Origin of the sequence: Pedobacter sp. (genome assembly GCF_965279535.1) — a bacterium.
GTDB lineage: Bacteria > Bacteroidota > Bacteroidia > Sphingobacteriales > Sphingobacteriaceae > Pedobacter.
Window position 1 is genome coordinate 4,036,068 of sequence record NZ_OZ257244.1, and the last position, 57,671, is coordinate 4,093,738.

A 57,671-nucleotide genomic window follows, 5' to 3' on the forward strand; every position below is an offset into this window, starting at 1 on the left:
TACTACAAATAGATATGTCGATGAAAATCTGCAAAGCGCCGCAAATTATCAATATGTAATTGAGGTAGAGAATAAAGGAGGACTTAAGGTAAAAACGGAAATTTTGGAAATTCAAACTGCCTCACTTTCATCCAATCAATTGAAGTTGAAGAGATTGTATGCTTACCCTCATCTGGATGAACATCGGATTGAAATTGTATGGGATGATAATCTAATGAATGTAAAGAACTATCAGGTGTATAAAGCCCAAGGAGCAGAGAAGCTAAGTCTTTGGAAAGTACTTGTCGGTAAAGAAAAAGGATTATTTGATTCGAATCTGAAGATTAACACCAGTTATAAATATGGAGTTATAGCAGTATTGGAGAATGGTTCTTATAGTGAAATGAAATTGGTTACAGTTAAATACTAATAATGATGAAACAACTACTGCTTTGTTTACTTCTTGCAATGATTGCACTGAATAGCGTAGCTCAGAATTATATCTTCGAATATGACGTGGATTTTAAATTTACAGATGAAGGAGATAGACGATACATGCTTCATATGCTTTATAATACCCAAAATAACCCAACAACTATGGAAGTGAACGACTTTGCCATGGATAGGGAAAAATTTGGAAAAAGAGCGAATGGTAAAATATTGATTCCAGCAACTGAGGGACCAATAAATAATATTTTTATCAACACTGATCGAGAGGTTAGTTTTGTAGGCTGGCACAATGACTGTGGTAATACAAGCTCTCTCTTTTTGCTATCAGGAAATGATAACCACTGTTTTGATTTAAGCAATCGAAACAACGACTGGAACTGCTTAAATTACCATAGCATTATTACACAAAAAAAGCTAATTATGTATCCTGACGCAAAAGTTTCAAGTTCAGGAAATCAAGATAATCTCCTACCTTCTGAAGATAAAATCATTTTGCAAGGTACAGCTGGATTTCCAAACAATGTTTACAAATGGCAATTTAGGGTAGATAATGAAAATGTTTGGAATGATTTACCCCTACAATTTCAAAATCAACAATCCATTGAGGTAAGTGCATCCGATTTATTTGGAACAAGGTTAGAGAATTTGCTGGGACATAATGTATTTTTTAGGCTTAATCTAGGTTGTAACCAAGCTTCAAACATAATTGTTCTAAATGTTAGAAAATCGTCGCCACATATTGCATCAATAATCAACAATCCAAACACTTGTTTCAGTGAAGAAAATGGAAGTTTAACAATTTTCTTAGACAGATCTCTTAATCAGAATGAATCATTAAACTTCATTATAACTGAAGTAATCTCAGGAGAGGTACAAAATATTTCAAATGTAACAAGCTTAAAGGATAATAATTCAATATCTACTCCTTCAAATTTACCCCCTGGACAATATAAAGTTGAAATAATTAGTCTGTATAAAGGTTCTCCAGGCTATTCTGAATCTAAGAATCACTATGCCACTTCTAGCTTTACAGGTCCAACAACTTTAGATTTTAATCATGTCAAACGTGATATCTATTGTTTCAACGGAAAAGATGGAACTATCAAAATCAATGCGAATGGAGGAAATGGCGGATACAGGATATTATTCAAAAAAAGGCAAGATTTTGAATATACACTGACCAGTTTTGCTTCCACTAATGAACATATAATTTCTAACCTGGATACTGGTACTTATCAAATCAGGGTAATGGACAAAAATGGATGTTACAAAAAAGATGATTTGGGTAATGAGGTTATTCATGAGGTAACTATTTCCCAACCGCTGGAAAGATTAAAAGTTGATCATAAGTTAATAACAGAACCAACAGCTTTTGGAGCTTCTGATGGACGAGCTGAGATTGTAATCGTTGGTGGAACCACTATTGACGGCAATTACAAAGTGGAGTGGTCAGATATTAATGGAAACCTGTTAACTAATTTCAAAAATACAAGCAATCCATTTAAAACTACATTGTACAACGCAAGCGATGGCAAATACATTGTGAAAGTAACTGATGATAATCAGCTGTTAGCTAACGCCGAAAATATATCAGGTTGCATGGTTATGGATACAATCACGATAACACAGCCGGAGCCATTAAGTGTGCTAGTTGAGGAGTTGAACTATATTTCCTGTAAAGGTGATTCAGATGGGAGGCTCTGCGCGAAAGCCTCTGGCGGTGTAGTTATTCCTGGTAAGCAATATCGTTATGAATGGTTTAAGGAGATTAATGGAACGTTCAGAACTTTGAATCAATTCGATAGCATTTTAGTTGATGTTGGTATTGGAATTTATAAGGTGAAGATTACAGATCAAAATAATATTAGTAAAGAATCGGATAAATATATGTTTGCTGAACCCGAAGCACTATCTCTTGCGCTTGCGGGTACCGAAATAAATTGTAGTCAGGGTAATAATGGAACGGCTTCTGTGAAGGTAACTGGTGGTACGCCGCCGTATAGTATTGAATGGAGTAATGGTGGTACAGGATTAAATATCAGAGATTTAAGAGAAGGAAGTTATTTCGTATATGTTACTGATGCACATGGCTGTTATTCTCAGGCAAAAGTTGATGTATTTGGGCCAAATCCGATAATTATTACAAATGATAAAGTCCGAAATCCAACGTGTTTTGGTGGTAATGATGGAACTATAATAAATACAGTTAGCGGTGGTGTTCCACCTTATAACTTTAGTTGGAGTAATGGATATAGCAGCCAAAATTTATTCAATCTTTCAGCGGGTAATTATGTTTTAGTGATTACAGATGCCAGAGGTTGTACTAAAACTGTTGCATATAATTTGACAGATCCGGAAAAGATAAAAGTCAATCTTGGCCCAGATATTACTTTATGTGTAGATCAAAATCACAAAGCAGACGCTACAATAGCCAATGGTTCAATTTACAGTTGGACATCGGATAATGGTTTTAAAGCAAACACTGCAAATGTGCTGTTAAGTGCTGCTGGAAGCTATTATATTGAGGTTTTAACAGATAATGGTTGTTCTGCCAGAGATACTATCAAAGTTCGTAAGAGTTTAGCAGTTATTCAAGCTGAATTTGTAGTAACTACCCAAGCGTTTAAAAATGAGATTATCAATCTTGTCAATATAAGCAGTCCTCAACCTGAGTCTATTGAATGGCTTGTTCCTAAAAGTCCTGATATAAAAATAATTTCCAGGACAGATGAGAATCTACAATTGCTTTTTTCGATGCCTGGCCTATATAATATTGGTATAAAAACCAAACAAGGTGATTGTTTCAAGGTCTTTAATAAGCAAATAACTGTAATGGAAGGTACTCCTTTTATAGATATAGGGGAGGTTAAGGAGCCTTTCATCAAATCAATAAAAATTGCTCCTAACCCGAGTAATGGAAATTTTAATGTAAAAATTGAATTGGAAGAGGCTTCAAAAGTAAAGCTGCGGCTACTCAATACCATTACGGGGCAGATAATTGAAAGCAGAGAAGAGAGGGGTAGCAGTACTTATAATTTACCTTACAATTTAATGCTTTCAACCGGAATTTATGTCTTGATTTTAGAAACACCAAAAGGAAACTTGGTGCACAAGGTTTTGATCAATTGATAATGAAATAGGCAATTCCTCTTATCCAAATTGAAACATTATATGATTAGGTACATAAATTCATAGATATTCAGCATCAAACATACAATCATCCCCGATTGGTAAATCGATAAGTAAAGTCCTAAATACTTATCGCCATAGACATCCCTTACTGTATTAAAAAGAAAGTTGCCTACGCGTGATCGTTATGGTATGGGCTTGTTATGGCTGAAATTTAAATCAATTAATAATAAATAATAAAAACAAAAAAATGAAAGCAATTAAAATGACTATTGTCGCCCTGGTTACAGTTTTAAGTTTGGCTGGCTGTAAAAAAGATGTTGAAAAAACAACTTTAGAAAAAATTCAAGGGAGATGGAATTATGGATCTTCTAACCATAAGGAAGTTTATCCTCCAAGTACAAACAATACATATGCATTTACAGGAAAAGCTGGTGAATATTTTGACTTCAGGACGGACGGAAAACTGTATGTAAAGATGGAGGGTGATCCTGAGGAATCAGAAACTTATACTGTAGATAATGATAATCAAATTAGCATATCCGGAGAGCCGTTTGTTATTCAGCAACTTACCGATAATAGACTTGTAATTTATTCTAAACAAGTAGATCCAACCTCGAGTGATGCTTATACAGAACATACCTACACGTTGACCAGATAAACAATTAAATGGGGCATTCCAGCTGAAATACCTGGTTTGCCCTTTTAACAGTCCAACAACATTGGTAGTATAGATCAATGTAATAAAGTCTCACAATATCACATGATGAAGCAATTTGAACAACTAAAATTGGTGTGGTTTGCACTTTCATTCTTTTTCATCCTATTAGGTTTTGCGTGTAAAAAGGAAAAGATAATTGAATCCCAGGCAGACTTCAATTACGAAATAAGTAATCAGAACCTCATGGTGCCAGTTCTGGTAAGGTTCACAAATACCTCTATTGGTGCGCAACATTACGAATGGACATTTGAAAACGGACATCCCAATGTTTCTAATAAGAAAAATCCTGGGGTAGTTCAATTTGACCTTGCGGGTACTCATAAGATAAAATTAAGAGCTTGGAATGATGATAACGAAAGTATTAGAGAGATTGAGCTGAAGGTGGATAGCTCAGTTCAGGTTGATTTTGAACCTATAATACAAACTAATGAATTTTCTCCTGTGGAAGTATATATTACAAATAAAACAATTGGTGCCAGCAATTTTAGTTGGGTGTTTGAAGATGGTATTCCCCGGCATGTTGCTGCAAAGTACCCACCACCAATTAAATTCCTTAACCCGGGAGATCACAATATCACACTTACGGTTAGTAATGGAAACGATACTTTTTCCAAAACGAAAAAGATATACGTTGGCCCTGCTTTACAAACATCATTTAAAATTATCCCATCATTCGAAGATGAAGACTTTGAGGCCCCTTTTCGGGCTACGGTAAGAAATACAACAGTAAGTGGTTTAAATTATAACTGGAGCATATCCGGGGGTAGCTTAAGTGATGTCAAAGCCAAGGAACCCGATATTTATTTTGAAAATGCAGGAACGTATACATTAACATTGGTGGCAGCTAATGGAAAGAACACCCAGCCATATACGCAAACCATAACTGTTTTACCCAATCAAAACCTACAAACATTCAAAGATATCAGATTAGGCATCAATACCGCACACAACACTATTGGAAGTTTCTTTTCCTCAAGCTTAAAGAGGGTTTTTAAGAAAGATGATAACCTGACCATTAATGGGAAGGATATTGATTTTGTTTATTTCGGATTAAACCAAAACTTCAGCTATAATAAAATCCTTTCTCCAGATGCTGCAGCAGATTATAGCTTTAATGCTATTTCTGGTGCTTTAAAAACCGAAGTTATCAATCTACAGGAAAACTGTGATTGTGGTGGCGTCATAATGAACAGCTCAGATTTCGATAACCTAACCAATGGCGCTTCATTTCAAAAATATTCCAATCATACAGTCGGGGCTGCTCAGAAACATTTTACAAACGGTCTTATTCCAAGGATTGTGCGCTATCAAACTGCCGATGGGAGAATGGGCGCCATTAAGATTAAACAATTCGTAGTTAACGGAACCCAATCATACATAGTGGTAGATATCAAAGTCCAGAAAACGAAGTAATCCAAACTGAAAATAACGCTCCATGAAAAGATCGCTCTTTATGCTGATAGGCACGATTATAATTTATCATACCGTAAACGCACAAAACATTAATCTGGAAAATATAAAAGGCCTTGGTAAAGCTACTCCTGTACGATTAAGCGGAGGAATAAATGCTAATGCTATTATCTCAGCCGGCAACGGGCCTGCTGTTCGAGCTCCATTTACCTATTTTTTTCAAGGAAATGTTAATGTTAATCTCTTTGGGCAAATCAATCTGCCGTTTGGATTTAATCTCACTAATAATGGTAGAGGTTTCAGCTATCATACTATGCCAAATCGACTAAGCTTACATCCCACATACAAATGGATTTCTGCTCATTTGGGAGACGTATCAATGACGTTTTCACCTTATAGCCTTAATGGCCATCAATTTAGAGGAGTTGGAGTTGATTTAAAACCAAACGGTTCATGGAAATTGAGTGCAATGTACGGCCGACTGAATAAAGCAGTAGAAGAAAATTACAAACTTAATGAGGGTTCCCCAGGATATAAGCGGATGGGACTGGGGCTTAAGCTCGGGTTTGAAAGATCCAGGTATACTGTTGGTTTGAATATATTTCATGCAAAGGATTTAATAAACTCCATTAGTAAGGATCTTGATAGCCTGATGATTTACCCACAAGAAAATTTGGTTCTGGGAACTGAAGCCAAATTTTGTGTAATGAAAGGTTTGGAGCTTTCCACAGAACTGGCAACAACAGCTGTAACACGCGATTTAAGAGATTCAATACAAAAGATTAAAAACGGCAACATGCTGCATTGGTTATCTAAGGCCAGAAGTTCAACATCTTATTATACCGCATTTAATATGCAAATGAAATACACTTATAAAAAAAGTGCGCTCGGGTTGGGGTATGAGAGGGTAGCTCCTGGCTATCAAACGCTGGGAACTTACTATATGAATAGCGATATCGAGAATTTTACGGTAAATGCATCTCAAATGATTTTGAAGGATCGAGCAAACATCTCCATGAATTTTGGAGTTCAAAAAGACAATCTGGATCATGCAAAAGCCTCATCAACCAAAAGATTGGTAACAGCAGTTAACCTCAATTATAATCCTAACGATAAGCTTCAAACAACGTTAAATTATTCTAATTTTCAAACTTATATGAAAATGAAGCCTCAGTTTGATTACTATAATCAAAGTTTACCATTTCAAGATATTGATACCCTCAATTATACCCAACTTGCCCAAAATGCCAATGTAAACGTAAACTGGTTAACCTTGAAAAATGAAAAGCAATCGCAAATATTAAATCTAAATTTAAGTTTTCAAGATGCATCCGATCAACAGGGTGGTTTAGTAACTAATGGAAATGGTTCTCAATTTTATAATGCTGTTGCAGCCTATAACCTGATCTTTATTAAGCAAGGGACTGGTGTTAGTCTTGCTTATAATATGAGTTATAATACCATAGGGAGAAACAATTTTTTTACCATGGGGCCAGTGGTTTCCATGAATGCTAAGTTTTTTAATAAGATGCTGGCTACTGGTATTTCTACATCTCTTAGTTTCAGTAATTCAGCTGGAACTAGGCAAAGCAGGGTATTAAATACCCGGTTAAATGCTTCTTATGTAGTGATGAAAAAACATAATCTCGCTTTTGCTTTAATGAATCAAAATAGAAATTTAGTATCAAGTGGTAATACCCATGATATGACCGCTACTTTGGGCTATGGATATAATTTTAAGTAACAACAATATTTAAGGCTGCAAAAGAAGTTGTCTTAGCCTGTACAATCAAGGCCTCGTAAGCGTTTTGTGTTATTATCTAATATAGTTTTCAGTAGATTTGGCTGCGAATAGATTTGTATCAACAGCCAAAAGTAGTAAAAAATAGATAGATTTGGCTTCGGATAGACTTTTATTTTCAGCCAAAAGTGATTAAAAAAGAGTAGATTTGGCTGTTGATAACTTGGTATCGGCAGCCAAAACTGTTATATTTGTAATGAGTAATCATTATACCTATGGAGAAATTAATAGGAAGAGAAAGCGAAAAAAGAATACTACAACAGGCACTTGTATCAAAGGAAGCCGAACTTGTTGCAGTATATGGAAGGCGAAGAGTAGGGAAAACCTTTCTTATCAGACAGGTTTATAAACAGCATATTATTTGTGAGTTTTCAGGGGTGCATCGTGCCGCAACAGCTGAACAGCTTGAAAATTTTAGAAATGTAATTGCTTTGGCATTGAATTCTCCAATAGCTCCTGCTATACCCAAGAGTTGGACAGAGGCATTCATGCTTTTAATTCAATATACTACACCTTTACTAGGTAAAAAGGTAGTGGTTTTCTTTGATGAGTTTCCATGGTTAAGTTCACATAAGTCAGGCTTTTTGTCGGCCTTTGAATATTTTTGGAATTCTTGGGGATCTAAACAGGCTAATTTAGTAGTGGCAATATGCGGATCTGCGGCTTCCTGGATGATTCAAAAAATAGTTAATAGCAAAGGAGGGCTGCATAACAGAATTACAAAAAAAATACGTCTGTTGCCATTTACGTTAAATGAAACATCGAAATATTTAAAAAGCAAAGATGTAAACTTAGATCAATATCAAATTTTACAGATTTATATGGCTCTAGGTGGTATACCCCATTATTTAAAAGAAATAAAAAGAGGAGAAAGTGCTACCCAGATAATTGACAGGCTATGCTTTACAAAAGATGGCTTATTGATAAATGAGTTTAAAAATTTATATGAATCTCTTTTTGAAATGGCAGATAGGCACGTTAATGTAGTAAAAGCTCTGGCTGCTAAACCCTCGGGATTGACCAGAAAAGAGATTATAGCAGAGTGTAATTTGCAAAGTGGCGGTACTACTACAAAATTAATGGAGGAGCTGGTTGAATCTGGTTTCGTAGGAATTTATTTACCCTTTCAAAAAAATGTAAAAGATGCAATTTATAGGTTAACAGATGAGTATAGTTTATTTTATCTTAAATTTATAGAGCATGCTCGTGCCACAGGAGAGGGTACCTGGACAAAGCGGGCCAATTCCCAATCTTGGAAAAGCTGGAGTGGGAATGCTTTTGAAAATATCTGTTTGAAACATGTAGCGCAGCTTAAAAAAGCTTTGGGAATTAGCGGAATATATACAGAGGAATCGGCTTGGCGTTATGCTCCAGGTAAATCGGGACAGGGCGTACAGATAGATCTTTTACTGGATAGGCAGGATATGACAATAAGCCTTTGTGAAATGAAATTTTCTAATACCCCCGTTTTAATTGATAAAGCAATGTCTTTTGAATTAAAGGGCAAACTGGATATTTTTAAAGCCCAGACACAAACAAGAAAGAGTGTTTTCTTAACGATGGTTACCACCTACGGTGTAAAGGATAACTTACATAAAACCGGTTTGGTACAGAATGAAGTTACCATGAAGGATTTATTTAAGTAAGATAGTTTGTTCATATCGTTTAGCAATAACAAAAATTTGGCTGAGGATAACTTTGTATCTGCAGCCAAATCTATTTTTAATGGTAGTATGGGATGAACCGGAATTGTGCCGGTGATTGTTGGAATTGGGGGGCTAAGCTATTAGGCAATTTGACTTTTGACACCCGGTTTCTGCCTCCATGTTATTTACTTAACAATGCCAATCCGTTTTCTGGTGTATACCTGGTTTGGGTTTTGGCAGCAGCAAACTTATCCATGGTTAGTTTCTGGTTTCTGCCCATTACCAACATGTGATCGTTAGTAGAACCGCTAAGGTTAAGGTTGGCCTGATCTTCGATTACGGTGTATAAACCTTCAGAACTGGAGTTTAAGTCTAATGAAGCACTATCGCTTAAGAATACCTGTAAAAACTGAGCTTTAATTTGACCCTGGCTTTTTACTTTGGCATTGTTCATGGCATGGATTCTGTAGATTTCGTTCACATAAACGGTAACTTTTGCCGGTGTATTGTCTACCGAAACGATTTCTAACCCATCGCCATTTTGGATGGCCCTTACCTTGCCGCTGTTTTCTTCGGCATAGCTTACACCTGTGCGTTTACCCTGTACAATGGTAAGCTCTACATTACCTTTTACCAGGATGCGTTTGAAAGCTACTTTTTTCTCGGCAGTAACTGGTTTGATGATTTCTGTTGCCTGGCTCACTAATGCTGTTGAAGTAGTGAATACTAATGCTAAAGAAGAGGCGATTAATGTTTTGAATAAAGTTTTCATATGCTTTAAGTTTTAAGTTTTTTTATAATATTTTAATTGAATGTTCTGATAATAAGATGCTATGCCGGGGAAAATGTTGCACGCAGAATAGGCGTATTATACCAGCAAGGATAGTTAATCGACGAACGGGCGTAATTTGAAGACGAAAGGGGAAAGGAGATTTGAGACTTGAGATGTGAGACTTGAGATATGAGACGTGAGATTTGAGATGTGAGTGGGGAGCGTGGGTGATTAGGCGGTTTTTAGTATTTGTGGTTTTGATAAATAGGCCTTAACTTTAGTTAAACCAACTAAACTATATTACCATGGCCACCCTTAAAACCACCTTGAACGACGCCAGCGTTGAAGATTTTATTACCTCATTTGCTGATACAGAACAGAAGCGTAAAGACAGCTTTGAGCTGCTGAAGATAATGGAAGAATTTACCGGGTATAAGGCTAAGATGTGGGGCGCAAGTATGATTGGCTTTGGTTCTTACCACTACAAATCTGACCGGAGTAAACAGCAAGGCGACTGGCCTTTGGTAGGTTTTTCGCCACGAAAAACAGCCATTTCATTGTATGTAAACATGCAAACGCCGGAGCATGAGCTGCTTTTGCAGGATTTAGGAAAATTTAAAATGGGCAAAGGTTGTATTTATGTAAATAAGCTTGCTGATATTGATGTAGCGGTGCTGAAGAAAATGATGGGTGCTACCATTAAGCGTTTGCAGGAGAAGTTTCCGGCTTAAGATTGATTTAAAATATACAAAAAGCGGCAGACCGAATGTACAGACAGTATGCCGCTTTTGCTTTAGCTAAGTAGGAAGGCGTTTATTGTGATTATAGCCTATAGGCAACGGATGGTTCCGCCATCTACACGGAGTACAGCACCGCTGATGTAATTAGCAAAGGGGCTGCAGAGGTAAAGTACTGCACCGGCTACTTCTTCTGGTAGGCCAAATCTGCCGGTATCATTAGGAATAAGTTCCTGAACTGCTTTATACTTAATTTCTTCGATATTGGTTCCCCAGCCAAATTTGGGTGCTGCATTGAGCAACCAATCTTCGACCATTGGATTGATGATGGCACCCGGTGATACCACATTAGAAGTAACTCCGGTTTCTTTGAGTTCTCTTGCCAGCGAAACAGAGAGGTTATGGCGTGCGGCCAGGGTAGCGTTATAATGTGGTTGTTCTTTAATGGGCTGAATGCCGAGGCCACCACCGATGTGCAGGATGCGGCCCCAGCCCAGGGTTTTCATTTGGGGCACCAGTCGCTGGATCATCCTTACATAGGCAATTACATTGATGTTGTAAATGTCTGCCCAGTTTGCCGCTGTGGCGTTTTCCCATGATTGGTGAGCGGTGCTGCCGGCATTGTTAACCAGGATATCAATAGTTCCAGCTTTTAGGGCAGCGGCGGCTACGGCATCGGCCCCTTCATCTGTACTTAAATCGCCAATGGCAATATCTACTGTTCCGCCCAATGCCTTGATCTCGGCTGCAACCTGTGTTGCGCGTTGTTCATTTCTACCATGTACCACTACCGATGCGCCTTCGGCGGCGAGCATTTTAACGATGGCTTCGCCCAATCCCGAACTTGAGCCTGTTACCAGTGCTCTTTTTCCGATTAATTTTAAATCCATTATTGTGTTTTGATTTTTCTTTATGATTTGATGTAATCAAAGTTCGGTAAAGGAACGTTCCGCGGTTTTGCTGAGCGGCTCAAGTTACTTTGTTGAGAAGCACAGCAGCGTTGAGGAAAGGATTGAATTATTGAATGAGAGAATGAGAGAATGAGAGAATGATTGAATGAGGGTTTGGATGTTTTTCAGAGAAACCTGGAGTTGATTTGTTGGAGTGGGGAAGGGGTAGTGGCGAGAAGCAAAGGTAAGCGGGGTGGCGAGTGCAGTAATGATCGCTTAACCCCTGACTAATGTACAATTGCATACCGCAGCGATACCAATCCGGTTGGATAAGTTTTACTTTCGAGTAGTTGGAGGTTTGTTCGGCTTGCCTGTTCCTGAAACAATAATTTGCCATTTCCCAGGAGTATGGGGTGTACTGAAAGCCACAGTTCATCTACCAGCTGGTGTTGCATAAGTGTAGCGGTTAGGGAAGCTCCACCGAAGAGCCAGATGTCTTTTCCGGGTTGGGCTTTGATTTTTCGTGCCTGTGCAATGGCATCGCCGGCGATGAGGATTGCCTCTTCTTTTACAGTAGTTAGCGTATTGGAAAATACGTACTCGGTTATTTTAGGCATTCCGGGCACAATATCGCCCTTAGCCTGTTCGGCATATTGCTGAGCAATCTGGTAGCTTTTGCGGCCGATGAAGAGGGCATCTATCTGCCCGAAAAATTCATTTAAGCCATAATCCTGATCGGTAAAGCACCAATCATATTCGCCATTTGGCCCCTCAATGTATCCATCCAGGGAGATGGCTAATCCTAATATCAGTTTTCGCATCGTTTTATATTTTACTTTACAAAAATGGGTTGTTTATGTTGCCGTTAATTGTATAAAACAGACATCAGAACAAAATATGATTTGCTTTGGCAACCTGTGCGGGGGTATGATCTGTGTAGGCCTTATAATCTCTGATAAAATGAGCCTGATCGTAATATCCGCTATGGTAAGCGATTTGGGTAAGTGTGCTGGCAGGATAATTTTTTAATTGCTGAAGGGAATAGATAAACCTGCTTACACGCAAATATTCTTTTGGTGAAAGGCCAAGGTGTTGCTGGAATTTACGGGCCAGCTGTCGTTGACTGATTCCGGTGGCGGTACTCCATTGACTTACCGGTACTGAGTAGCCGGCCTGGTTTTGTTTGAGGCAATAATGGATCACCGGATCGTGGGTGGAAAGAGATAGCCGGTGCAAAAGTTGTTGCTGAATAATTTCTGACCGCAAATGGTTATTGTTGGCGAGTGCAATTTTCTCTTCGAGCTGAGCCGCTAAAGTACCCCACAAATCGGCAAGCAGGGTTGTAGTATTGCTGAGCAGTTGCATGGGGATATTGAAAAAGCGATAGGCCATACCGGGGTAGAAACAAATAGCCAGGCAGCCTGCTCCTTTTCGCATTTGCACGGCTGTTGCCTGGCTCATGCGGAAACTGACAATACTGCGTTGATGTAAATTCTTGTTGATGATGGCTACCGGGCTGCTGGAATAGTTAATAAATAGTTCTACGCAGGCATCGGGCAGTACCTGCAGATGGGTTAGGCTAACAGCTTCATTGCAATCCATTGTGCAGATAAGCTTAACATAGGGTTGCAGGGCAGGGATGATAGGGTACTGCTGTATATGCATGGTTTTACAAATATAACCTGCATAAGGCAGTTAAAAAAATAGCATGGCCTTAGCGGGTGGCCGAAACCTTGGCCGGGCTAACGATTGGTAAAATAAACAAGCAGAAGCCCGATGCCGGACTTCTGCTTGTTTATGTACTGTACCAGACTTACTCTACTGTGGTGTTAACCGTCATGGTTTCGAACTGGATTCTAAGGGTTGTATGCTTATTTTTGGGCACACTTACGGTGATACTTTTTGTAACAGGTGCTTCTATGTTAAGGTTTATCCCGCTACTGCGAAGGAGATAATAGTTGATGGTACCGTTTTTACTTTGTTTGTAGCCAGACATGAAATCGTTTTCCATAACACCAAAGGGAACCTGTGTATCAAAACGATAAGCCGAGTAATCGTTTTGCAAATCTACAGCATAGTCTGTTTTATCGGTTACAATTACCGTTAGTAAGCCCACAATGCGTTCCATGATGAGTTCGGCAGTTTGGTTTTTGTTTAACTGAAGCCCGGTAGTTTTGGCAAAGAAAGTATCGGACGTTTTATAATATTTATCTAAGAAAGAAAATGATGGTTGCCAGTAATGGAAATTAGCGTTGGGGTAGGTGGAGTACACGGGGTTGTTTTTGTCTGCTTCGTAAAACTGATTGATACCAAACTCGGTATTGGATCCAATAGCCACAAAGTTGTAAGTGCCGCTGGGCAGTTCGAAGCTAATTTTACCAAAGTTGGCCGTGCCGGGCAGATGCGTTTGCCGGGCCACTTCTGCACCGGTTTCGGTATTGTAGGCCACAATGCTTAATTGCTTAACGAAATTCTGAATAGGCTCTGTAGGAAAGCCTACATTGGGCTCGCCTACCGTATGGTTGAGGCCACCAATTTTAAATTCGATTTTGTAATGCTTGATGGTTTCTACCGGTTCGCCGGGTTTTTTGATACATGCCGTAAGCATAACCGCTACCGCACATAAGGTTAATAGGAATTTTTTCATAAGGCTTTTTTATAACAAAATAGCCATAATATGAAGCTGGTTTGCCTAATGTAGCCCTGTTGTACAGCTTATTGTGAAAATGGGAAGTTGTTTTTACATCTTTTTGGAATAAGTGGGGTAGAACGGGAAGTTATGGAATGATTGAATGATTGATAATACAGCCATTCTGCTAAACGATATTGACCTGGTGGCCGTGGTTGGTGGCAGGGATGCCATTAATCCGTTTATGGTTACCGAAGTATACATCAAGGAAGATGGTAAATGGAAGATGGGATCACTCACCTTTTCACACCTATCCAGACCACTTAAATTGAAAAATACTAATCCTGAGCAGAAGGAAGAACACTAAGCTCTTTTGAGATAACCACAATTGAAAGGGAGGAAATCCTAAGCAAATATTCGTTATCTTAGTAATAGTAATCAACTAACAAAACATAAGCAAGATGAGTACCCAGCAAAATAGTACGCTCAAAAGGCGGGGCATTGTCAGGGCCTTTTTGGTCATGGGCATCTTATTATCCATGATATGCATAATGGCGAGAGGTGCTGCTGAGCAGGAAACTACGCTTACTAAAGCGCCACAGCAGGCAAAGCAGGATAGTGTAACCTCTGTAAAGGCCTTTGAAAAGGTGTATGCCGTACTGATGAGCCCACGGTGTATGAACTGCCACCCTGCCGGCAATGTGCCACTTCAGGGTGACGACAGCCACCTGCATGCCATGTTGCCTAAGCGCGGTACCGATGGCAAAGGACTTTATGCCATGAAATGTGCTAACTGCCACCAGCCCAGCAATACCCCAGGTCAGCATACCCCTCCGGGCAACCCCAACTGGCATTTACCTCCTGCCAATATGAAAATGGTTTTTCAGGGCAGATCGCCTCAGCAATTGGCCAAACAACTGGTAGATCCTAAACAAAACGGAAATAAAGACATTAAGAAATTGATTGAACATGCGGATGATGGTCTTGTGCTTGCGGGATGGAATCCAGGGGAAGGAAGAACACTTCCACCATTAAGCCACGCTGAATTTAAAAAAGCCTGGATTACCTGGTTAACAACCGGAGCCTTTGCTCCAGGTGAGAAATAACAAATCTGTTCATTTATCAAAAAACATTCAACATGGGAAACACCGATAATAACTACAGCAGGCGTGCCTTTCTAAAGTCTACTGCCCTTGTAGGTGGCGGATTGATGATCCATTTTAGCGGACTGGCTAAGCTGGCATTACCGCCTAACGCTGAAGTGGCACCAGCAGCACAATGGGCTGAAATTAATGGTTATGTGAAGATTACTCCGGATAATGTAGTGAAGCTTATTTGTCCAAACCCCGAGTTCGGACAAAACGTAATGACATCACTTCCGATGATGGTTGCAGAAGAGCTGGAGGTAGACTGGAAAAATGTAATTGTAGAGATGGGACCTCACGACAATGTGAAGTTAGGTCCGCAGTTTACCGGAGGAAGTAATTCGATGCGGATGTACTGGAAACCACTCAGAGAAGCCGGAGCAACCGCCCGTAACATGTTAATGCAGGCAGCCGCGCAAAGCTGGGGCGTTCCTGTTGAAGAAATTACCACCAGGGCCGGAATGCTTTATCACGAAAAAAGTGGTAGAAAGGCGAAGTATGGCGACCTTGCTTCGAAGGCCGCAACCATACCCGTTCCGAAAGGGGTTAAACTAAAAGAGGTTAAGGATTTTAATGTGGTACGCCACTCGCAGAAAAATGTAGAAGGTGCAAAATTGGTGAATGGTAAGCCACTCTTCGGACTTGATTACCAGCATGAAGGCATGCTGATTGCCATGGCTCAGCATCCACCTGCATTTGGGATGAAGCTTAAATCATTTGATGCCTCAGCTGCGCTGAAGATGCCTGGCATAAAGGATGTTTTTACTATAAAATTATATGAAGAGGGTTTTGAGCAAGGCGGGTTTGATGTACGCACGTTCAACGATCTACTGGTGGTGGTAGGCAAAACCACCTGGGAAGTGATGAACGCCCGCAAAAAACTGGTTGTAGAATGGATGCCAGCCGGCGACGTTAAAGATACCATGACAGGCAGGGGAGGAAAAAGAGAGGTTGTTGTTCCGGGAGTCCTGGAAAATACCCAGGAGCAATATGCCAGGATGCGGGAGTATGCTGCTAAACCAGCACAGCAGCTGAGAAAAGATGGCGATCCGGAAACGACCTTTAAAAATGCCGCGCAGGTGGTAGAACGAACTTATACCGCGCCTTTTTTAGCGCATAACTGCATGGAACCCATGAATTTCTTTGCGCATGTTACAGATGAAAAAGCCTTATTGGTTGGTCCGTTGCAAGCACCAGGATGGGCAGAACCCACCTTGATGAAGGTTTTAAACCTGCCGGCCGATAAGATCGAAATTCAGATGACCCGTATGGGTGGAGGTTTTGGGAGAAGGGCTTATTGCCACTACCTGGTAGAAGCCGCACTCATCTCTAAAAAGGCAAAAGCACCTGTTAAACTGATATACAGTAGAGAGGATGATTCTACCTACGGTATTTACCGCCCAATGTACACTGCTACCTACCGGGCAGCTTTAGATTCGAGTAAGAACCTGATTGCTTTTCACGTAAAGGGAGGTGGTATTCCAGAACATGCTATTCATGCCAACAGGTTTCCGGCGGGTGCAGTAGATCATTACCTGGCAGAGGGCTGGCAAATCCCTTCCAATATTACCATTGGGGCCTTCAGGGCGCCGAGGTCTAACTTTAATGCTGCTGCCGAACAATCTTTTCTGGATGAACTGGCTGAAACCATGGGTAAAGACCCGATAGATTTCAGGCTGGAACTGTTAAAAAGGGCGAAAAATAACCCTGTTGGAAAGAACAACGAATATGATGCAGACCGCTACGCAGGTGTACTGCAGCTGGTTAAAGAAAAATCGGGCTGGAATGGACCCGATCAGAAGAAATACAGCCGTGGAGTTGCCGCTTATTTCTGCCACAATTCTTATGCTGCCCATGTGGTAGATATGGTTATGAAAGATGGTGAACCTTATGTGGAAAGGGTTTTCAGTGCCATAGATTGTGGCATTGTAATTAATCCCGATGCAGCCACGAACATGGTGCAGGGTGCTGTTGTTGATGGGATTGGAAACAGTTTGTATGGTGGACTCACACACAAAAACGGTGAAGTAACCGAAAATAACTTCCATAAATACCGGATTATTCGCATGCATGAAGCACCTAAAGAAATAACTGTTTCTTTTATACAAAACGATATTGATCCTACAGGACTGGGCGAGCCTCCTTTTCCGCCAGTTTTTGGTGCTGTGGCCAATGCGCTTTATAAGGCTTCCGGAAGGCGTTATTATCAACAGCCCTTTGCTGTGCCACAACAGGGGGAAGGCAGTGTTTAATCCATTTCTTTTATCATTAATGTTTGCAATATGATTACGCTAAATATCAATAAGAAAACCTACAAGGTGGATGCGGATCCGGAAACCCCATTGTTGTGGGTACTGCGTGATATCATTGGCCTGGTAGGCACTAAATACGGCTGTGGTGTAGCACAATGTGGTGCCTGCACTGTTCACCTGGATGGTGAAGCTGTTCGGTCTTGTGTAACCAGGGTTAGCCGCGCTCAGGGCAAGAAGGTAGTTACCATTGAAGGGCTTTCAGAAACGGGCAACCACCCGCTGCAAAAGGCCTGGTTAGCGCTGGATGTTTCGCAATGTGGCTACTGCCAGGCCGGGCAAATCATGTCGGCTGCAGTGCTGCTTAAAGAAAATAAAAATCCAACTGATGAGGATATCAATGATGCCATGGCGGGTAATATTTGCCGCTGCGGAACTTATCTGCGCATTAGGGATGCGATTAAGCTGGCAGCTAAGGATGTTAAATAGGTCCTTCGACGGGCTCAGGATGACAACAAAATGGTAAAAATCATCTGTCACGTTGAGCTGGTCGAAACGCAATTACTAAAGGTCCTTCGACGGGCTCAGGATGACAGCAAAATAGTAAAAATTAACTGTCACGTTGAGCTGGTCGAAACGCAATTAATTAAAGGTCCTTCGACGGGCTCAGGATGACAACAAAATAGTAAAAATTAACTGTCACGTTGAGCTGGTCGAAACGCAATTAATTAAAGGTCCTTCGACGGGCTAAGGATGACAGCAAAATAGTAAAAATCATCTGTCACGTTGAGCTGGTCGCAACGCAATTATTAAAGGTCCTTCGGCAAGCTCAGGATGACAGCAAAATAGTAAAAATCATATGTCAGGTTGAGCTGGTCGAAACGCAATTAATTAAAGGTCCTTCGACAGGCTCGGGATGACAACCAAATAGTAAAAATCATCTGTCACGTTGAGCTGGTCGAAACGCAATTAATTAAAGGTCCTTCGACGGGCTCAGGATGATAACAAAACAGTAAAAATCATCTGTCACGTTGAGCTGGTCGCAACGCAATTATTAAAGGTCCTTCGACAAGCTCAGGATGACAACAAAACAGTAAAAATCATCTGTCACGTTGAGCTGGTCGAAACGCAATTAATTAAAGGTCCTTCGACGGGCTCAGGATGACAGCAAAACAGTAAAAATCATCTGTCACGTTGAGCTGGTCGAAACGCAATTACTAAAGGTCCTTCGACGGGCTCAGGATGACAACAAAATAGTAAAAATTAACTGTCACGTTGAGCTGGTCGAAACGCAATTATTAAAGGTTCTTCGACAAGCTCAGGATGACAATTGATGTTAGCTTCCCCTTAGACCTCTTATAATAATGAAAATCGAGAATATAAAGGCAATCAGGTAGACAATGGCCAACCCGGTGTGCTCAAATTTTAATTGTTGAAAATCGAATTGTTTATACAGGGTAACCCCTAAAATGATGGCGATAATGCTGAACGTAAACGAGAGTGTTTTTTTCTTTTCCATGTTTTTTTTTCGATGAGGAGATGATAACCATAGTCAAACCTTTGAGAAGCTTTCTTTTTATTATCTTCTCATGGGGTAACGCAAGGTGTTTCGCTAAGATAATTAAAAATAGTAAAATACTTTTCCGAATTGGTTTATCAGTGTTCTGTTGCATTGTCATCCTAATCTCACAATCGATCGGCTTAACAGGAATAAAATGATTTGGTAATTATCAGTTGCCTTGCTATTTCTACTTTTGCGGCAAATCCATCGAAATGTTTCCCCGCCATCTCACTAAATTGGGTATTTTGTGTTTAACAGCCCTATCCTTACTGCCTTTAAGTTTTCTATATCTGCTGGCAGATTTTCTGTACCTTTTGGTTTATCGTGTAATTGGATACCGTAAGCAGGTAGTTAGACAGAATTTACAGCATGCTTTTCCCGAAAAGAGTGATGTGGAAATTGCTGCTATCGAAAAGAAATTCTTCCATTACCTGGTTTCGCTCATTGTAGAAATTGTCAAGATGAAAAGTATTTCTGCCAGTGCTTTGCAAAAACGGGTAAAGTTTAAAAACAAGGATCTGGTTGAAGCTTATCTGGCAGATAATGAAAGTGTAATCTTTTGCTCCTCGCACAATGGAAATTACGAATGGGTATGCATGGCCATAGGCCTGGCCTTTTCTGCCCAGCATTATCCCATTTATAAACCATTAAGCAATCAGGCTTTTGACCATTGGTTTTTAAAGATGAGAAGTAAATTTGGCAATAAAATGGTGGCTATGCGCCAAACGCTACGGTCTATCCAATCCAGTAAAAATGATTTAACGATTTACACTTTTGGCAGCGACCAGGCCCCATCCAGAGAAGATTCTATTTATTGGACAAGTCTTTTAAACCAGGAAACTTCCATCCAGTTAGGGGTAGAAAAGATTGCGCGTAAAACCAACCGCCCCGTTTTTTATCTAAAAACAAAGCGTTTAAAAAGAGGTTATTACGAGGTAGATTGTATTCCGGTTTGTCTGGAGCCGGCACTTACGGCCGAGTACGAAATTACTGAACTGCATACCCGCATTTTAGAAGATATGCTCAGGGAAGAACCGGCTTACTGGCTTTGGAGTCACCGCAGGTGGAAATACAAACGAACTGTTACTGCTGCACCTGCAAAGGCTTTAGCCTCTGTGTAAGATTTTTAATTTAATCACCAGGCTGCGTAGGCGTTCAGCTATATTTATCCTTCCCGAGTGCAATAATGGGTTTTAAATCAGTGCCCTGACCTGGAACATTACCCAGACCCACTAATGACCGTGGATCTGGGAACTAGCTTTTAATATACTGTTTGTTGTTATTTTTCTGCTTTGCAGTCTGTTACCTGGATGCTCTTAGCTATAAGTGGCTCTGCAGATGATTGGGTTGTTTCTGTCGCAATCAATTCATTTCCATTATTGATTAAGAAATAATTCGATTTGCCCTGAGTTACGGTAAATTTTATGGGAACAGGTTTTCTTCCATCGGGAATACCACCAGCAGTGATATAGATGGTATGTTCGCCTGGTTTTACATCCTGAATGGTGTAACGCTTGTTCTTGATCTTGCAGACTAAAATGTCATCAATAAAGATTCGATAATTGATGGCAGATCCTCCAGAACCAGTTCGGCGGACTACATAAACTTTCTCAGGCTTATCCTGAGCAAAAGTGTTTAATGTTAGGGAGATCAGTAACGCAACTATTCCGGTAATTGTGATTTTTTTCATATTAAGTATCGGTGAAATTAATAATAGATGATGAACCTGAATTTACTTTCTGTACAGAGGGCATCTTTTTAACAGATATTCTAAGGGGCCACTGTATGATCCATCTGTATTGCTTAAGAATGCTTTATGGCTCTGGTTGTAGATGCTGGCGTTGTTATCCATGTAAATCTGAAGACTTACGCTCACATCATAGCGTTGCACGGCACTGCTGTTGGCCGAGCTGTAGCTTGATACACCTTTCACCTTTTCAGCATCATCACGCTTTACGTTGGTGCTTCCTACGTTGCTGGTTGAGCTGGTTTGGTATCCTTTGTTCTGCGTCACCGTTCCATCAATAATGTATTCTACACCCAGAATATCACATAGATTTTTCATGGTGAAACCAATAAGCTTATCGCGTGTGGCACCGGCCTGTATAAGTGCTGCATTGGTGGTACGCGGATCTAATATGGTGTAACCGGCCGAATGCTGCGTGAGTATTCCAAAAGCATCCTGTTGTGCTTTCAGGCCTATAGCATCGGCTCCGGGTTGGTTGTCCATTAAAAATGTAAAGGGTAGAATGGCGATCTTATTGTGATGATCAGCCGGGCTTGCGCTCATGGTAACCGGATCCTTTTGGCGGGTTTCTGCGGGCTGGGCGGCGGTAGCAAATGTTTCTGTTCTTCCGCTGGAGTGGATAATCTGGGCGATATCGGATTTTTTAATCACGTATTCAGCCGTTTCTCCAGCGTATACAAAAGATACATCGGCATCGGTAATCCTGATGATGCGGCCTTTTAGTTCCTCTCCGTTTGTTTTCTTAATGATGTCTGTCTTGGCAGATTGCGCTAATGCGTTTAGTGTAAGCAGGATGCCTACCAGAAATAAGTAAATTTTTTTCATGATTTAGGGATGTTTGCTCAAAAATAACAAATCCTCCGCTTCGTTGGTTTCAGTTGATATTAAATATTTTAATTGCTTTTGTTAAATCTTAAAAAGAAAAAGGTGAGTTGCTTAGCTGTTTATTTGGCCAGAAGCAGAACTTTTAAGCGCCCAGACTTACAACTTTTAACCTTTTAAGCATCCAGACTTGTCGATGCCTGAAATAAGTTGACCGTTTTTTAAATTTTTAAACATATAAAAAATGGGAACATCAACAGTTTTAGGATTAAACTCTAAGGAGCGTTTAATGCGAGTATTTAGTGACAATTTCAAGGTCCAGAAAGTTAGGGAGCTAGAGTGTGGGCTGGCTTCCATATCAGATGTTTGCAAACAATATCAGGTAAGTCGCACCAGTGTTTACAGATGGATTGCTAAATTTGGTATTATGAGAGAGAAAAAAGATCGTTTGATAGTTGAAAGCCAGAGTGATACCCAGGAGCTTCTTGCCCTGAAAAAAAAGGTAGCAGAACTGGAACGTATGGTAGGACAAAAGCAGATCCTGCTTGATTTCCGTGAGAAGCAGATCGAAATCGCAGAAGAGATGTATGGTGTGGATATTAAAAAAAAACTTTCTACCCGACTGCCCGATATTTCTGGGGGAACAGACAACGATTCTCCTACAGTATGAATTTCTTCTACACCAGTATAGGGATAAGCAAGCAAGCCTTCCATCAGCAACTTGGTCGCACCGCCTGCCATCGGGAATGCCGGGAATCCCTGCTTCTCATCATCCATCAGCTAAGGAATGACCATCCTACCATGAGTAGCCGTGCGATGTACTATAAGCTAATGCCTGAAGGGATCGGCCGGGACGCATTTGAAGCCTATTGCAGCTATGAGAACCTCAGCGTTAAGCGGGTTAAGAATTGGCGCAGGACAACCGAGAGTAGTGGCGTTACCCGCTTTGAGAACCTTGCCAATAATCTTTGTTTAAGCAAAATCGACCAACTTTGGCAAAGTGATATTACCTATTTTGAGTTGAACGGACGTTTTTATTACCTAACCTTCATAATTGATGCCTTTTCAAGGCGTATCCTTGGGCACCATACCTCGGGCAGGTTGCTAACCGACCAGACTACACTCCCTGCTTTAAGAATGGCACTAAAAGAACGCAAAAGGGAAAACCTGGAGGGGTTGATCTTCCATTCAGATGGTGGAGGCCAGTATTATGACAAGGAGTTCCTCAAGCTGACCAGACAACACAAAATATTAAACAGTATGTGTGAATTTGCCTGGGAAAATGGTAAAGCAGAAAGGATTAACGGTGTAATCAAAAACAATTATCTAAAGCACAGAAGGATCAGGAATCTTAATGAGCTGATAAAAGAAGTTGACCGAAGCGTTAAACTTTATAACTTTGATAAACCACATATTGGGTTACAAAGACTCACACCAATTAAATTTGAACGCCAACTTAAAGAAACCTCAATGCAAAAGAGCAAAATAAGAAATATTGGAAAATCAATGCAAATTGTAAACTAACACTGGTCAACCTTATTTAGGCATTGACAACTTACAACTTACAACCTAGAACTTACAACTTTCTAAGCACACCTGAATTTAACTTTTAACCTTCAACTTTTAACTCTTAATCGCCCAGACTTACAACTTACAACCTAAAACTTACAACTCCCTAAGCACCTAATGTGCCAACGGCCAGTAAAACAGTTAACCCTTTAGTAACCCAAAACAGACCCATTCTTTACCCCTGGGGTAATGTTTAACACTGCAAACAGTAAAGAAAAGGTAAGGAAACAGTAACTAAACAGTAAACCAGGGGTTAACCAAGGGTACAGGAGAGGTAAACAAACAGTACAGAAAGGGTAAACAAAGGGTACAGAAACAGTAGAGAAAGGGTAAACAAAACCAGCTTTTATTATTTGTAAAGGTTGTTAATTTGTTGGTTTTCTTTGTTTTATCTGCTGGTTGGCTTCTGTAAAAGGCTAGTAGCATTGAATGATTGGCGCATTTTGAGTAATTGCATTTTAAAATAAAAGTTTTAAATTAGATCATCTCATCTCTCAAAAATTATTAACCAATTATCTAAATTAACGATGAGGAATACTTATGCCCATTTAAAATCCTATGGATTTTATGTGATGTTACTATTTGGCCTGCTATTGTTTGTACAGGCTTGTAAGAAAGACAGCCCCGCAACTGAAGCAGAGAGCCAAACCGCGCTTATTGATGATGCCAGAAACTACTTTGAAGAAAACGTTTTAAATAAACTTGAAGCCATTCCAAACGATCAGAATTATCGACATGCTTTAAAGAAATCGTTACTTTGGGAAAAAGCAAAAACAAAGCAGATTAGCCTTGGTGAGGCTGTTATTGTTCCCATTAAATACGATAAAAAATTGTTCTTCAGTGCTGATCAGAAAAATCAATCTATCCAATCACTTGAAAACTCGTACCTGATGATTTACAAAGATCGAAAACGGAAGTTCAGGGCAGAATGGGTTACTGTGATTCCTGATCACAGCCAGAAAGGGAGTGCCAAATTTGTAGGCACGGTACTGGTTGAAGACTGGGTCGGGCATTTTGTTAAGGCTTTTGCGTTTGGTAAAACAGGAGATGTTGTACCGGTTAAACTTACAGCTTCTGAGCTTTATACCACCATTGGCATGAGGCGATTGTCTTGCTATACTATACGTTACTACGGACACAACTATGTAGAAGGGGTTGCAAATAGTGATTATTGGTATGAAAATGGTTCTGAAACCTATTGTCTTAATGAATCGGGGATAGACTATGGCCCCTATGGAGATATGGGTGATATGGGCAGCGGAGGTGGTGGTGGTGCAGGATCAGGAGATTATACATCGGTGTTAGATTGCAATGGGGATGTAAACGGGAGTGCTTATACCGCCGATTGTGGGTGTATTGGGGGAAATACGGGGACAACGGAATGTGCCCAGAAAAATATAATAGATAGCCTTCGTGGATATCCTTGCGCTCAAAATCTATTAAGGCAACTTCCAAATCTAAATACTCAAATAGCTAGTCTTGTGAAAAATACATTTGGAATAACCGATAATATCAATTTGACTTTTAAAGTTAATCAGGCCTTAGCTGGAACAACCATAGATGGACAAACAATTTCGGGCAACTTCGTTGCAGGCATTGTCGATGAAGAAATAGTTGAATTGAATCCTGATGTTTTAAAGAATTCTAGTCAGGAATACATTTTGGTTACTTTATATCATGAGGCTTTACATGCTTATTTTAATAAAATGTCTCATCAGTTATCACCAACAGAATTTGCCAATCGATTTGGCTCTTTATCGGTTAACGGCGGACGAACATTGTTTACAGAAGTAAGTGGTCATTTTGAAATGGCAGCGAATAATTATCTAAATGGTTTAAGAAACGCAATTCTTACCTTTAATCCAAATTATGACGTTGATAGGGCATATTCTTTAGCCAAAGTTGGAGTTGTTCTTTCTAATTCATCTGACAAAGTCATTAACGATCAAGAAAGAGACACAAGAACGCTGGGTTACACAGGTACTAAATGCCCTTAAAAAAAATAAGATGAAAACAACATTTAAACTATTGCTTTTGATTGGCTTTTTGGCGAATTTTTTCAACGTATCGTTATTTGCACAAGATATTGCCCAAAAAGGTGGTAACAGCTTGTTGGAAAAAGAAATATATACTGTTTTTTTGAAAAACAACCCTAAACCACTTTTAAAGGACAGTTCTATGGTGTATGCTTTTAGTTTTAAGATAAATATTTTAAAACACAAGGATGGTAAATCAATGGCTATTAATATATCTGCTAACGATAGTACTGCCTATACACTTTTTCCGAATTATAAATTGCTCTATAAAATCAACTATAGCCCTTTGCTGGGAATAGATAAAAAAGCAACTTTAATCATCCCATTGTTTATTTATACTGTTAAAAGCGATGATATTAAAAAGCAAGATCAGAAAAAGAGTCTTATCACTATGGATGCAGCGATAAATGCCCTGTATCAAACTTATACCAGTGTTAATTCTGATGAACAAACCGGTAAGATTGTGGCTTTCAGGAAGATCATTTTATCTGCTCCGGTTGTTTTTGATTATGCAACTTCTGCCATAAGCGGCGGACCTGGTATTATCAAATAACTGTATGGTATATTTTAATGGAAACACACACGCAACACCATTTTTTTAGCATCCTTTATCGTTATCTGAAGTAACTTACAAGATTGGGCTTGGGATAACTGATTTTAAGTTAATTCCATCTCGGCCGGAGCTGACGGAAACATATATCCACAAGATTTACTAGCCGATACAATTTAGCTTCAAATAAATTATGACCCTGGAACAACTGTTAAAATAGGTGCTGTAGCTTACTAAGAAGCTGCGATGAAAAAAATATGTTTATTAGCCGTATTTCTGTTTTTTTTCCAAACGAGCTTTTCTCCCGAAGCTAATTATTTTGTTCCTTATAGCCCGTCTACACAAGATGGTGTAATTATAAAAACTAAACCGTAGTAGCGCCGAGGCTGTGCAAATTGCTTTAAGGCGTTAAATCGCAGCAACCATTGATGCTATTTTAATATAAATGATAATGAACCAAATGAGATATCTTTTACTGTTATTAATTGTTCTATATAATTTTTCTGCGTTTGGGCAGCAGGAAGCTCCATCAAGTCAATATGTAATTATTGATACTGATGAGATTAGCGGTGATTTTGTGGGTTATAACTTTGCCAAAGGAAAGGATAGCCTAAATCGGGAAGCTTACGTGCTAAATGCCAGGTATAAATTAAACAAAAAGAACGGCAGCCGGGTATCTGAAGATGCTGACTTTATATTCACATTTTATATTTTCCCGACTAAAAGAACTTTGCTTAAAGAGGTTTCAGATATTAATCAACTAAATAGAATATCAACAAGTGATGCCAGATCTGTTAGAATCAGTCTTTTAGCTGCTAAATTTGATGAGTATTTGTATTTCAAACCTTTGATAAAAACTCATAATAAGTACTATACTTTTGAAAACTGCGTGGTTGTTGGACAGGCTTTCTCACTGCAAGAGGATGAGCAATATTTTCCAGAATACGGGGCAGGGTCATCAAGGTTTCAATTGAATTTGCTTTATAAACCCTATTCCCGGGAAAACATCAATGCATTTAGAAAAGTTATTAATAAAGATTCCACTGCTTTACAACGCTTTACATTGGGTTGGGTTATGGATTTTTACGATAAATGGTTTATCTCCAAAGTTGATCGCCAGAACAAAACCATTGATTTTTGGATAGACTTAAAAGTTATTCACGATTCCGGGTATTCCTTTGGTAGAATAACAACTGAAATTAAATACAAAATTGGGTTCGGTGTAACAGATTTTACCATAATCCCCTATTATGAGCTTCTTGGAGAGTACCTAAAGGGGAGTAATTTTCCTGTGCCATTCACATTTAAGGAAGTTATTGACATTAAGAAATTTATTAAATAGGATTTTAAACTAATTAACTGATCTGGCTGAGGTTTAAATCTGGAACAGGGAGATAAAAAGGAATATACCATGAGACTTAAGTGTTTAGCCATAATTATTGTAGTTTTCTGGTTCCTTCAAACCAAAGCTTCTGCTCAAACTGAGCGCAAGCTAACATCGAGGTATATAGTTATACCATTGAATTCAGTGAATGATTTAAGTACTGTTAAGCTCTTTAAAACGGTTTCAAAAGATGGACATACCGCCTATGTTTTTAACCTACGATATAAACTGGATGATCATTACAAAAGCTTAGCTGGGGATAATGCCGATTTTATGTTTACCTTTTATTTTCTGCCAAACAAAAAGATAGCACTAACTGAAATAGAAAATACCAACGATATATATAAAGGCCAGGTTAATGATATAAGTGAGGTAAAGGCCGAGTTAATCAATTCCAGTGCAGAAGGTACATTCTATTTTGAGCCTATTATCAAAATACAGCATAAGTATTTTAGATTTTCAAAATGCCTGATCTTTGGACAAGCATTCATTATACAAGAAAAACCACAGTATTTTCCTTTGTATGAAAAAAGTTCGCATCGTTTTGAAATAAACACATTGGCTAAACCCTATACGGAACGGGCTATTGACTCTTTGCGCAAAACGATATATCGGGACACTACTTCTTTATTAAATCCTGGAAATTTTATAGAAGATTTCTATGACCAATGGTTTATCTCTAAGATTGATCGGCCAAATAAAAGCATCAACTTTTGGATTAGATTGAAAACCATACGGGATACGGGTATTACTTTTGGAAGGATTACATCTGAAGTAATCTATAAAATAGGGCTTGGAATAACTGATTTTAAGTTAATTCCATCTCGGCCGGAGCTGCCGGAAACATATATCGACAAGCATTACTCGCCGATACAATTTAGCTTCAAAGAAATTATGACCCTGAATCATCTGTTAAAATAAAACAGGGCGTATTGGCAAGGTTAAAATCTTATTGTTTTACATCAATATATAGGGGAGAAACAGTTTGCAGTTGATTTATATTTGCGAACAGATTTTCTTATGATAGAAGGTGTGCTGGCCAAATAATATTTATATTTCTTTTTAGCTGTACATTCCTTTTTTTATGAAATCTGTGGGGTTGCGTTAAACTGAAGATTAAATATTGATATAAATGAAAAGATTTTTTTTATTGCTAACTGCATTTTTTACTGTTGTATCGCTTACACAGGCGCAAAATAAAAGTGTACTTATCATTGGTTTAGATGGCTTCAGTGCTGAAGGTTTCAAGGCGGCTAAACATCCAAACCTGGATCGTTTATTTGCCGATGGCATATTGTCCCTCAGCACAAGGCCGGTAATGCCATCTATAACGCTGCCCAACTGGACCAGCCATTTAACCGGATCGGGACCTGAAGAGCATGGTGTAACGGCCAACGACTGGACATTGGAAAAACACTCGCTAAAAGCCCTTCAAACTGATGCAGAAGGATACTACCCATCTATATTTAAAATTTTAAAAGCGGAATATCCAAATGCTAAAACGGCGTATTATTATAACTGGAAGGAACTCATTTACCCTATAAATAAAAAGTATCTTGATGAGGTTTACTTTGAAGCGCAAGATCAGTATAAGCAAAGTTATGCTAAAGCCTTTGATTTTTTACAACGGAACAGGAGCAACCCCACATTGGTTTATTTGTACAGCGTTCATACCGATCACGCCGGCCACGGGTTTGGCTGGATGGGCCCTGAATATATTAAAGCCATTGAGGATGCTGATGTTGAAATTGGTATATTGGTTGAAAAACTAAAATCAGCCGGCTTGTATCAAAAAATGCATATTTTATTGATCACGGATCATGGTGGGATTAAAAAAGGGCATGGTGGGGTTTCTGCAGCTGAAATGGAAGTTCCCTGGGCCATTACGGGGCCTAAGGTTAGAAAAGGTGGATTAACCACCAGCTTTAATTCGAATAAAAATACTTCATTGGTTTTGGCTAAAATTTTCGGTCTGAAGAAGTTGCCAGCCGTGTGGACAGGCACAATCCCGGAAGGCGTGTTTAAATAGTTTCGTTCGGATGAATGAGATTGTATAAGGTCAGAAAGAAATCTAATTTGGTAGCAGGTGTCTTTCATCTTTACCGGACAAGATTAATAATATTGAGATAAAATGGCCGACTGAAGTCATTGATAGTAGTAAGTGGATTTTCGCAGAAGCTACAGGATTAAATATAATCAGAGTACCCAAAAACAGTTCTTCAGCTTCTAAAATGCCGTTTTTTGTGATTTCAAAACCAATCATTAGCAATGATGGTAATTTCGTATCAATTTATTGGGAATATCATTGCGGTGATCGCTGTGGAAAAGGAGGCCTTGAGGTGTTTAGAAGGAAGGGTAACCTGTGGGAAGAAATTAGTAGATATTGTGAGTGGGTAAGTTAAACAGGGATGAACCTGTACACCCAACTGCGTTTTGGTGTAGGGTGACCGATTGGGAAATGTCGAATCTGTAATGGGAGGGGACTAACTGATTATTATATAGTTGTTTATGGGCGTCCTTTGATCTCTTCCGAACTCCGTTTATATTCGCCAAGTAAGTAAATGATTTCATCTGCCTTTCTGTCGAGGTGCGATACGGGGATCTTGGCAGAAGTGCCATCCTTCAATGATAGGGTGATGTAATTTTTGTAGATGGTGCCGGCATTATCGCGTCCTACTTCCTCTATTCTAAATGCAAAATTATCTATGTTTTCCCATCGGTAAAAATCACGCTCCTTAATAATCAGCTTTTCATTAGTAAAAGTAATAAGAGGTGTTTTTTGATCAGCTCGCGAAGCGCATAAATAAAAAGCCATATAGGGAATATACTAAAAACAGCCATAAGGCATGCTGTTACAATTGTAAAATGATCATTAAATATATAGATAAAAAAGAGTTCCGATACGACGGATAGCACTATTAAGAGATATAGGTTTAGCGCAGCTTTTCTGATAATAATAGGTTCGTCCATTGAGATATTTTGATCGTGAAAATCGTTCTTCGTGAATAGAAGCGTTTCTTAATTCTCTAAGATATAGACTATTGATTGATTTACAAGAAAATTTATGTCTATGCTTATCTTAAAGCCACCACTATCCGTAGCGTTCTTAAGGAGTTCTACGGATTAGTCAATAAGAGAGAGTCTTCGACTCGATTAGATAAAATTGTCCAATACAAAAAAAGCCCATCGAAAGATGGGCTTTTATCAGTAGAGTCAATCCGCGGAAGTTCGAACTTTTATGAGCATTGTGAAGCAGTAGTAAATTTTGAAAAAGTGGTCAATAACAAGATTAAGGGGCAGTATAGGAAAAAGAAAAAGTTGTAAATGTTTTCCTTAATTAGCGTGATAATTCACATTTCATTCGGAATCAAAAGTCCGTCTGATACCAACTAAATTGCCTGTTTTTCGTATCTTTACTAATTAGAAGGTAAATTTATTTATAGCCTAAAATGCTTGTAAACCAATCTATAATATCAGACCTGAAAGCGATCATAGCTCAATCCAATGATAGGGCGGTGCGAGCTGTCGATCACCAAAGGACGCTAATGTACTGGCATATCGGCAAACGGATTTTTGAAGAAGAACAGCAGAGCAAAGACCGAGCAGATTATGGAAGTTTTTTGATCAAATACCTTTCAGAAAAGTTGCAGCCTGAATTTGGAAGTGGCTTTTCTGTTCGTCAGATGAATCTCTATCGCCAATTTTATCGTACTTTTCCGATTGTGCATGCACTGCATGCACAATTGAGTTGGACACAGTATAAATTACTCCTTAGTGTTGACAATGAGGAAAAAAGAGAATTTTATGTTGCTGAAACAAAAAAGAACAACTGGACGTCGCGGCAACTGGAAAGGCAGGTTCATAGTAATCTTTATGAAAGACTTTTATTAAGCAATGATAAAGAAAGTGTTTTAGCTGTTGCTAAAAACGAAAAACAGCCTGCTGATGCCAAAGAAATAATTAAGGATCCGATGCTTCTGGAATTTCTCGGGTTAAAAAGGGAGTCCTCTTATTATGAAAAGGATTTAGAAAGTGCCATCATAACACATTTACAGGATTTTTTACTCGAACTGGGCAATGGATTCTCTTTCGTATCAAGGCAAAAGAGAATCCATATTGAGGGCGATGAATTTTTTGTAGATCTGGTATTTTATAACCGTTTGCTACAATGTTTTGTAATCATTGAAATCAAAACACATAAATTAACCCATCAGGATATCGGTCAGTTGCAGATGTATGTCAATTACTATGACCGCATCGAAAAACTATCTCATGAAAACCCAACTATTGGGATTTTACTATGTGCCGATAAAAATGATGCAGTTGTAAAATTTACCCTGCCTGACGAACAAAAACAAATTATTGCCAGCCAGTACAAACTTTATTTGCCAACAGAAAAGCAATTACTTGATGAGGTTAGCAAAGAGATGGAGAATTTTCAAAATGGAGAAAACCTTTAAGACATATGCCACTTTCCGACCTAGATGCTATTCATTTGTTCCAATCTTATTTCTGCGGACGGGAGGATGTATTTGCCATAAACTGATTCCACTTCGACAACCTTATTGCCATTAATGGTGAGGTTATTAGTTTCTGTTTTGAAAATGGCAGACAGGGGGCAATCAAATTGGTTTCTCCACCAATCAGCACTCCGATAAGGCCTAAAATTGTTTCTGTCATCTTATCTTTTTCTAAGGCTAATATATTATTTTGAGGATTTGATCACTATTGTTTTGGTCACATCTGCAATAGCCAATTTCTGAGATCAATAAACTTTGACATCCTCGACTAAGTGGATAAACCGGAGTACATTGACCCCGTCTCACCAGTAATAGATTAATTGTAAGTTTTTGATTATCTGTATATTTGTAAATTGGCGAGAAGGGGTCAAATTTATTGGTATATCCACGAAACAGACTGTACGCTTCATTGAAATACGCACTTTCATACCATTCTTCGTTTTTTGAAAAAAACTTTTAATATAGACTTTTTTGGCCTGTAAAAATCCCACCGTCTTATGAGATTTGGTATTTTATTTAAACATTCCATTAAAAAAAAATATATCTTCAAGTTAACCAACTCGTCATGTTATTCACCTGCTTTGAAAATGTAAAATATAATTGTTAAAGATTTATGTATAAGTTGGTGGTTACTAGTATAACAACAATATTTATGAAAAGGATATTTGTCGCCATAATCTTGATTTTTACTACAAGCTTGGTATTCGCTCAGACCGAGAATTACAAGGTGGCGAGTGCCAATTTTCAGAAGGATTACAACGCGAATAAATACGATGAGGTTTTTACTCATTTCTCACAAGAAATGAAAAATGCATTGCCTCTTGAGAAAACAAAAGCGTTTCTAATCAACTTGAAAAGCCAGGCAGGTAATATAGTTAGCATGGAGTTCGTCAACTTCCAACAGAAACCTTATGCATTGTATAAAACTAAATTTGAAAAATCTGTCATGGCGTTCAACATTTCGCTTAATGATCAAAACCAAATTAGCGGGTTCTTTATCAAGCCTTACGAGAAAATGCAACTAAGTGAAAATAAAACTAGAAACTCGTTGGGCAGTTATCCAAAGGAAATTGGCGAACTCATTTTTACAAAATCCAAAGATTTGCCGATCAATGCGCAACTTTCTATTGCCATGATTCAAAATGGAATAACAAATTATTATGGAATTATAAAAATAAGTGACACCATAAAGCCTGCTCAAAATCAAAGCAATTTTTTTGAAATTGGCTCAATAACAAAGGTATTTACCTCAACCGTTTTAGCCTCGCTTGTTGAAAGTAAGAGGCTCAAATTAACAGATGTAATAAATTCGTATTACCCGTTTGCCTTCAAGGACAGTATGAAGTTGACTTTTGAAAGCTTAGCTAATCATACATCTGGTTTACCCCGATTGCCTGAAAATTTGAATCCAGCAAATGATCAGAATCCATATAAATTTTATGACAAAAACAAAATTGAAGAGTATCTTAAAAGTGTAGTAAAACTCGAAAATAAACCATCCCCAAGCTATTCGTACTCAAACCTCGGTGCCGGGCTGCTGGGTTATTCCCTCGGCTTGTCTCAGAAAACTAACTTTCAGAACCTGTTACAGAAGAAAGTTTTCGATAAGTATAAAATGACAAATTCATTTACAAGTTCAAAAAAATTGGGAAATAGGCTGGTGAAAGGACTTAATAACAATGGAGAGATCATATCCAATTGGGATTTTGATGTCTTGTTTGGTGCGGGAGGAATATTATCTACAACAGAAGATTTAGCAAAGTTTGCAAATGCCCAATTTAATCCTAAAAATAAAGAACTTGAAATGACGAGAACGACAACTTTTGTAATCAAAGGGGATACCAAAATTGGTTTAGGCTGGCACAAACAGGAATCTACAAATGGGAACGAGTTATTTTGGCACAATGGAGGAACAGGCGGGTATTCATCTTCAATCGTAATGAAGGTTAAAGAAAAAAAGGCAGTCATTATCTTATCAAATGTGTTTGATATTAATGATAAAATTGACGCTTTATCCTATGATTTGATAAATCTGATGTCTGGAAAATAATGCGGTAGATTTTGTTATACTTGATAAATCTATGAGTCTCATAATACCACCATTTTGAGTTTACCTCTAGGAATACTTTAACCACGCGGGTGTTTTGCAAGATGTATTTTTGTATACACAAAAAATCTTGCGCCCTTGAGGTCGGGTATTTCCTCGGAACTCGGAAATACTTAAAACACTAATAAATCATCCAAAAAATCTGCAATATCAAAATGGTAATGCATCCTAAAAAAACAATAATCTAGGGTATTCTAAATGGACCACGTTTTGAACACTACGAATATGCGAGATTATATCGATATGTAAGATATCCCTAATGCAGAGCAAAGAAAGCTAAAAATAGAAATGCTTTTTTTAAGCTATAATTATATGGGTAGTAGTATAAACCTTTTCAAAGTCGGAACTTATCTAAGTTTCGAGTAAAATTAGAATGGCCAGTGCTCATCTGTGGCTTGTGGACCCCACCATAGCGTAATGCTAATTTGCTTCTACCGATAAATTTTGATTTCAAAAATTATCCGAAATCACTATTGTGAAAGCAAAAGGTGTAAATCCAAATTGCATTATTCCAAAGTAGTAAATATGGCAAAAAAAACACGTGATCCCGAACGTAGTATACAAATGGTCATTTGACGTGTAATTAATTTTAGGTTTATCCACAGCTTATGAGACATCTTCCGATAGACCGAATGACCCCTGAGAAATTAATGGAAATGTTAAAGAAAAAAGGAGTAAAAATGTCTATAAATCAAGCGAAGGAAATCTTGGATTTGCTATATATTTTAGCTATTTTGGAAGTAGAGCAAGTTTTAAAAAGATGATTACAGCAAATTTATATATAAGAGTAAGTACTGATGAACAGGATGATAAGGGATATTCGCAACGCAACCAAGAAGAGGTCTTACAGAAATATTGTTTCGCCAGAGATATCAAAGTGAGGAAAGTTGTTTTTGAGGATCATTCCGCCAAAAGCTTCATACTCCCTGCCTGGCAAAAATTATTGGTTGATCTAAAAAAGAAAAGAGGACAAACGGATTTGGTACTTTTCACCAAGTGGGACAGATTCAGCAGAAATGCGGGGGATGCCTATCAGATGATAAAAATTTTGGCTGATCTCGGTATAGAGCCTCAGGCCATTGAACAGCCTCTTGATATCTCCATCCCTGAAAACAAAATGATGCTGGCTTTCTATCTCGCAGCTCCCGAGGTAGAGAATGATAGAAGAGCGCTCAATACTTTTCATGGAATGAGAAGAGCAAGGAAAGAAGGGCAATGGATGGGGCCAGCGCCCATAGGTTATGCTAACAAAGTAACAGAAGATGGGCGAAAGTATATTTGTCCTGTAGAACCCCAAGCGTCAATTGAAGTGGGTATATGACGAATTATCGACGGGTAAGTGGTTCATTGATCAGATCTGGAAGGCAGCATCGGATAAAGGGCTGAAGACAGGTAGAAAAAATTTTTGGCAGATAATTAGAAATCCCATTTACTGCGGTAGGATACCTATTGCGAAATATAAGGAGGAGGAGGCCCATACTGTCATGGGGCAACATAAAGCTATAGTTTCGGAAAGCATCTTTTATAAAGCTATGGATGTTTTGAACGGCAGAAACAAGCCAAAAAAGACGACTATATCTTCTCCTGATGTGCTTCCCTTGCGTGGCTTTCTGATATGTCCAAAGTGTGGCTATATGCTCTCAGGTAGTGCTTCAAAAGGTTACAGCAAGCACTATCACTATTACCATTGCTTTTCGAAGTGTGGGGTGAGATATAACGCGGGAAAAGTCAATAAGCTTTTTGTGGAGGAGTTAAAAAATATACTATAGATCCACTGTTGCATGAGGTATATGTAATGATTTTGAAACAGGTTTACCAAGCTTTTTCAAGTGAAGATAATAATGAATTGTCAAATGTAAAAAACCAGTTGGAGGAGTTTAATAATAGAATTTCTAAGGCTAGGGACAAAATGCTCAATGATGTAATTCTTGATTTTGAGTACAGGAAAATAAAATCAGACTGTGAAAGAAATATCCTTATTCTTGAAAATAGACTCATCGATTTATCCAGGGGAAAAGAGAATATTGGTGAATTAATCGGAAAAGCGACTGGATTGCTCAAAAACCTTCATGAAACATATATAGAGGCGGATTCTGAAGGAAAAAGGCGATTAATTAGTTCGATCTATCCCCAAAAAATCACTTTTGACGGAACACAACATCGAACTGTTCGGATGAATGAAGCTGTACGTGTTCTAGTTACTTTAAAGGCCGTTTTTGAGGGCAAAAAAAAGGGGCAAACCAAACAAAAATTTGATTTGCCCACTATGGTAGAGTCAATCCGCGGAAGTTCGAACTTTTATGAGCATTGCGAAGCGATAGTTGATTTTGAGAATTTGTTAAACAATAAGGTGGAAAGGCAGTATCGTAAAAAGAAATTACTATAAGTTTTACCAAGGAATTTATCATTTTGAAATCTATTCCAATAGCCTCTTCAATGAATTGTTTCGCCCATTTTTGTATTATCAAGAAACGACCGTTTTTTGATAATTGGAAGAAGAGAAATAATGATCGCAATATTTCTCTTGCTCTGCCGTGTATTAGAACCCCTAGCTGAACTATCATAGATAGCTTAAACCTTGGTCTTGCAGCTTTGAATTGGTGCTTGCTCTAAAAAACTGTTAAATAGCAAATTAAATTGTTCAGAGAAATCCAAAAGGCGTACCAGTTAATGCAATAACGTGATCGTAAATTTGAGGTATTCCCTTTTATAAGTCCAGCAACTTCTAAGGCTTTAAGATGCTTTGCAACTGAAGATTCTTCAATTGGCAGATCGTTTATTACTCCTTCAGTACAACTTTCTTTCCTTGCAAGCCGGATCATTATAGCCATCCGGGCTGGGTGTGCCAAGACCCGCATGAACTTTGCAAGCTGCTTTTCTATTGGCGCATAGTCTCTGGTGTTGACCTCCATTTGGTTAGTGTTATTTGGCTAGTCGCAATGCATCTGCAAATTCACTTTGCAACAAACTATTTTCAATAGCTCTTGCTGAGGCTTCTACGTCATATTCAAACCTTATAAACTCTACCTGTATGCTGTTTTTATCTGATAGGGAGCTGTCTGCAGCAATGGTAAGTATCACATAGCAGCCCCTGGGATCTCCGTCTTTAGGCTTTCCTACCGACCCGAGGTTAACTACGTGCTTAAACTTATTATCATTATCCTCTAAAATACGATGGTAAGGCTTGTGAGAATGACCAACAAAGAGCATGTCTGCACCTGCTTCCTGCATCATATCTAAAACATACTTTTCATCCGTATCTATTAAAATATATTCATCTATACTTCTGGTGCTGCCGTGGGCAAAAACAAGATTGAGTGTTTCGGATTGTAGTTTGTATTCCAATTTAATGTGCGCAGGCAGTGTCTTCAGGTAATCTCTATTATCCTGGCTGATTAAATGATACGCATAATTCTTCCCTGGCTCCTGGAGACTATTCGGGGTTGTAATTAATTTTTCAACCTTCTGGTCATGATTACCTTTCAAAGTTCCGATTCCACGCTTACGGATCTCCTGGATAATTTCGTTTGGATAGATGTGGTATCCCACCAGATCACCGAGACAATAAACGGCATCGGGTTTTTGGTCATCCATATCGTCTAACATTGATTTAAATGCAGGTAGATTGGCATGAATATCTGAAAATAGTGCTATTCTCATACCTTATCCTCTACGCAACATGTCTGCATATTCATTCGGAAGAGGACTATCCTCTACGGCTTTAGCTGCCTTTTCTATATCATACTCAAAGCGAATAAATTCGACTTTAACACTGTCCTTATTGTTTACTGTACTATCAGGGTTGATGGTTAAAATAACATAACCACCCCTTGGGTCGCTGTCTTTTGGTTTACCTACTGAGCCAATATTAATGGCATGCCTGAAATGATCCGCACCTTCATTCCCTGAGTTTAAAATTCTATGATAAGGCTTGTGGGTATGGCCAAAACACATAATATCTGCATCTGCCTGTTCCATGATCCGAAGCATGCTTTTTTCATCACGGTCTTCAAAAAGGTATTCATTGACCTTACGGGGGCTACCATGTACAAACAGAATATTGCGTTTATCGTGGTTCAACTGGTATTCTAGTCTAATGTGAGCAGGAAGGGTTCTTAGATAAGCACGCTGTTCGTCCCTTACCACTTCGTTTGTGTAGGAGATAGAAACCTTACCTAATGCTTTTTCTTCTTCTGTTTTATAGGCACAACCGCAATCATCACTAGACCTGCCAATGCCCCAGTCATAATTTCCTGCGATAGTTGGTATGCCTCGTTTGCGAATTTCATCTATTACTTCGTTTGGCCAGATGTTATATCCAACTAAATCTCCAAGGCAATAAATTGCATCAGTGTTTCTGGTTTCAACGTGTTTAAAAAAGGCTTCCAGGGCAGGAAGATTAGCATGGATATCTGAAAAAAGTGCAATTCTCATTAATGTATGGTGTTTAATTTTTTTGACGGATAGTATTTCTTGCGGAAGTAAAAAGCAAGGTTGACCAGGGCAATCAGTGCCGGGACTTCAACCAAAGGGCCAATAACGCCCGCAAATGCTTGTCCCGAATTGATTCCAAAAACACCAATAGCAACTGCTATGGCCAGTTCGAAATTATTTCCTGTGGCCGTAAAAGCAATTGATGTACTTCTTGAATAGTCTGCACCGAAGTAACGGCCAGCAAAAAAGCTGATCACAAACATGATAGAAAAATAAATAACAAGGGGTATAGCAATTCTCACTACATCCATTGGAATTTGTACAATCAGTTCGCCCTTCAGGCTAAACATAATTACGATAGTAAAAAGTAGCGCTATCAAAGTAATTGGGGAAATCAGCGGGATAAACTTGTTTTGAAACCAGTCTTCACCTTTCAGTTTAATAAGGCCGTACCGACTGATTATACCCATTGCAAAGGGAAGCCCCAGGTAGATTCCTACGCTTTTAGCAATCTCGGAAATGGTGATGTTTACTTCAAGGCTCTCCAGACCAAAAAAAGGTGGCAAAACGGTAATAAAGATATAAGCAAACACACTGTAGAGCAATACCTGAAAAATGCTGTTCAGTGCAATCAAGCCTGCTGCATATTCCCTGTTACCCTCTGCAAGCTCGTTCCAGACCACCACCATAGCAATACACCTTGCCAGGCCAATAAGGATCAGCCCAACCATATATTCCGGATAATCTCTTAAAAAAGTGATTGCTAAAAAAAACATTAGAAGTGGACCAATTACCCAATTCAGAACCAGGGATACGCTTAAGACTTTAGTGTCTTTAAAAACTTCTCCCATCTTTTCATATTTCACCTTAGCAAGTGGCGGATACATCATTAAGATCAGTCCGATAGCTAATGGGATGTTTGTGGTTCCACTGGAAAACGAGTTTATAAATCCGGAGGAAGATGGTAGAAAATAGCCGGTAGCTACACCGATACCCATCGCTAGAAAAATCCATAGTGTAAGGTACCGGTCTAAAAAGCTTAATTTTCTTCTTTCGGCAGCAGGTGCACAGTTGTTTGCAGACATAGTTTATGATTGATTATTTAGCAGCAACCGCCACCTGGTGTACACGCTGATCCTGAAGCAGCAAGATTCTGAAATTGTACTTTTTGTTTTACTTCAGGAACACCACATAGTTCCGGAGCAAGGCACGCTGTTGTCTTAGCAATAAGCAGGAAGTTTTTACCATCGTAACCAAGGTCGTATTTACCAATAGTTTGAGCCTGGTATTCTACCTCAATTTCCAGATCTTCCATCGCCAATACTTCTTCAGAAAGAGATATGATGTTTAGCAACTTGCCTGCTTTCAAACGATGCTCAAAATCGTTGGCATCCCAAAGTTGGAAGTTGGCTACTTTTTCATGACGTACCGTACCGCCACAATCAATAAAATCTTTAGTAACAACACCAACTTCGGTCACATGGAAATGTTCAGGAACTGGTGTACCGTTTTCTAATTGAAAGTTTACGCTTTCAGCCTGCGCCAAGTGGGCTTTTATTTCTGATAGTTTCATAATTAAAGATTTAAGTATTTTTATATTGCAATTAAACGATTGATTTGATTAAAAAAAGCTAGCAGCAGCTAGCTTCTAGCTTATATGATCCAAGGAAGGCACCGATTTGGGCTTCCAGTAATTTCCATGTTTCAGGGTTTATGCAATAGCAAACGCTAACCCCTTCGATGGTACCCTGGATAATCCCGACAGACTTTAATTCCCTTAAATGCTGGGAGATTGTAGCTTGGGCAAGACCCAGCTCCTCTACAAGATCTCCACAAATACAAGTATTGAAAACTAGTATTCTTTGCAGAATAGCAATACGTGCAGGGTGAGCCATTGCTTTTAATAGCTGAGCAAGCTGGTTCTGCTCGGAGGTAAACATTTCGGTTTTTGTAAGTCCCATATAATATTGCAATATTACGATTTATTAATGAAACAACAAATTTATCAGAATATTAATTTTAATTCTTCTGATCTCTCTTTTTGCTGCTAAGGTTTAAAATCAAATAACCTAATAGTCCTGATATTACGGAGCCGACAAGAATTGAAAACTTTGCTTCCTGAACAAGCAGCGGGTCAGCGAAGGATAAGATTGATATAAATATGGACATGGTAAACCCGATACCTGCAAGTAGGCCAACACCAAGGATATGAACCCATTTTGCATTTTCAGGTAGCTCACTTAGCTTAAGCTTTACGCTGAGCCATGATATAAATAATATACCCAAAGATTTACCAATAACCAGACCTAGCACAATGCCCATTCCCAGACCTGTAAAAAGCCCTTCTACCATGCCGTTTTCAAAACGGATGTTGGTGTTGGCCAGTGCAAATATTGGAATGATCAGAAAATTAACGGGTTTAGTAAGTGCATGCTCTAGTTTTTCCAGTGGAGACTCTTTATGATCTGCTGTTGTGGGTAGTGTAAGCGCTATCAAAACTCCTGCAATAGTTGCATGAATGCCTGAGTGATGAACAAAGTACCAGATAAAAATACCTGGAATTAGGTAAAAGGCAAGGTTCTTTAACCCGAAGCGATTAAAGAGGAACAGTAGTATCAATATAGCCCCGGAATAAACCATATTCATATAGTGGAGATCCGAAGAGTAAAATACCGCGATTACTAATATTGCAAGCAGATCATCAACAATAGCCAGGGCAGCTAGAAAGATCTTTAGGGAAAGTGGAACCTTTACTCAGGAGCGATAGAATGGCTAGTGCAAAAGCAATGTCTGTAGCCATTGGTATACCCCATCCGCTAGCAGTTGGCGTATCACGGTTAAATATGGTATAGATTATTGCCGGCACAATGGCACCACCAATCGCACATATAATCGGAAGTATTGCCTTTTTAGGTGAGGAAAGTTCACCTTCCACAATTTCCCTTTTAATTTCAAGTCCCACCAAAAGAAAGAAAATGGCCATCAGGCCATCATTGATCCATAGCGCAACAGAATACTTTAAATGTAAACTGGTGGTTTCATATCCAATTTGATTCGCTAAAAAGTTATCAAAGCCTTCACCCAGTGGCGAGTTTGCTATTATTAAAGACAAAATTAAACAGGAAAATAAGATAATCCCACTTGATGTTGTAGAGTTGAAAAAGTCTTTAAAAACCTTTTTGTTGATCGACATTGGCATATTTTTCAAATATAACATTTTCATTTTTACGGTCTAAATCTGCCTCCTGTTAATTCAGACACCAGAGCAAAACCATAGGTAATGACAGATTTTAAAAATATTTTTCTATTTTTGCATCAATCGAAATGAGAAAAGTTAAACAAGTTTCATATAACCCTGTGACAAAGCCCTGAATTCTTTCAGTGACTCTTTTCTCCCTTAGCATAATCCCTTGCTAGGGCAATGCCCCTTATTTTATAATTTTTGACCTTTAATTTTATTGGTATGTTCTTACGTACACGTTTTTTTGACTTATCTCAAAAAGTCAACTACAAAACCGAAATTTTGGCTGGCATCACTGTGGCCATGACCATGATGCCTGAATCGCTCTCCTTCGCTATCCTTGCGGGTTTCCCCCCCTTGGTCGGTCTTTATGCAGCTTTTATTATGGGGCTTGTAACCTCAGTTCTGGGCGGTCGTCCAGGTCTGATCTCAGGCGGTGCAGGAGCAGTCGTAGTTGTGCTGATTGCTTTGATGCAGGCGCATGGAATTGAATATGTATTCGCCGCTGTAGCCCTCGCCGGCGCCTTTCAGATCCTGGTAGGTCTTTTCAAGCTTGGGAAATTTATCAGACTTGTTCCCCAACCGGTAATGTATGGCTTTGTTAATGGACTGGCAGTTATTATATTCATGGCCCAGATTGAACAGTTCAAAACCATCATCAATGGAAAAGAGGCCTGGTTGACCGGTAGCCCACTTTTAATCATGGCCGGGTTGGTTGCGCTTACCATTGCTATCGTACTATTCTTTCCAAAGATAACAAAGGCGGTACCACCATCCCTGGTTGCTATTATTGTTGTTTTTCTTGTCGTCCTCGGGTTCGGTATCGATACTAAAACAGTAAGCGATATTGCCTCTGTCAGCGGAGGGTTTCCACCATTTCACATTCCTCAGATTCCATTGACATTTGAAACCTTTCAAATTATATTGCCCTATGCCGCGATCATGGCAGGAGTTGGGCTTACCGAGGGGCTGTTAACACTTAACCTAGTAGACGAAATTACTGCAACCAGGGGGAATGGTAACCGTGAATCAATAGCTCAGGGTATTGCCAATATTCTGAATGGCTTTTTCTATGGTATGGGAGGATGTCCAATGATTGCTCAGACTTTGGTAAATCTTTCAGCAGGGGCGAGAGCCCGCCTGTCGGGCATAGTGGCAGCACTCACTATTTTGCTTATCATTCTGTTTGGCGCACCGATAATTGGTTTAGTTCCAATGGCTGCCCTTACAGGCGTGATGATCATGGTGGCCGTAGGAACCTTTGAGTGGATCAGTTTACGGATCATCAATAAAATGCCAAAACAAGATATATTTATTGGCATACTGGTGGCTGCGATCACCATTTGGCTTCATAACCTCGCCCTTGCAGTTTTAATTGGTGTAATTATATCGGCACTTGTTTTTGCCTGGGAGAGTGCAAAAAGGATTCGTGCAAGAAAATTCGTGGATGGAAGTGGCACCAAGCACTACGAAATTTATGGGCCATTGTTTTTTGGTTCAGTTACAGCGTTCACTGAAAAGTTCGATGTTAATGAAGACCCATCTGAAGTAATTGTTGATTTTAAGGACAGTCGAGTGTCGGATATGTCTGCTATTGAAGCATTAAACAAGTTAACAGAACGATACCATCTCGCGGGTAAAAAACTTCATTTAAAACATTTAAGCGAAGATTGTAGGCTACTACTTAAAAACGCTGAAAGTGTTATTGATGTTAATATATATGAAGATCCGACATATCGTGTCGCTATTGACAAATCTTAAGTATAAATTAGAAATTTGGATGGAGCTTTTTATATAGCTCCTCCAGTATTTCCGTTATCATTATTCCCTCGTTTTTTGAAAGATGACTGCTAGTCCTATCACTATTCCACCGTTTTTTGATAGAAATTGAGATGAGTATTTGATAAACAGTTATAGAACTATTGTGTCTTTTCTAGCAGGCCAGCGATGAAGTAAAGTCTACAGTTGTTTCCTTTCAACCATCAAGAAAAAGGAAGAATACAAGTTATCCTATGAGAGATTTTTGGCTATATTGTAATCACCTACATTTATTGAAATGAAAAACGACAAAACATCACAAAACTACACGTTAAACAGACGTAATTTTGTTACTGGAATTATCCCGGTGATAGCTGGCGCAACAATACCATCCTGGGCTTCGGCGAAGGAGATTCAACAAACCAGAGAAGACAATGACTTTCCAGGACTTATTACGCGAGAGAAAAAGCCATTAAATATGGAGTTTCCATTTCCTACGTTAAAAAACAGGATTACTCCAAATAACCAGTTCTTCATCAGGAGTCATTTTAATATTCCCAATATTGATGCTACAAATTGGGAATTAGAGATTGGCGGCAACACCAATCATGTCATAAAGATCAATCTGAGCGAACTTAAAAAGCTTCCTGCAAAAAAGGTAATGGCTACTATAGAATGTGCCGGAAACGGACGTGCTAACCTCGCCCCAAAAGTGAAGGGTTTAGGATGGGAACAAGGTGGGATCAGCAATGCTGAATGGACAGGAGTACCTTTATCCGTATTGTTAAAGAAGGCTGGCATAAAGGTGGGTACGGTAGACATTATTTTGGAAGGGAATGATGAGGGGATGATTACAGAAGAGCCGAAATCACCAGGAAAAATCAAATTCGCCCGAAGCATTCCGTTAAATATAGCAATGCAGGATCACATCATCATCGCCTATGAAATGAATGGAAAACCATTGAGTGCTGAACATGGTTTCCCGGCAAGGGCAATTATTCCAGGATGGTATGGTATGGCATCTGTGAAATGGCTGATGAAAATTACTGCATCTGAAAAGCCGTTTGATGGCTATTGGCAGACGATTGAATATGCTTACTGGAAGCGTGTTGAAGGACTACCTACCTTGACGCCCGTAACCACTACATTGGTTAAGTCTGAAATATCAAGGCCGGTATTGTTTGAAGCGGTGCCGGCTGGAAAACCTTATCAAGTAAGGGGTGCAGGATGGTCAGGTGATAGTAACCTATCGAAAGTAGAAATAAGCACGGATAAAGGAAATTCATGGCAACCAGCAAAATTAATTGGTCCTGCTATCCCTTTCGCCTGGCAGCTATTTGAATTTGAATGGGTGGTTCCTGCTAAGACTGGAAGATATAGTTTAATGGCTAGAGCGACAGATCAAAATGGCAAAACGCAACCCATGGAGCATGATTTAGACAGAAGAACTTACATGGTTAATTTTATCTCGCCAATTGATGTAGATGTAATATAGCTCAATAAGAACAAATTTCAGGATCTTGCGGTTATCGCATAAGGCTTGTTTGGCATAAACAGTTTATCACAATTAATATTCTACATCAAACCATGATCAGATTCACGTCTATACTTCTACTATTTGCTAGTTTCTCTGCACGAGCACAACATGAACACATGCAAATGGCAACTAAAAAAAATGTCTTCCTTGGGCAAATGGCTCATATGATGATGAAGATGGATGAAATATCAGCTACCACATCTGCAGACAGAGATTTCATACAAATGATGATCCCACATCACCAGGGTGCTATTGATATGGCAGAAGAAGAGATTAAGACCGGAAAAAATAAAGAAATGATTCAGCTAGCTAAAAGTATCAAAGCTGAGCAACAAACCCAGATTCAGCAAATGCGACTCCTGCTCAGCCATCCTGAAGGATTTATCGCTACAGGCAACCAACATCAAAACGCCAACCAGAAGATGATGAAAGTGATGATGGAACAAATGCCTGAAGAAAAACAATTGTCTGATACTGATCTGTCCTTTGCAAGGATAATGCTTCCTCACCATCAGGCTGCCATCGACATGGCTAAAGTTGAGTTGCGGTATGGAAAAAATAAAAATGTAAAAAGACTGGCCGAGAATATTATCTCAGATGAACAGATAGAAATCCAACAAATGAAGACATTTACAAACTCCCATTAACATATGAAAAAGATATCCTTGTTTACGCTATTAATATTCAGTTTTGCCCTACAATCAAAAGCACAATCAATCTATGCCCAAGACAGGGTTTATACAGGCAATCAGATATCTAATACGGTTTCTGTCTTAGATCCCTCAACACAAACGCTATTAGGAAATATTGTTCTTGGTAAACCCCAACCTGATATCTTAAGTCCTCTATATAAGGGACAGGCCCTGGTTCATGGCCTGGGTTATTCCCCTAAAAGGCAATTACTAGCAGCGGTTTCCATTGGATCAAATTCAGTAACCTTTATTTCAACAGCAAAAAATAAAGTTTTAAAAACTGTTTATATCGGACGTTCACCGCATGAGGCAACCTTTAACCCTTCAGGATCACAGGCATGGATATCGGTAAGAGGAGAATCGTATATCAGCGTAATTGATGCAAATAAACTGATTGAAATCAAGCAAATTCCAGTAGCCGACGGCCCGGGAATGGTTGCTTTTACTCCAGATGGAAAATGGGCTTATATTTGTTCCAGCTTTACTGCAGAAGTGGATGTAGTGAATGCAACTTCTTATGCTATTGTAAAGCGTATTCCAGTAGTTAGTCCATTTTCTCCAAATATATTCTGTAGTCCTGATGGGAAATGGATTGCATTGACACATAAGGATGTAGGGAAGATCACTGTCATCAGCACGGAGACAAATACGATACATACAGTACTAAATACAGGTCCAATTACCAACCATGTCACTTTTACTTTAGTTAATGATTCACCTGTGATGCTGGCAACCATTGGCGGAGAAAACAGCTTAAAAGTATTTAGTGTTTCACAAGATTTCAAGCTTACTGATAGCGTTGCGACAGGATCATTGCCACATGGCGTCTGGACTTCGGCAGATGGTAAATTTGCATATGTCGGATTAGAAAATGATGACCAGGTACAAGTGGTTGATCTGGTAAAAATGGCCGTTGTAAAAACCATTGCTATTGGACAATGTCCGCAAGCATTGTTGTACGCCGCTAATGCCAGCCCTGCAAATGCCTCAAAAGAAAATTTAACCCCGCTTAATCTTGCAGACAAAAGTCAGGTGATTAAATTGATGAATAAGGATAATTCAATGTCATCAGGCATGCTAAACGTAAGAAGCGTAGGCTTGACTGATCTTGTCCAACAGGACTTTAAAAAACTCGAGCCAAATACTTCGTATACTTTAGCGTTAACCAACTCCTCAAATGATACGTTTAACGCAGATTATGTCATCAATTCTTTTAAGACCGATGAAAAAGGAGCTTTTAGCGGTCAATCCTCGGGGATAATTAAGAGTGTAGGAACAGGTGGCGCCGATTATAAACATGTGGTTCTTATTGATGATCTTTCAAAAAAGCTGGTGATGATCAGTAACTAATGTATTTTAAACCAAAGATATAACTGCCCATAATGCAGCACTTGAAATTACTATCCATAAAATTACGCCTTGTAACAGTGGCATTATCCCCACTGCTTTCAAGATAGTAAATGAGAGTCCGCTTCCTATCAGGAACAAGGTTAAAGTTAAGCCTGCTTTTGCTAATGCTACAAAGTAGGGCGCAAAAGGCTTAATAAAAGGTAAGTAGGTGTTGGCGATCATTGCCAGGATAAATAGCCCTATAAAATAGGGTATACTAACTTTGCTATTGTTGCTTTTGAACAGGAAAGATGTACCAAACGCTACGGGAACAATCCATAGTGCTCTGGCTAACTTAACAGTTGTGGCTATCTGTAGTGCTTGTTCACCATATTTACTGGCTGCCCCAACAACAGAACTGGTATCGTGAATAGCAATGGCACACCACATACCAAATTGTGACTGTGACAAGTTAAGCGCATGTCCGATAGCGGGGAAAAGAAATAAGGCCACCGAGTTGAGTATAAAAACAGTACCCATTGCAACGGAGATCTGTTTTTCTTCTGCGTTCATTACAGGCGACAATGCAGCAATAGCACTTCCACCACAGATCGCCGTTCCAGCTGATATCAAAAAAGATGTTTTACGTTCTATTTTAAATACTTTTCCCAGGATAAAACCAATGATAAGCACTCCGAAAATAGAAACTACGGTAAACAGTACGCCTTCTTTTCCTGCTTTCATTGCACTGAATACATTCATTCCAAATCCTAGCCCGACAACAGAAATTTTTAGCAGCAGGTTTGTGGCCTTGTGATTTAAATGCAGATAGGGATGTTCCATTAGTTGCGCCAATACTAATCCTAGCAATAAGGCTAAAGGAGGCGACATAAATGGAAAGAGGCACAGCAAAACTGCCAGGATGAAGATAATTTTACGGGTGTTTAAATTTAAGTTTAGCAGGTTACCCGCCTTTATTTTAGAAGAATTTGAATTGTCTTTGATTTGTGTCATAATTTTGATTGTCTTTATTTTCTAATTCAAAGATCCATAACTAATAAACCCCGATCAAATCATTAAAACTTATCTTCCATAACTTCATGTTATAGAAGATAAGTTTTTAGACATTATTTATTCCCAACCCCATTTTTTGAAAATGAGATGTCCTTTATCGGATTGCATAAACTTGATAAAATCCTCAGTTTCCGACTTATGCGTACCAGTGCTACCCCTCACTACAGGTGTACCTCTATAGACTGTTTGTGTAACAGGAATCCTAACCATTGAGGTGAGGTCTGGTAAACGGTTATGCCAGGAGCCAAATGTTATCCAGGCATCATATTGAGGATCATTTTTCCATGCAGCAATACCCAATGCCGAATTTGCAAATGTACCTGCTATACGCTGCTGTATGTTTGCAATCAGATCTTGTCGACCTGCCAAATCTTCCCAAAGCCCCATTTGCCCAGCCCCATTCACATCAAGAATTTTCACACCTGGTTTACAGAGATCGCCCAGATTTTTGATGTTTTTAGGATTGCCGGGCCGTACCAGGATCGCTGCCGCACGTTTATATAACTCTGTCCGAGAGTTCGCCACTATCATGTTTGGGTGGTCAGACATGAATTTTGAAAGCATGTATTCTGCTCCTCCAAAGAACAGATCTGCATGTTTCATTGCATCCGGCATCCATTCATTATCTGGCCCGGCAGTGACTTTAATTACGATATCATGCTGCTTTCCAAAAACCTTCGCACATTCATTGATCGGTCCGAGCGGCCCACCGGGACCATAGACATATAAAGTATCGTTTGGGATTTGTGCATTCCCAATGGTCACTACAGCAACGACTGACAATATGGTTAAAAATATATTTTTCATTGTGTTTATGTTTAAGGTAAATCAAAACCAAACTTTTTGTAGATGGCAGCAGCCTGCGGACTGATCAAAAAATCCATAAAATCTTTTGCAGCGGCCGGATGTGGCGCATCTTTTAACTGTCCCGCTATATATTGCGCATGGATATTCTCTTTTTCAGGAATTTCAATGAGCTCAACAGGATGGCCAATCATTTTCTGATAGTAGGCCTCAGTATACCATACTGGAGCGGCGTCACTTTCGTTGTATAGGATCCTCATTGGTGATTGGCGATGATGGATCATGGTAAGATAAGTAGTCTTATCTTTAACTTTATCTTCCATGATGGTAGATTTTAATGTTTCCCCTCCAGCTTTCACATAGGCTTCTTCAATACGTTTACCGATCCCTTCATTCTCTGGATTGGGCATACTGATCCTCAGCTCTTTATTTGCTAAATCTTTGAGTGACTTCAATGCCTTCGGATTTCCCTTTTGGACCATGATTGCCAACCTGTTTCTAGCATATAAAGTCGTTTTGCTAAACCATTCAGGGGTCATGTCTATCCGGTTCTTACCAGCTGTATAAACATCCGGCTTTAAGGTAATTCTCATGTTGCCCACCACAATGCTACCGGTTTTTATTTGTTGGGCTAAAATGCCTGGGGGAAGCGTTTCGGCAAATACCCGCTGATAATGTGGATATGACTTTTTAAAGGCTGCAATTAATTCGTCAATGCACATAAACTGGTTACCGGCAAAGAAAACCACCAGTTGGGGATCATTAATGTCTCCAAAAAGATCAGGCACATTGTCTACTCCAGGTACTGTGAACTGAACTTTACTTTCAGGTGGAGTATTCCAGGGCGGATCAAAGCGATGATCCTGGGCCTTAACATTTCCACAAAGCAATAAAAATGCAACTGTGGCTAAAAAGGTGTGATTTATATATTTCATGATTTTCTAATTATTTGGTTTAAGGATGTACAACTGCCCATCCCTGATATTGACGGATGATGATTTCACCATTGCCGCTGGGTACATAACTGATAAAATCAAATAAGGTATTTTTTTCGATTTTCCTTTCTCTGACGGTATTTTCACATTGTGCAAGAATTACTCCTCTGGATTGCAGTTCTAACAATGTTTTTTCAAAAGATCCGTTCTTCTGGTAAACAGCTACGCCATCTCCAAAGGCAATAAGTTCTGCATTGATTTTCCCTTTTAACCTGGGATCGTCGAGTGCATTTTTTAGGTTTCGAAGTGTTCCTGCAATCTTTTTCTCATCACCGTTATTGATTACATACAGTGCCTTATAATTTTTCAGGGTGGCTTTTGCCCCTGTAAAATTAGCAGGTGTAGCTTGGGCAAAAGTGGCCGAGGTTGCTGCGATCAGCAAAAATAATGTACAGATTAAGGTTATTTTTTTCATGATTTTAGATTTTGATGATTTATTTAGTTGTTAGTTTTACTTGTTTTTCGGAGGTTACAATTGGTGCAAATGGACCATACTTATGTTGATTTTCAGAAAATTTGTCGGCATATGGTCCGTATGGCGCATCAAAAGGTTTTTTTAACAAATCAGGGTAATCTTTTCCCTGATCTTTATGTGGTCTTGGCTGTGAGTTCACAAAAGCAGCGAGATCCCAGGCCTCCTCATCACTTAACTGCGCATCTCCATATCTGGCACCATATGGCATATTGTTCTTTACGAACCCCGCAAAGTTACTGAGTCTATACATCCCTGCGCCATCATTGTAGCTGTGTTTGCCCCATAATGGCGGATAAACATAAGTTAGTTTGTCTTCATCGAGTATTCCCTCACCATTTGCACCATGACAACTTTGACATTTACTGGTATATAAAATCGCTCCATGTTTGACATTCGCTGCCCTATCCAGGAATTTTAATTTTTCGGTTCCCGTTCCAAACACTTTCTCCCCTTTTTTTACACCTGTTCCAAGCCATTTCATATAAGCCAGCATTGCCTGTATCTCTTTACTAGATTCGTCTGGTACTTTGCCTGCAAGACTTCGATTGAAGCACTCTGCAATACGTGCCGATGCAGGTTCAACCTTTCCTGATCTGCCACTCATTTTAGGAAAACTGGAAATAAAACCAGCATAATTATTTCCGAACAGTTTGGTTCCACCCTCGAGGTGACAATTCTGACAATTCATACCATTTGTAATACGGGCTATGGATCCATTTGGCCCAAAATATTTGCTCGTATGTGCTATTAATTCTTTGCCATACCTGATCATCTGGCCGTACTTGGTGTCCGCCGGAATCGTATTTTCATCAGGCGCTTTCCAGGCATCAGCAGGTACAACCTGGCTTTTGACGTTAACAGCAGCTATACCGGTTTCCACATCCTGTTTGGTTTTTGCTGTCACTACATCTGGCTGCCCATTAAAAAATAAAGTGCAGATGAAAATGGTTCCACAAGCAACAAATAGAAACGCAATGATAGCCGTTGTCCTGGCTGTATATATAAGTGCTTGTCTGATTTCTTTTTCTGTTGATTCCTTATTCATAACCAATATTTTTCTGTTACAAATGTGCATTTATTCTACTCATCAGAAAAAGCATAAAAAGTTATTGATGATAACGTAAGGTTATGATGTCAGTACCCGTTGAAACAAATTGTTTGTATCTTAGGTTATCTACTAAAACCGTGTATGATAGATTTCCGTTTGCAAGTATTTTATGCTGTCGCTAAAAGGCTGAATTTTACAAAGGCCTCGGCAGAGTTATTTATCAGTCAGCCTGCTGTAACCAAACACATTAAAGAATTAGAGCAGGAGTTCAAAATGTCATTATTTGAACGCAGTGGAAACAAAAAAATCAGCCTCACCCCAGCCGGCGAATTATTGTTGCATTACGCAGAACAGATTTTTGGAACTTACCGGGAACTGGAATATGATATGAATCTACTTACTAAACAGCATAAAGGAATATTGAGGATTGGTGCCAGCAGTACTGTGGCACAATATATCATTCCACCTGTATTGGCACAGTTTCACAATAAGTTTAAGGATATACAAATTCAACTGGTTACCGGAAACACAGAAGATGTAGAGCAGCGTTTGATTGCTAAGGAAATAGATTTTGGAATCATTGAAGGCATCTCCCGGAACCCACAGATTAAATACGAACAATATCTAAAAGACGAGCTGGTGCTGGTGTGTTCTGGTCACAATTATGCCATGAAAAAGGAAATGATCAAACCGAATGAGTTGAAGGATTATGATTTATTACTTCGTGAACCTGGTTCTGGTACACTAGATGTTATTGCATATGCTTTAAAAGCACACCAGATAAAGGTGGGGGACTTAAATATAGAAATGCAGTTAGGTAGTACCGAAAGCATTAAATCCTATTTGATTCACAGCAAATGCCTGGCTTTTTTATCTATCCACTCCATATTGAAAGAGCTCAAGAATAATGAATGCCGCATCATAGATATCAAGGATATGGTTATCGAAAGGCCGTTTCATTTCATTCAGCTTCATGGTCAGCAGGACGCTCTGGCGGAACTATTTATGCGCTTCGCTAAAAGCTACAACTATAATGTATAGTGTTACCGAAATTTCGAGGCAATATCAGCCAGCTAAAGTGCTGCTGCTCTTTGTTTCTGAAGCTCCTGGAGGTGACGATAAACATTTTTACCTGGGAAATACTAATCTGTTTCGAACAATTTATCTTGCATTTAGTGAGGTATTTGGCGATTTTAAATCTGTAGAAGATTTTTTGCAGTTCTTTAAAGGCACGGGATGCTTTTTGGAACATCTAACTTGTACACCTATTGATAAATCGTCAGTTAAAATCAGAAAAAACCAGAGGCAGGGGGGAATAGAGCAATTAGCTCATAAAATCAGAACATATCAACCCCGATTAATCATGATCCTAATGAAAAGCATTGAACAAGAGGTTAAAGAATCTATTGACCTATCAGGCTTATCGTTTATCGAAGAAATTGCAGTTACCTGCTATCCTGCCGGCACTGAATCAAACAGGCTTACTTGCATCCGGGATACCAGGGTTATCATCTCCAAACTGGCATCGATATTGACATAACATGCAAATATATTGCTGTAATATACCGATACAGAACAAGATGAAAATTCAAGATCAGGAAAACACCAAACAGCATGCAGGAGACCATTTGGCTAATGAAAGAACATTTTTGGCCTGGATCAGAACCAGTATTGGTATCATGGGATTTGGCTTCGTGGTGATGAAATTCTCGCTATTTATCAAGCAGATCAGTGCCGCACTGGGGAGTAAAGTGCCCCTGCACCAAACCGGAGATTCCCGCATTATCGGGATTTTTCTAGTTGCCCTGGGAGCAATTACTATCATTTGTTCTTACTTAAGATATAATTCAACGAAAGAACAACTGAATCAGGGGGTGTATTACCATTCAACACTTTTTGTTAAAGTTTTAACCGCTTTAGTTTTCATAGCCAGTATACTTTTACTGCTCTACCTTATTAAAACAACATAGGCAGTTAAATCATCTGTACTTGATGCTTTAGAAAAGAGAGGAAGGAAAGCGGTCGATATAGCGTTGTTTTTTGATATAAATTGCTGATTGCATTGGTCAAGGATCTTATAAAAATTTCACCTCTTTATGATAATCCACAGGAACAGGATAAGTCAATATTTTATGTTCCCGTAAATATTTTGGGTACCGCAATACGCTGTGAAGAATATATACCTGAATGGCCACTGAAAAAATAGGCTGTAAAACAGGCTACCGCAAAAAACATGGTGTATTCACTACCAAAAAGTTCTATACCCATAATCGTACAGGCAAGGGGTGTATTCGTTGCACCAGCAAAAACAGCAATAAATCCAAGGGCAGCAAACAAACTAACTGGAGCATTTAATAAGGTCGAAAGTGCATTGCCTAATGTTGCGCCAATATAAAACAAAGGCGTTACCTCACCACCTTTAAATCCAGTTCCTAATGTTAAAGTTGTGTAAATGGTCTTCCATAACCAGCTCCAAGTATCTGCTCCACCAGGCTGAAAAGCAGAGGGAATTGTAACGGCTCCTTGGTATTCGCTATCCACGCCCAAACTTAAGTAATCCGGTTTCCCGATGGCGTAAGTCAAGCCTATAATAATCAGACCACCGATAACAGGAATAAGCCACTGGATCTTACATACTTTAGAAAAAAAGGCCTTGATCTCATGCACCATTACAGCAAACAGGTAGCTGGCCAGACCAAACAATGTGGATGCTAGAATAACCTTACTAAGCAGGAGTAGGTTTACCGGCAGGTATTCAGATAGAAAGTAGGCACTTTTCTCTATGAGATCGATGTGATAAGCGGTATGATGGATGCCCCAGGCAGAGACAGTAAGATCACCAAGCACGCTGGCAATTAATGCGGGAAGTAAAGCCTTGTACTCTATTCTTCCAATGGCCAGAACTTCCATTGCAAATATGGCACCGGTGAGCGGTGTTCCGAACACCGCCCCAAACCCGGCTGCAATTCCCGCGGTAAGGAGCATCTTGGTGTCTACCTCATTTAGCTTAAACCAGCGGCTAAACATTCCTGCGATGCTTCCTCCGATTTGTACCGCGGTTCCCTCTCTTCCAGCCGATCCGCCAAACAAATGGGTAATCACTGTAGTTATTAAGATTACTGGCGCCATCTGCCTGGGCACTCCACCACCCGGCCTATGGATTTCATCCATGATCAGGTTATTTCCTTTTTCTGAGGACCTACCAACTGACTGATAAATCAGGTGGATCACAATACCTGCTAAAGGTAGCAGAAAAATGAGACAGGTATGCTGAAAGCGAAAGTGAATGGCCCAGCCTAGCAGCCAAAGGAACAAGGCAACCATACTTCCTATTGCAATGGCAACAGGAAGTATAAGCAGCGTCCATCGAACCGCATATTTAAAAACCGAAAGGTGTTCAAATAAAAATTTATTATGTTTCATTGTAGGTTAGCGGCTGATTTATAATTTTTTATAAAAAGTATTGATTCCTGCAAATGATGCCCTATCACCAAGTTCTTCTTCTATCCGAAGCAACTGGTTAAATTTAGATACCCTTTCAGAGCGGCAGCCACTTCCTGTTTTGATGTGCCCCGCACCGGTAGCGACAACCAGATCCGCAATTGTCGTGTCTTCAGTTTCACCACTGCGGTGAGAAATAAAGCAATTGTAACCGTTTTTTTGGGCTAGTTCTACGGCCTTTAGCGTTTCGGAAACTGTACCGATCTGGTTCAATTTAATCAGTACGCTGTTTGCAATGCCCTGGTCGATTCCCTGCTGGATAATACTCGGGTTGGTGCAGAATATATCATCTCCAACCAATTCCACTTTGTCTCCCAAAAGGCTGGTCAGCTTTTTCCATCCCTCCCAATCGTTTTCGCCCAACCCGTCTTCCAACAGGATAATTGGGTACTCTTTTAACCATCCTTCCCAAAAGCCAATCATTTCATCTGTTGTGATCCGTTCTTTAGAACTTTTATAAAATTCATATTTTCCATTATTCCACATTTCGCTGGTCGCTGGGTCAAGACAAAGGGAAATATCCTTGCCTGGAGCAAAACCGGCAATATGTATCGCTTCCATGATGATTTGGACGGCTTCCTCATTAGAACTCAGATTTGGCGCAAACCCACCTTCGTCACCAACTCCGGTATAATAGCCTTTCGCTTTTAGCAGACTTCTCAGGGAATGAAAAACAGCTTCGCCCATACGGATACTTTCCTTAAACGAGGGGGCGTTATGAGGGGCAATCATAAATTCCTGAAAATCGATGTTGTTATCAGAATGCCTTCCCCCATTAATGACATTCATGCACGGTACGGGCATTACGTAACCTTCCCTTTCCACTAGCTGCCTATACAAGGGAATCCCTTTTGCAACGGCCGAAGCCCGGGCGAAGGCGATTGAGGCCGCAAGCATCGCATTTGCGCCGAGCCTTGATTTATTCTCGGTTCCATCCAGACCAATTATATGATCATCGAAGGCCTGCTGACCCTCAAAGGATAAGCCGGTGACTGATTTGCCGACTTCGACGTTAATCCCTTTTACTGCTTTTTCCACGCCTTTACCATTATAGCGCTCTGGATCACCATCTCTAAGCTCTACGGCTTCTTTTTCACCCGTACTTGCCCCGGATGGAGAAATACCCCTTGCTGTTGTTCCGTTAAGAGTGACTTCTACTTCTACTGTCGGATTGCCCCTGGAATCCAAAATTTCACGGGCATGAATTTTAGTTAATTTCATAGTTTTTTGTTTTATATTGATTTTTAGTATTTCGGTTGCTTACAAATAATTGAGTTTCTCAAAAGATCAAAACCAGTGTTCCCCCAATGATCAGCAGGGCACCAAAGAATACTTTCAGGGTAAGAGCTTCTTTCAGGAACACCATTGCAAGTATAATAGTTAGGGCAACACTCAACTTATCAACAGGGGCGACCTGGGACACTTTCCCGATCTGCAAAGCCTTGTAGTAGAATATCCAGGACAAGCCGGTGGCAAGGCCAGATAAAAAAAGAAATAGCAGGTTATGCTTTGACAGTTCCGTAATTCCTTTAAGTTCGCCTCTGGCCATTACGATCCCCCAGGCTACAATCAGTATTACCACCGTTCGTATGGCAGTAGCCAAATCAGAATTGACATTGGTTACGCCGACTTTTGCAAAGATGGCCGTAAGGGAAGCAAAGAAAGCTGATAATAGCGCGTAGATCCACCACATAGTTTTATGTTAATTTTCCGTTATTGAATAATTCCAAAGTAAATGAGTACAAGAACCGTTGCTCCGGCAATGATCCGGTAAATGCCGAACCAGCGGAAAGAATGCTTTTGAAGATAGGTGATGAAAGAGCGGATGGCCATCCATACATCCCACCCGCACCTGCTTTACTTAAATGAATGATCGTAGTTAGATTCGGTTCATGGGAAGGGCGTAGACGCTTAACGGTGTTTTTAATCAGTCCTGAAGCAATCTGATCTGCACTAGCAACTAGTAGCGCAATGGTAATAAGAACCTGCCAAATTTTTTTGCAGAAATTCTGGAAGAGGCAATAAATAATGAAGGCATAAAAAGGAAGCCAAAAACGCTTATCACTGGCCCAGTACATGATCGTATCCCAGAATGCATTATGGTGCTGATTTATCCACAAGAACCATTCAGTTTCAACCGGCAGGACCATTGCTAACACTGATCTCACTTTGGCAGACAGACAAAGTAAGACAAGCGCAATTAAGATAGCTGCCAGCAATAAGAGTTGAGAATTTATTTTTAATTTTTTCACCTACAATACTTTGACCGGCAGATTTTATTACCTGCTGGAATTTCTATTGTAGGCGCCATCAGCTTTTGAAAAAAGCGGTTGAATCGGAAGGACACCATTTCCGTATTGCAAATATAATACTAATAAAATGATGTGCAAAATCTTAAAGTAGGTGTTGAGAATTTAATTTATCACTATTCCTCCTTATTTGAATACGAGAACCAGTTTCTTATTCTTCTACCGTTTAAACAAGCATCATATCACGGGATTAAAGCTTTTCTTAAACAAAATGAAACCGCCTGGAAATAACCATGTTATCTATATAGGAATTTTTTTTATAACCCTAAAAAATTAAAGTTATGGGATACCATGAATGGAAAAACTGTATTGATGCATGCTTAAAGTGTGCTTCAATTTGCAATCATTGTGCAAGTTCATGCACTCAGGAAGAAGACGTGAAAATGATGGCGCGGTGTATTGAGCTTGATATGCAATGTGCAGCCATCTGCTACTCTGCCGCTCAATTGATGAGTATGGGTAGCTCTTTTGCTCAAGACATTTGCCGTATTTGCGCAGATATTTGCCAGCAATGCGGAGATGAGTGTAGTAATCATCATACCCAGCATTGTCAGGAATGTGCAGATGCTTGTAAGGCTTGTGCGGAAGAATGCAGAAGAATGACAGGAGTAGCTGCTTAA

Annotated in this window: 56 protein-coding genes, 1 pseudogene and 1 riboswitch (1 of these 58 only partly in view); of the genes and pseudogenes, 32 read left to right on the top strand and 25 right to left on the bottom strand. The window is 39.4% G+C overall.

Annotated elements, in window-relative coordinates:
• The 6 genes from ACQY77_RS16520 to ACQY77_RS16545 all read left to right on the top strand — a co-directional run.
• Positions 1-409, top strand: the end of a protein-coding gene (locus ACQY77_RS16520; protein ID WP_421941080.1) for a hypothetical protein. 1,682 nt of this gene lie to the left of the window's left edge; 409 of the gene's 2,091 nt are visible here — the last part of the coding sequence; its start codon lies off the left edge, out of view; it ends in the stop codon at positions 407-409.
• Positions 410-411: 2 nt separating this feature from the next.
• Complete coding sequence (locus ACQY77_RS16525; protein WP_421941079.1) at positions 412-3,558, top strand: T9SS type A sorting domain-containing protein; 3,147 nt, start codon at positions 412-414, stop codon at positions 3,556-3,558.
• Between the two features lie 250 nt (positions 3,559-3,808).
• Positions 3,809-4,219 (top strand): hypothetical protein, encoded by a 411-nt coding sequence (locus tag ACQY77_RS16530; protein ID WP_421941078.1) that lies wholly within the window; start codon positions 3,809-3,811, stop codon positions 4,217-4,219.
• Positions 4,220-4,321: 102 nt separating this feature from the next.
• Positions 4,322-5,692 carry a hypothetical protein gene (locus tag ACQY77_RS16535; protein ID WP_421941077.1) on the top strand — a complete coding sequence of 457 codons (1,371 nt, stop codon included), beginning with the start codon at positions 4,322-4,324 and terminating at the stop codon, positions 5,690-5,692.
• Positions 5,693-5,714: 22 nt separating this feature from the next.
• The gene (locus ACQY77_RS16540; protein ID WP_421941076.1) at positions 5,715-7,433 is read left to right on the top strand and encodes a hypothetical protein; all 1,719 of its coding nucleotides are present in this window, start codon (positions 5,715-5,717) and stop codon (positions 7,431-7,433) included.
• Between the two features lie 272 nt (positions 7,434-7,705).
• The gene (locus ACQY77_RS16545; protein WP_421941075.1) at positions 7,706-9,136 is read left to right on the top strand and encodes an AAA family ATPase; all 1,431 of its coding nucleotides are present in this window, start codon (positions 7,706-7,708) and stop codon (positions 9,134-9,136) included.
• A 181-nt stretch (positions 9,137-9,317) separates the two neighbouring features.
• Here the strand turns inward: ACQY77_RS16545 and ACQY77_RS16550 are convergent, their stop codons facing one another.
• Entirely contained in the window at positions 9,318-9,908 is a 591-nt protein-coding gene (locus ACQY77_RS16550) for a GIN domain-containing protein (RefSeq protein WP_421941074.1), read from the bottom strand.
• A 305-nt stretch (positions 9,909-10,213) separates the two neighbouring features.
• On the opposite strand from ACQY77_RS16550, the gene ACQY77_RS16555 reads away from it, so the two are divergent.
• Positions 10,214-10,639, top strand: coding sequence for a DUF1801 domain-containing protein (locus ACQY77_RS16555; protein ID WP_421941073.1), 426 nt, complete (start codon positions 10,214-10,216; stop codon positions 10,637-10,639).
• 98 nt (positions 10,640-10,737) lie between these two features.
• Here the strand turns inward: ACQY77_RS16555 and ACQY77_RS16560 are convergent, their stop codons facing one another.
• The 4 genes from ACQY77_RS16560 to ACQY77_RS16575 form a co-directional block, all read right to left on the bottom strand.
• Entirely contained in the window at positions 10,738-11,535 is a 798-nt protein-coding gene (locus ACQY77_RS16560; RefSeq protein WP_421941072.1) for an SDR family NAD(P)-dependent oxidoreductase, read from the bottom strand.
• A 287-nt stretch (positions 11,536-11,822) separates the two neighbouring features.
• Positions 11,823-12,356 carry a dihydrofolate reductase family protein gene (locus tag ACQY77_RS16565; RefSeq protein WP_421941071.1) on the bottom strand — a complete coding sequence of 178 codons (534 nt, stop codon included), beginning with the start codon at positions 12,354-12,356 and terminating at the stop codon, positions 11,823-11,825.
• 64 nt (positions 12,357-12,420) lie between these two features.
• Positions 12,421-13,200, bottom strand: coding sequence for a helix-turn-helix domain-containing protein (locus ACQY77_RS16570; protein WP_421941070.1), 780 nt, complete (start codon positions 13,198-13,200; stop codon positions 12,421-12,423).
• A 148-nt stretch (positions 13,201-13,348) separates the two neighbouring features.
• Entirely contained in the window at positions 13,349-14,182 is an 834-nt protein-coding gene (locus ACQY77_RS16575) for a hypothetical protein (RefSeq protein ID WP_421941069.1), read from the bottom strand.
• A 145-nt stretch (positions 14,183-14,327) separates the two neighbouring features.
• Between ACQY77_RS16575 and ACQY77_RS16580 the strand changes: the two genes are divergently transcribed.
• The 4 genes from ACQY77_RS16580 to ACQY77_RS16595 all read left to right on the top strand — a co-directional run bounded on the left by ACQY77_RS16580 (position 14,328) and on the right by ACQY77_RS16595 (position 18,047).
• Complete coding sequence (locus ACQY77_RS16580) at positions 14,328-14,531, top strand: hypothetical protein (protein WP_421941068.1); 204 nt, start codon at positions 14,328-14,330, stop codon at positions 14,529-14,531.
• A 94-nt stretch (positions 14,532-14,625) separates the two neighbouring features.
• On the top strand, positions 14,626-15,270 hold the full coding sequence (locus ACQY77_RS16585; protein WP_421941067.1) for a hypothetical protein: 645 nt from the start codon (positions 14,626-14,628) through the stop codon (positions 15,268-15,270).
• A 32-nt stretch (positions 15,271-15,302) separates the two neighbouring features.
• Positions 15,303-17,561, top strand: coding sequence for a molybdopterin cofactor-binding domain-containing protein (locus ACQY77_RS16590; RefSeq protein WP_421941066.1), 2,259 nt, complete (start codon positions 15,303-15,305; stop codon positions 17,559-17,561).
• Positions 17,562-17,591: 30 nt separating this feature from the next.
• Complete coding sequence (locus tag ACQY77_RS16595) at positions 17,592-18,047, top strand: (2Fe-2S)-binding protein (protein ID WP_421941065.1); 456 nt, start codon at positions 17,592-17,594, stop codon at positions 18,045-18,047.
• 847 nt (positions 18,048-18,894) lie between these two features.
• Here ACQY77_RS16595 and ACQY77_RS16600 read toward each other — a convergent pair.
• Entirely contained in the window at positions 18,895-19,077 is a 183-nt protein-coding gene (locus ACQY77_RS16600) for a hypothetical protein (RefSeq protein ID WP_421941064.1), read from the bottom strand.
• A 254-nt stretch (positions 19,078-19,331) separates the two neighbouring features.
• Here ACQY77_RS16600 and ACQY77_RS16605 point away from each other — a divergent pair, with 254 nt between their 5' ends.
• Positions 19,332-20,240, top strand: coding sequence for a lysophospholipid acyltransferase family protein (locus tag ACQY77_RS16605; protein WP_421941063.1), 909 nt, complete (start codon positions 19,332-19,334; stop codon positions 20,238-20,240).
• A 158-nt stretch (positions 20,241-20,398) separates the two neighbouring features.
• Here the strand turns inward: ACQY77_RS16605 and ACQY77_RS16610 are convergent, their stop codons facing one another.
• Both ACQY77_RS16610 and ACQY77_RS16615 read right to left on the bottom strand, forming a co-directional pair.
• Complete coding sequence (locus ACQY77_RS16610; RefSeq protein ID WP_421941062.1) at positions 20,399-20,809, bottom strand: hypothetical protein; 411 nt, start codon at positions 20,807-20,809, stop codon at positions 20,399-20,401.
• A gap of 42 nt (positions 20,810-20,851) precedes the next feature.
• Entirely contained in the window at positions 20,852-21,691 is an 840-nt protein-coding gene (locus ACQY77_RS16615) for a hypothetical protein (protein ID WP_421941061.1), read from the bottom strand.
• 241 nt (positions 21,692-21,932) lie between these two features.
• On the opposite strand from ACQY77_RS16615, the gene ACQY77_RS16620 reads away from it, so the two are divergent.
• The 7 genes from ACQY77_RS16620 (at position 21,933) to ACQY77_RS16650 (ending at position 29,256) form a co-directional block, all read left to right on the top strand.
• Positions 21,933-22,358 carry a transposase gene (locus ACQY77_RS16620; RefSeq protein WP_421939148.1) on the top strand — a complete coding sequence of 142 codons (426 nt, stop codon included), beginning with the start codon at positions 21,933-21,935 and terminating at the stop codon, positions 22,356-22,358.
• On the top strand, positions 22,355-23,212 hold the full coding sequence (locus ACQY77_RS16625) for a transposase (RefSeq protein WP_421939290.1): 858 nt from the start codon (positions 22,355-22,357) through the stop codon (positions 23,210-23,212). Before ACQY77_RS16620 ends, ACQY77_RS16625 begins: the two co-directional genes overlap by 4 nt.
• Positions 23,213-23,784: 572 nt before the next feature.
• A complete protein-coding gene (locus tag ACQY77_RS16630) occupies positions 23,785-25,254 on the top strand; it encodes a hypothetical protein (RefSeq protein ID WP_421941060.1) in 1,470 nt (489 codons plus the stop codon).
• A gap of 10 nt (positions 25,255-25,264) precedes the next feature.
• The gene (locus ACQY77_RS16635) at positions 25,265-25,846 is read left to right on the top strand and encodes a hypothetical protein (protein WP_421941059.1); all 582 of its coding nucleotides are present in this window, start codon (positions 25,265-25,267) and stop codon (positions 25,844-25,846) included.
• Positions 25,847-26,294: 448 nt separating this feature from the next.
• Positions 26,295-27,185 (top strand): hypothetical protein, encoded by an 891-nt coding sequence (locus ACQY77_RS16640; RefSeq protein WP_421941058.1) that lies wholly within the window; start codon positions 26,295-26,297, stop codon positions 27,183-27,185.
• A 69-nt stretch (positions 27,186-27,254) separates the two neighbouring features.
• The gene (locus ACQY77_RS16645) at positions 27,255-28,148 is read left to right on the top strand and encodes a hypothetical protein (RefSeq protein ID WP_421941057.1); all 894 of its coding nucleotides are present in this window, start codon (positions 27,255-27,257) and stop codon (positions 28,146-28,148) included.
• A 211-nt stretch (positions 28,149-28,359) separates the two neighbouring features.
• Positions 28,360-29,256 carry an alkaline phosphatase family protein gene (locus ACQY77_RS16650; protein WP_421941056.1) on the top strand — a complete coding sequence of 299 codons (897 nt, stop codon included), beginning with the start codon at positions 28,360-28,362 and terminating at the stop codon, positions 29,254-29,256.
• Positions 29,257-29,733: 477 nt separating this feature from the next.
• Here ACQY77_RS16650 and ACQY77_RS16655 read toward each other — a convergent pair whose 3' ends face one another.
• Complete coding sequence (locus tag ACQY77_RS16655; protein ID WP_421941055.1) at positions 29,734-30,042, bottom strand: hypothetical protein; 309 nt, start codon at positions 30,040-30,042, stop codon at positions 29,734-29,736.
• Positions 30,043-30,676: 634 nt separating this feature from the next.
• Between ACQY77_RS16655 and ACQY77_RS16660 the strand changes: the two genes are divergently transcribed.
• From ACQY77_RS16660 to ACQY77_RS16680, 5 genes are all read left to right on the top strand, one after another.
• A complete protein-coding gene (locus ACQY77_RS16660; RefSeq protein ID WP_421941054.1) occupies positions 30,677-31,687 on the top strand; it encodes a PDDEXK nuclease domain-containing protein in 1,011 nt (336 codons plus the stop codon).
• 712 nt (positions 31,688-32,399) lie between these two features.
• Positions 32,400-33,797: a serine hydrolase gene (locus ACQY77_RS16665; RefSeq protein ID WP_421941053.1), complete on the top strand. Its 1,398-nt coding sequence runs from the start codon at positions 32,400-32,402 to the stop codon at positions 33,795-33,797.
• Between the two features lie 817 nt (positions 33,798-34,614).
• Positions 34,615-35,175 (top strand): recombinase family protein, encoded by a 561-nt coding sequence (locus tag ACQY77_RS16670; RefSeq protein ID WP_421941052.1) that lies wholly within the window; start codon positions 34,615-34,617, stop codon positions 35,173-35,175.
• Positions 35,159-35,623 (top strand): recombinase family protein, encoded by a 465-nt coding sequence (locus ACQY77_RS16675; protein WP_421941051.1) that lies wholly within the window; start codon positions 35,159-35,161, stop codon positions 35,621-35,623. The genes ACQY77_RS16670 and ACQY77_RS16675 overlap by 17 nt, the downstream gene beginning before the upstream one ends.
• 32 nt (positions 35,624-35,655) lie before the next feature.
• Positions 35,656-36,240 (top strand): hypothetical protein, encoded by a 585-nt coding sequence (locus ACQY77_RS16680; RefSeq protein ID WP_421941050.1) that lies wholly within the window; start codon positions 35,656-35,658, stop codon positions 36,238-36,240.
• Between the two features lie 223 nt (positions 36,241-36,463).
• Here the strand turns inward: ACQY77_RS16680 and ACQY77_RS16685 are convergent, their stop codons facing one another.
• The 7 genes and pseudogenes from ACQY77_RS16685 to nhaA all read right to left on the bottom strand — a co-directional run bounded on the left by ACQY77_RS16685 (position 36,464) and on the right by nhaA (position 41,511).
• Positions 36,464-36,766 carry an ArsR/SmtB family transcription factor gene (locus ACQY77_RS16685; protein ID WP_088300346.1) on the bottom strand — a complete coding sequence of 101 codons (303 nt, stop codon included), beginning with the start codon at positions 36,764-36,766 and terminating at the stop codon, positions 36,464-36,466.
• 10 nt (positions 36,767-36,776) lie between these two features.
• On the bottom strand, positions 36,777-37,514 hold the full coding sequence (locus ACQY77_RS16690; RefSeq protein ID WP_088300345.1) for a metallophosphoesterase family protein: 738 nt from the start codon (positions 37,512-37,514) through the stop codon (positions 36,777-36,779).
• A 3-nt stretch (positions 37,515-37,517) separates the two neighbouring features.
• Positions 37,518-38,288, bottom strand: coding sequence for a metallophosphoesterase family protein (locus ACQY77_RS16695; RefSeq protein ID WP_088300344.1), 771 nt, complete (start codon positions 38,286-38,288; stop codon positions 37,518-37,520).
• Complete coding sequence (gene arsB, locus ACQY77_RS16700; RefSeq protein WP_088300343.1) at positions 38,288-39,373, bottom strand: ACR3 family arsenite efflux transporter; 1,086 nt, start codon at positions 39,371-39,373, stop codon at positions 38,288-38,290. Before arsB ends, ACQY77_RS16695 begins: the two co-directional genes overlap by 1 nt.
• Before the next feature lie 17 nt (positions 39,374-39,390).
• Positions 39,391-39,861, bottom strand: a complete 471-nt coding sequence (locus ACQY77_RS16705) for a DUF6428 family protein (protein ID WP_088300342.1) — start codon at positions 39,859-39,861, stop codon at positions 39,391-39,393.
• 58 nt (positions 39,862-39,919) lie between these two features.
• A complete protein-coding gene (locus ACQY77_RS16710; RefSeq protein WP_088300341.1) occupies positions 39,920-40,249 on the bottom strand; it encodes an ArsR/SmtB family transcription factor in 330 nt (109 codons plus the stop codon).
• Between the two features lie 58 nt (positions 40,250-40,307).
• A pseudogene (nhaA, locus tag ACQY77_RS16715) lies at positions 40,308-41,511 on the bottom strand (Na+/H+ antiporter NhaA).
• Between the two features lie 240 nt (positions 41,512-41,751).
• On the opposite strand from nhaA, the gene ACQY77_RS16720 reads away from it, so the two are divergent.
• The 4 genes from ACQY77_RS16720 (at position 41,752) to ACQY77_RS16735 (ending at position 46,866) form a co-directional block, all read left to right on the top strand.
• Positions 41,752-43,290, top strand: coding sequence for a SulP family inorganic anion transporter (locus ACQY77_RS16720; protein ID WP_088300340.1), 1,539 nt, complete (start codon positions 41,752-41,754; stop codon positions 43,288-43,290).
• A gap of 295 nt (positions 43,291-43,585) precedes the next feature.
• Complete coding sequence (locus ACQY77_RS16725; RefSeq protein ID WP_008245487.1) at positions 43,586-44,782, top strand: sulfite oxidase; 1,197 nt, start codon at positions 43,586-43,588, stop codon at positions 44,780-44,782.
• A 158-nt stretch (positions 44,783-44,940) separates the two neighbouring features.
• Positions 44,941-45,471, top strand: coding sequence for a DUF305 domain-containing protein (locus ACQY77_RS16730; RefSeq protein ID WP_056095405.1), 531 nt, complete (start codon positions 44,941-44,943; stop codon positions 45,469-45,471).
• Between the two features lie 3 nt (positions 45,472-45,474).
• Positions 45,475-46,866, top strand: coding sequence for a beta-propeller fold lactonase family protein (locus tag ACQY77_RS16735; RefSeq protein WP_056095402.1), 1,392 nt, complete (start codon positions 45,475-45,477; stop codon positions 46,864-46,866).
• A gap of 6 nt (positions 46,867-46,872) precedes the next feature.
• Here ACQY77_RS16735 and ACQY77_RS16740 read toward each other — a convergent pair whose 3' ends face one another.
• The 5 genes from ACQY77_RS16740 to ACQY77_RS16760 all read right to left on the bottom strand — a co-directional run bounded on the left by ACQY77_RS16740 (position 46,873) and on the right by ACQY77_RS16760 (position 51,238).
• On the bottom strand, positions 46,873-47,859 hold the full coding sequence (locus ACQY77_RS16740) for a YeiH family protein (protein WP_008245480.1): 987 nt from the start codon (positions 47,857-47,859) through the stop codon (positions 46,873-46,875).
• Positions 47,860-47,976: 117 nt separating this feature from the next.
• Positions 47,977-48,726, bottom strand: a complete 750-nt coding sequence (locus ACQY77_RS16745; RefSeq protein ID WP_008245473.1) for a substrate-binding domain-containing protein — start codon at positions 48,724-48,726, stop codon at positions 47,977-47,979.
• A gap of 11 nt (positions 48,727-48,737) precedes the next feature.
• Entirely contained in the window at positions 48,738-49,658 is a 921-nt protein-coding gene (locus ACQY77_RS16750) for a molybdate ABC transporter substrate-binding protein (RefSeq protein WP_056870676.1), read from the bottom strand.
• 19 nt (positions 49,659-49,677) lie between these two features.
• Positions 49,678-50,133 carry a DsrE family protein gene (locus tag ACQY77_RS16755; protein ID WP_008245470.1) on the bottom strand — a complete coding sequence of 152 codons (456 nt, stop codon included), beginning with the start codon at positions 50,131-50,133 and terminating at the stop codon, positions 49,678-49,680.
• Between the two features lie 19 nt (positions 50,134-50,152).
• A complete protein-coding gene (locus ACQY77_RS16760; RefSeq protein ID WP_082491480.1) occupies positions 50,153-51,238 on the bottom strand; it encodes a c-type cytochrome in 1,086 nt (361 codons plus the stop codon).
• Positions 51,239-51,382: 144 nt separating this feature from the next.
• On the opposite strand from ACQY77_RS16760, the gene ACQY77_RS16765 reads away from it, so the two are divergent.
• Genes ACQY77_RS16765 through ACQY77_RS16775 form a run of 3 tightly spaced genes read left to right on the top strand, consistent with a single transcriptional unit; the run spans position 51,383 to position 53,211 of the window.
• Positions 51,383-52,282 carry a LysR family transcriptional regulator gene (locus ACQY77_RS16765; protein WP_056095397.1) on the top strand — a complete coding sequence of 300 codons (900 nt, stop codon included), beginning with the start codon at positions 51,383-51,385 and terminating at the stop codon, positions 52,280-52,282.
• Positions 52,275-52,781, top strand: a complete 507-nt coding sequence (locus ACQY77_RS16770; RefSeq protein WP_056095394.1) for a hypothetical protein — start codon at positions 52,275-52,277, stop codon at positions 52,779-52,781. Before ACQY77_RS16765 ends, ACQY77_RS16770 begins: the two co-directional genes overlap by 8 nt.
• A 40-nt stretch (positions 52,782-52,821) precedes the next feature.
• On the top strand, positions 52,822-53,211 hold the full coding sequence (locus ACQY77_RS16775; RefSeq protein ID WP_008245456.1) for a YidH family protein: 390 nt from the start codon (positions 52,822-52,824) through the stop codon (positions 53,209-53,211).
• A gap of 160 nt (positions 53,212-53,371) precedes the next feature.
• On the opposite strand, the gene ACQY77_RS16780 is transcribed toward ACQY77_RS16775, so the two are convergent.
• The 4 genes from ACQY77_RS16780 to ACQY77_RS16795 are packed head-to-tail and all read right to left on the bottom strand — an operon-like array spanning position 53,372 to position 56,994.
• On the bottom strand, positions 53,372-54,664 hold the full coding sequence (locus ACQY77_RS16780; RefSeq protein WP_008245455.1) for a voltage-gated chloride channel family protein: 1,293 nt from the start codon (positions 54,662-54,664) through the stop codon (positions 53,372-53,374).
• An 18-nt stretch (positions 54,665-54,682) separates the two neighbouring features.
• Positions 54,683-55,963, bottom strand: a complete 1,281-nt coding sequence (gene eno, locus ACQY77_RS16785) for a phosphopyruvate hydratase (RefSeq protein WP_008245454.1) — start codon at positions 55,961-55,963, stop codon at positions 54,683-54,685.
• Positions 55,964-56,021: 58 nt separating this feature from the next.
• Positions 56,022-56,435 carry an EamA family transporter gene (locus tag ACQY77_RS16790; RefSeq protein ID WP_008245453.1) on the bottom strand — a complete coding sequence of 138 codons (414 nt, stop codon included), beginning with the start codon at positions 56,433-56,435 and terminating at the stop codon, positions 56,022-56,024.
• 4 nt (positions 56,436-56,439) lie between these two features.
• Entirely contained in the window at positions 56,440-56,994 is a 555-nt protein-coding gene (locus ACQY77_RS16795; protein WP_124910972.1) for a hypothetical protein, read from the bottom strand.
• A 42-nt stretch (positions 56,995-57,036) separates the two neighbouring features.
• Positions 57,037-57,105, bottom strand: a riboswitch (Fluoride riboswitch).
• A 329-nt stretch (positions 57,106-57,434) separates the two neighbouring features.
• Between ACQY77_RS16795 and ACQY77_RS16800 the strand changes: the two genes are divergently transcribed.
• Positions 57,435-57,671 carry a four-helix bundle copper-binding protein gene (locus ACQY77_RS16800; RefSeq protein ID WP_231459955.1) on the top strand — a complete coding sequence of 79 codons (237 nt, stop codon included), beginning with the start codon at positions 57,435-57,437 and terminating at the stop codon, positions 57,669-57,671.

What these genes read in the sequence shown, in the direction of transcription:
- ACQY77_RS16575 (WP_421941069.1), bottom strand. Translation starts at nt 14,182, where the DNA reads ATGAAAAAATTCCTATTAACCTTATGTGCGGTAGCGGTTATGCTTACG.
- ACQY77_RS16530 (WP_421941078.1), top strand. Translation starts at nt 3,809, where the DNA reads ATGAAAGCAATTAAAATGACTATTGTCGCCCTGGTTACAGTTTTAAGT.
- ACQY77_RS16595 (WP_421941065.1), top strand. Translation starts at nt 17,592, where the DNA reads ATGATTACGCTAAATATCAATAAGAAAACCTACAAGGTGGATGCGGAT.
- ACQY77_RS16570 (WP_421941070.1), bottom strand. Translation starts at nt 13,200, where the DNA reads ATGCATATACAGCAGTACCCTATCATCCCTGCCCTGCAACCCTATGTT.
- ACQY77_RS16790 (WP_008245453.1), bottom strand. Translation starts at nt 56,435, where the DNA reads ATGTGGTGGATCTACGCGCTATTATCAGCTTTCTTTGCTTCCCTTACG.
- ACQY77_RS16720 (WP_088300340.1), top strand. Translation starts at nt 41,752, where the DNA reads ATGTTCTTACGTACACGTTTTTTTGACTTATCTCAAAAAGTCAACTAC.
- ACQY77_RS16655 (WP_421941055.1), bottom strand. Translation starts at nt 30,042, where the DNA reads ATGGCTTTTTATTTATGCGCTTCGCGAGCTGATCAAAAAACACCTCTT.
- ACQY77_RS16620 (WP_421939148.1), top strand. Translation starts at nt 21,933, where the DNA reads ATGGGAACATCAACAGTTTTAGGATTAAACTCTAAGGAGCGTTTAATG.
- ACQY77_RS16640 (WP_421941058.1), top strand. Translation starts at nt 26,295, where the DNA reads ATGAACCAAATGAGATATCTTTTACTGTTATTAATTGTTCTATATAAT.
- ACQY77_RS16665 (WP_421941053.1), top strand. Translation starts at nt 32,400, where the DNA reads ATGAAAAGGATATTTGTCGCCATAATCTTGATTTTTACTACAAGCTTG.
- ACQY77_RS16580 (WP_421941068.1), top strand. Translation starts at nt 14,328, where the DNA reads ATGATTGATAATACAGCCATTCTGCTAAACGATATTGACCTGGTGGCC.
- ACQY77_RS16535 (WP_421941077.1), top strand. Translation starts at nt 4,322, where the DNA reads ATGATGAAGCAATTTGAACAACTAAAATTGGTGTGGTTTGCACTTTCA.
- ACQY77_RS16550 (WP_421941074.1), bottom strand. Translation starts at nt 9,908, where the DNA reads ATGAAAACTTTATTCAAAACATTAATCGCCTCTTCTTTAGCATTAGTA.
- ACQY77_RS16545 (WP_421941075.1), top strand. Translation starts at nt 7,706, where the DNA reads ATGGAGAAATTAATAGGAAGAGAAAGCGAAAAAAGAATACTACAACAG.
- ACQY77_RS16630 (WP_421941060.1), top strand. Translation starts at nt 23,785, where the DNA reads ATGAGGAATACTTATGCCCATTTAAAATCCTATGGATTTTATGTGATG.
- ACQY77_RS16690 (WP_088300345.1), bottom strand. Translation starts at nt 37,514, where the DNA reads ATGAGAATAGCACTATTTTCAGATATTCATGCCAATCTACCTGCATTT.
- ACQY77_RS16765 (WP_056095397.1), top strand. Translation starts at nt 51,383, where the DNA reads ATGATAGATTTCCGTTTGCAAGTATTTTATGCTGTCGCTAAAAGGCTG.
- ACQY77_RS16670 (WP_421941052.1), top strand. Translation starts at nt 34,615, where the DNA reads ATGATTACAGCAAATTTATATATAAGAGTAAGTACTGATGAACAGGAT.
- ACQY77_RS16585 (WP_421941067.1), top strand. Translation starts at nt 14,626, where the DNA reads ATGAGTACCCAGCAAAATAGTACGCTCAAAAGGCGGGGCATTGTCAGG.
- arsB (WP_088300343.1), bottom strand. Translation starts at nt 39,373, where the DNA reads ATGTCTGCAAACAACTGTGCACCTGCTGCCGAAAGAAGAAAATTAAGC.
- ACQY77_RS16600 (WP_421941064.1), bottom strand. Translation starts at nt 19,077, where the DNA reads ATGGAAAAGAAAAAAACACTCTCGTTTACGTTCAGCATTATCGCCATC.
- ACQY77_RS16540 (WP_421941076.1), top strand. Translation starts at nt 5,715, where the DNA reads ATGAAAAGATCGCTCTTTATGCTGATAGGCACGATTATAATTTATCAT.
- ACQY77_RS16740 (WP_008245480.1), bottom strand. Translation starts at nt 47,859, where the DNA reads ATGACACAAATCAAAGACAATTCAAATTCTTCTAAAATAAAGGCGGGT.
- ACQY77_RS16605 (WP_421941063.1), top strand. Translation starts at nt 19,332, where the DNA reads ATGTTTCCCCGCCATCTCACTAAATTGGGTATTTTGTGTTTAACAGCC.
- ACQY77_RS16725 (WP_008245487.1), top strand. Translation starts at nt 43,586, where the DNA reads ATGAAAAACGACAAAACATCACAAAACTACACGTTAAACAGACGTAAT.
- ACQY77_RS16710 (WP_088300341.1), bottom strand. Translation starts at nt 40,249, where the DNA reads ATGGGACTTACAAAAACCGAAATGTTTACCTCCGAGCAGAACCAGCTT.
- ACQY77_RS16705 (WP_088300342.1), bottom strand. Translation starts at nt 39,861, where the DNA reads ATGAAACTATCAGAAATAAAAGCCCACTTGGCGCAGGCTGAAAGCGTA.
- ACQY77_RS16650 (WP_421941056.1), top strand. Translation starts at nt 28,360, where the DNA reads ATGAAAAGATTTTTTTTATTGCTAACTGCATTTTTTACTGTTGTATCG.
- ACQY77_RS16755 (WP_008245470.1), bottom strand. Translation starts at nt 50,133, where the DNA reads ATGAAAAAAATAACCTTAATCTGTACATTATTTTTGCTGATCGCAGCA.
- ACQY77_RS16645 (WP_421941057.1), top strand. Translation starts at nt 27,255, where the DNA reads ATGAGACTTAAGTGTTTAGCCATAATTATTGTAGTTTTCTGGTTCCTT.
- ACQY77_RS16745 (WP_008245473.1), bottom strand. Translation starts at nt 48,726, where the DNA reads ATGAAAAATATATTTTTAACCATATTGTCAGTCGTTGCTGTAGTGACC.
- ACQY77_RS16780 (WP_008245455.1), bottom strand. Translation starts at nt 54,664, where the DNA reads ATGAAACATAATAAATTTTTATTTGAACACCTTTCGGTTTTTAAATAT.
- ACQY77_RS16735 (WP_056095402.1), top strand. Translation starts at nt 45,475, where the DNA reads ATGAAAAAGATATCCTTGTTTACGCTATTAATATTCAGTTTTGCCCTA.
- ACQY77_RS16770 (WP_056095394.1), top strand. Translation starts at nt 52,275, where the DNA reads ATGTATAGTGTTACCGAAATTTCGAGGCAATATCAGCCAGCTAAAGTG.
- ACQY77_RS16660 (WP_421941054.1), top strand. Translation starts at nt 30,677, where the DNA reads ATGCTTGTAAACCAATCTATAATATCAGACCTGAAAGCGATCATAGCT.
- ACQY77_RS16800 (WP_231459955.1), top strand. Translation starts at nt 57,435, where the DNA reads ATGATGGCGCGGTGTATTGAGCTTGATATGCAATGTGCAGCCATCTGC.
- ACQY77_RS16685 (WP_088300346.1), bottom strand. Translation starts at nt 36,766, where the DNA reads ATGGAGGTCAACACCAGAGACTATGCGCCAATAGAAAAGCAGCTTGCA.
- ACQY77_RS16775 (WP_008245456.1), top strand. Translation starts at nt 52,822, where the DNA reads ATGAAAATTCAAGATCAGGAAAACACCAAACAGCATGCAGGAGACCAT.
- eno (WP_008245454.1), bottom strand. Translation starts at nt 55,963, where the DNA reads ATGAAATTAACTAAAATTCATGCCCGTGAAATTTTGGATTCCAGGGGC.
- ACQY77_RS16695 (WP_088300344.1), bottom strand. Translation starts at nt 38,288, where the DNA reads ATGAGAATTGCACTTTTTTCAGATATCCATGCTAATCTTCCTGCCCTG.
- ACQY77_RS16590 (WP_421941066.1), top strand. Translation starts at nt 15,303, where the DNA reads ATGGGAAACACCGATAATAACTACAGCAGGCGTGCCTTTCTAAAGTCT.
- ACQY77_RS16750 (WP_056870676.1), bottom strand. Translation starts at nt 49,658, where the DNA reads ATGAAATATATAAATCACACCTTTTTAGCCACAGTTGCATTTTTATTG.
- ACQY77_RS16525 (WP_421941079.1), top strand. Translation starts at nt 412, where the DNA reads ATGATGAAACAACTACTGCTTTGTTTACTTCTTGCAATGATTGCACTG.
- ACQY77_RS16615 (WP_421941061.1), bottom strand. Translation starts at nt 21,691, where the DNA reads ATGAAAAAAATTTACTTATTTCTGGTAGGCATCCTGCTTACACTAAAC.
- ACQY77_RS16730 (WP_056095405.1), top strand. Translation starts at nt 44,941, where the DNA reads ATGCAAATGGCAACTAAAAAAAATGTCTTCCTTGGGCAAATGGCTCAT.
- ACQY77_RS16760 (WP_082491480.1), bottom strand. Translation starts at nt 51,238, where the DNA reads ATGAATAAGGAATCAACAGAAAAAGAAATCAGACAAGCACTTATATAT.
- ACQY77_RS16610 (WP_421941062.1), bottom strand. Translation starts at nt 20,809, where the DNA reads ATGAAAAAAATCACAATTACCGGAATAGTTGCGTTACTGATCTCCCTA.
- ACQY77_RS16635 (WP_421941059.1), top strand. Translation starts at nt 25,265, where the DNA reads ATGAAAACAACATTTAAACTATTGCTTTTGATTGGCTTTTTGGCGAAT.
- ACQY77_RS16560 (WP_421941072.1), bottom strand. Translation starts at nt 11,535, where the DNA reads ATGGATTTAAAATTAATCGGAAAAAGAGCACTGGTAACAGGCTCAAGT.
- ACQY77_RS16565 (WP_421941071.1), bottom strand. Translation starts at nt 12,356, where the DNA reads ATGCGAAAACTGATATTAGGATTAGCCATCTCCCTGGATGGATACATT.
- ACQY77_RS16555 (WP_421941073.1), top strand. Translation starts at nt 10,214, where the DNA reads ATGGCCACCCTTAAAACCACCTTGAACGACGCCAGCGTTGAAGATTTT.
- ACQY77_RS16625 (WP_421939290.1), top strand. Translation starts at nt 22,355, where the DNA reads ATGAATTTCTTCTACACCAGTATAGGGATAAGCAAGCAAGCCTTCCAT.